This is a genomic window from Colwellia sp. SU-HH01172, assembly GCF_057553355.1.
This window is the reverse complement of sequence record NZ_BAAJMB010000001.1, coordinates 1,211,102-1,268,772: the sequence shown is the minus strand read 5'-3', so window position 1 is coordinate 1,268,772 and position 57,671 is coordinate 1,211,102. Positions and strand designations below refer to the sequence as shown.

Genomic DNA, 57,671 nt, shown 5'->3' with positions numbered 1-57,671 from the left:
AAATATGTTCTATCATGCTTTTTAACTTAATAGTCATGTCATGCATTGCTTGTTGTAGTAGGCCTAATTCATCGCTTTGATTGATTTCGATTGTTTGCGTTAAATCTCCTGAAGAAACATACTGTGCCGCGTTTACTGCTTGTACGATGGGATTACCGATATTTTTGGCAATAAATAAACCGACCAAGGTGATAATAATCGACGCAACAATCACAATTATTGTCGATATTTTCATTAGACTATCAGCGGTCGCAAATGCCTCCGCTTCGTCGATTTCGGCAATCAAAGCCCATCGAAAGTTGTCAAGGCTCAGTGTGGTATAGGAAGACAATACGGGGTTGCCGTTATAGTCGATAATAATTTTGCTGGCCTCAATACCATTAAAAGCATCGCTAACTGCAACAGTATCAACACCGTTTTTACTAATGGTACCGGCGAATGAAGCGAGAATAGAGTGGCCTTCGGGGTCAAGAAAAGAGTCAGAGCGCATGCGTTTGTCTTGCCCTACTAAATAGGTTTCTCCCGTCGCTCCCATGCCTTCACGTTGCTGCATTATTTCATTAACTTTATTGATTGGAAATTGCAATGCCACGTAACCCATAGCGACGCCATTGCTGTCAGCTATTTTACTGAACATAAAGGCGGCAGGTTCGTTATTTGATGGCGGATAAGGTTTAAAATCGCTGACGGTCAAGACACCAACTTCTCTGCCTTTCGCTTTAATAAAGGCATCACCAATACTGCTATTCGCTAAAGCCGAACTTGCTATATTCATTCCAAGATCAGATTCTTTAGCCGCGCTAAAAACAATGGTGCCATTTAAATCGATTAAGAATAGATCATACCAAGCATTCACTTTATTGATGTTGATAAAGTGTTCAGCATATTGCTGTTCAAGTTGCTGCCACTCTTGACTTGTGATGCCGTTATTTCTTGTTATCTCGGTAAACTCTTTTAAGGCACTTGCTGTATAAGGCGAGTGATTAAGTACCAACAAACTAGATTTTAATGATGCTATGTAATGTTGTAATTGTGATTTTTTGATGGTTCTCACGGATTCTAGCTGATTGAAGGCCTGTGCTTGAATAGAGTTTTTTGCCATATTGATACTGAAAAAAGCAAAGATGATTAAGGGCAGTAGTGAAAGAGATAAAAAAGAAAAAATAAGTTTGTGATTAATTTTCTTAAATTTGAACATAGAGTTAAATACCTTATTTTCGAACATCAATATATTGATTGATATTGTTATGTTCGTTAGCTACTTCCTCCTTGGTTCGAGTGAGTCCTTTGTAATGAGCGTAACACAAAATTACAAAATATCGACTTGCCAACGCGTTTTTGTTGACAGTGATCAAAGTCATTAATTCATTGAGAAATTTTTAGTTTTTCTCATAGCTTGCTACCATAATATAATTGAGGCTTTAAAGTGAAAGTTATGTCTTTAGAAAAAATTACTGCACAAATTGCCAATTCGTCATCGCATGGTGATAAGAAATTGCCGCCTGTTGAATTATGGGATCCGCCGTTTTGTGGCGATATTGATTTGCAAATAAAAGCTGATGGTAGTTGGTTCTACAATGGCACGATATTTAAGCGCTTGTCGTTGGTTAAGTTATTCGCCTCAGTATTAAAAAAAGAGCATGAGAATTACTTCTTAGTCACACCGGTTGAAAAAATTGGTATTGCGGTTGAAGATGCGCCATTTTTAATCACGCAGTGGCAATGGCTAGATGCTGAAAAATCGCGTATGCAGGTAACAACTAATTTAGATGATGTATTTATTTTGGATGAAAACCATCCGTTAATTGCTGATGAATCAGGTAATTTATATCTAACGGTTAGGCGCAATTTAACGGCGAAAGTACACCGGAATGTTTATTACCAATGGGTTGATTTAGCAACAGAAGAGCAAAATGAAAACGGCACTGAGTTATGTTTTTACAGTGCCGAACAAAGATTTGTATTGGGTTCTTTAGCAAGCTAATTTAAATAACTCGCGAAAAGCGTTGTTTACTGACATGTTGCTTCATGTAAGCATCAAAACTCATACAAATATTACGAATAAGCAAACGTGCTTTTTGTGCAACTTGAATTTCATCACTGGTGTTGGCAACTAAACCGTCATCAATGAAGGTTTGTAATAGTGGTAAATCATCAGCAAAGTAATCGTCAAAATTAATAGCAAATTTGGCATTAATTTTGTTTTTATCTAAATATAGGTTACACATTAATTCACGGATAACTTCACCACGAATAATATCGTCAGTCGATAAACTCACGCCTTTTACTTGTGCATGCTTTTGGCTATCAATGGCTTTGTAGTAATCTTGTAACTCTTTGGTATTTTGGCTAAAGCTATTACCAATGGCACTAATTGACGAAACACCTAAACCTAGCAAGTCACAGCCACCTTTGGTGGTGTAACCCTGGAAGTTTCGGTGTAAGCTGCCATCTTTTTGTGCAATAGAAAGCTCATCTTGAGGTTTAGCAAAGTGATCCATGCCGATAAAGTCGTAGCCGAAATCACATAGCTTTTCGATGGCTAGTTTCATTAGGGCAAATTTTTCATCAACACTGGGTAGCCACTCATCTCGTAATTTACGTTGCGCCGCGAAACGTGATGGTAAGTGAGCGTAGCTAAATAGTGATATACGGTCTACGTCCATCTCATGGGCTTTGTTTAATGTACGCGTAAAGGTATCAATATTTTGATGTGGTAAACCGTAAATTAAATCAATGTTAATTGATTTGAAGCCAACTGCTTTGGCATGTGCGATAAAGTTTTCAATAAACTCTGTTGATTGCACACGGTTAATGGTTTGCTGAACTTTTTCGTCAATGTCTTGCACACCAATACTAAGGCGATTAAAACCTAAGCTATATAAATGCTCGGCCAGATCCATTTCGATTTCGCGTGGGTCAATTTCAATGCTCATTTCTACTTGCTCTGCAAAAGTAAATTTTTCTTTTAGCAGTTCAACCAGTTTGGTAATTTGTTCGTGTCGCAAAAAGCTTGGTGTACCACCGCCCCAATGCAATTGCTTTATGGTGTAATCTTTAAATAGCGGTGCTCTTGAGGCAATTTCTTCGGCGAGAAATTCAAGGTAAGTATCGGCTTTGTCACGATGACGCGTGATAACTTTATTACAACCACAGTAATAGCAAAGGCTGTGACAGAACGGAATGTGGACGTATAAAGATAACTCACGATTTGGTGATGATTCTATCGCTTGCACTAAATGGTCATGGTTGAATTGATCATGAAATTCCAGTGCCGTTGGATATGAGGTATATCTTGGGCCACTAGTATTATATTTCTTTAAAAGTGCGCTATCGAAAAATTGAGTTGCTTGCATGAGTCTTCCCGTTTATCAATCTAAGGCTATTATAGATTAACTAGCTGAGCAAACATTGATCGAGCGCAATGCTGATGATGTTATTGTGACTTATATCATTTTTATTATAACTTCATTATTTATTACAACGAGTTAGATATAGTGAGCTGTCGTGGTTTTTTAGTGTGATTGCTTTTTTGTACCACGAAGCCACTTATGTGGCTTTGTTACTTAATACGGATGAGCGTTCATTGGCGTATTGATGCAGCAATTCAAGATCACGTTTAATATCATCGGCTAATGTTGCTTCTGCCTTCATACGCTCTAAATCGAGCTTCATACGGGCTTTTTTATCAAGCTGCTTGCGTGCTTCTAAAATTGGCATATGTTTAATCGCTTCATAGAGCTGAAATATTGCTGGAAACTGCAAGTTTAGTTCTTGGCTTAACTTTAATGAATCAAGCAATACACTTAAGCGCCAACAGCCTTCTGCAAGATCACATTGTTCTTCTTTCATGGCACGGACAATAATAATAACACTCGATATTATTTTTTTGTCATGTTGCTGATGTGCTTGTTTTTGGGCTTTTTCTGCGTGTACTTGTGCCCGTTTTTGCTGATCCAATTGTCGTAATAACTTAGTGGCAATGGCCGCAAGCACACCAATAATAACAATGCCTAATAACGCAAGATAAAGCCATGGATTGGAAAGCATGTTTTATCCTTATTCGAATCGTGATAAGTCACTGTTGTCAATTTTGTCCCAAAGCTCATCTTCAGAGCCGGCTTTGGTATTCGTGACCATGATTTCGTCTTCGTCGTCAGCGCCTAACTCTTGACTAATTTTTTCATGTTTTTCCATTAGTTCATTATAGTAGTCGACTTCTTCTGCTGTTAACGCTTGGTCATTATCTTGCTTTTCAAGTATTTCTTGCAACTTAGCATCTTGCTCAATACGAGTAAGTTGCTCTGCTAAGGTTTCGCTTGTTTCGACAGCGCGGATAGCGGCAATTGGTGAGCTTTCTTGAATTTTCTTAAGCGATTTTGTTGTAACCGTTTGTGGCTTACTTGGTGTAGCAAGGGGTTTACCCAAATCGATCGGCGTTTTACTGCCAATACGGGGATCTTTTTTTACTTTTGAGTTTTGTTTGTTACTCACGCTAGCCGTTGCTTCTTTTTGTCGATTACCTGCTTCCTTGCCAGTTTTTTTCTTTGGCTTACGAGGTACCGGTGTGGCTAATTTCTTTTTATCATCTTTAACAACACCAATTGAACCAGTACCTGGTTTGCGCGATTTTTTCGTACGAGACATAACAATAAACTTAAAATAATGAACACTTATGGGTATTTTACGACATTACGAACCAAACAGCGATAGAAAGAAAAAAGCGACGTTAAAAACGTCGCTTTTGGAGAAGAATGTAGTATTTCACTACATAGATAGTTCCGATTCTTAAATGGTTATCCTAACCTTTTGATACAGTCCCTGTGAATTTGACAGTTTCCAATCTTATTATAATATCTTCCGTGTTTAATTTTATTTTTCTCGGTCGTCCTGACGCTTTCTATGGCTATCCGTAATGCCCTTCTGGACTAAATATAACAATACTCTTCATGAGTTTTAGTCAACAATCCTTGTTTAAAAATAGTATTCTGCGTTTTAAACGCTTATTGCTTTCCATGCAATATCTATCCGTTTTGTGTAATGCTGCTTTAGCAGCTGCCCTATACTTTACTGAAGTTATTTAATGCAGCAAGCGCTTTTTATCGTTTATTTATTGTACGAAAAGACAATATTTTACAAGCATCTGTTTTTAAATGTAATTTTTATGTAAATAGATGTTATTTTTTTTTGTATTTTAGTTATTTAGTGGTCAATGTCTTACAAAAATAATGGTGAATGTAAGTAATTTACTCGTTATGCTATGAATACTAAATTCGTTACGAAACCCTTCGTTATTAAGGGCTGTAGCGAAACTTCAATATTTTATCTATGAAATAGTGAGTGGTAGGCGAGATATTTGCGGGTAACATACAAAAGCAACCCGCAGCATTAAATTACTCGGGTTAATCTTCTTGTTGATGCAACCATGCAGCGTGTGTGGGGGCTTTTTTCGTTTGTGACCACTCTTCTACCATCAAAGGGGCTACACGTTTAAGCTCTTCGTATTGCTCAGCTGTGCCGGTATTGGCGGCTAGTTCTAGCCGATGACCGTTAGGATCGAAGAAGTAAATCGACTTAAATACTCCGTGATTCACCGGCCCTAACACCTCGATTTCTTGCGCTTGTAACTCTGCTTTTGCTGCCACTAATGCGTCAACGTTTTCAACTTCAAGAGCGATATGCTGTACCCACTGTGGTGTGTTTTCGTCACGGCCCATATCTGGAGAATTAGGGATTTCAAAGAAAGCCAAAACGTTGCCCATACCGGCATCTAAAAATATATGCATGTAGGGATCTGGGGCTTTGGTTGACGGTACTTCATTTTCTGCTATGGCAACGGTAAGTTCCATATTCAAATGTTTTTGGTACCAATCGACAGTTTCTTTCGCGTCTTTACAGCGATAAGCGACATGATGGAAGCGTTTTAAATTAATCATAATAGTGTTATTTATGCGATTCTCGAATGAGCTAATTTTTACCATAACTCATTTCAGTGCCCTAATTTTCTGGTTAGTTTAGTACATTTATGTTGTCAGCATATGCGTACGCTTTAGTTTACATTCTTGTTCTACATGTGAAGTTTCCACAATAATTAACTCTGGCGTTGCCAAGCTTTGACTAAGTTGTCATCGACTACTTTGAACGCTATGCCCGATAGCGGAGAATCGGTAACTTGACACTTTGACTGTAATAATTGGTCATCACGAAAAAAGTGGCAGTTCAACTTCGTATCCTTTGGTGTGTGTTCAAGTAATGACTGCAGTGAACTTTCCGTTACTTTTAAGCCATCGACTGCAACGAGTATGTCATTAACCGCTAGTCCTGCCAGCGCAGCGGGAGAATTTTCTAACACTTGCGTGACTTTTAAACCGATTTCTTGCGCTGTAAAGCTAGCCCCTAGATAGGCTTGATATTGCTCAGTAGCAATCGTTTCTAAGCTATTTATTTTTTTGAATTTTTGTCGTTGCAATTGCACGCCAAATTTTGCTAAATCATCGGTTAAATCAATACGTTCACTACTATATAAATGGTGTTTAAATTGTGAGGAAATGTCTTCATTACAAAGTATATTGGCGATATTGATAAAGTCATCTTCACTAGTACCGATACTAGTGCGGCCAAAATGGATCCATAATTCTCGCATCAAAGTATCTAAGCTGTACTGATCGTTCGATTTGCTACGAATGGTTAAATCCAGCCACAACGCAATCAGAGAGCCTTTGGTGTAATAACTGACAATATTATTAACCGCATCTGGGCCTTGTTGATAAAACTTGGTCCAAGCATCAAAACTTGATGCGGTAACACTTTGTTTTAATTCGCCCGCGCCGCGATAAACGCGAGTGGCTGTTTTTGCTAATAAAGCGAGATAGTCATCAAATTTAATTAACCCCGTTCGATAGAGAGAAAAATCATCGTAATAAGAGGTAATGCCTTCAAAAGCCCATAATTGCTTGGTATAAACTTCTGTTTGTAAGTTATACGGGGTGAACTCTTTTGGTTTGATACGACAAACATTCCAGGCATGAAAATACTCGTGCGAGCATAAGCTTAAAAAGGTTTTGTAATTATCGCTAAATTCGGCAGCAGGCTGCTGTGGGTTAGGCAAGTCGAAGCGACTCGCCTGTAATACGGTTGAGTTTTTATGTTCTAGTCCACCGAAACCACTTGCCTGTAAATGGGTAATAAACCAGTATTCTCGAAAAGGAGCTTCAGCAAATAAGTTAATATGGTGTTGGCATAATTTACTAATATCATCTGCTAAACGTGTGGTATCGCCATAGTGTTTACTGGTAAATACTAAATGATGCACCACGCCCTCAACAGTAAATTCTGTACTGTCAAATTCGCCGATGGCAACAGGACAGTCGATCAAATGTTGATAATCATCAGCAATATAGCGACCAAACTGGTATTTTTCGGTTGCTTTGGCACGTGTTAATCCTGTTGCGACTCGCCATGTTGAGTGTTCAGGTGCGGTAGATTGTTCAATGATAAGTTCGCAGGGTAAATGGTTCAGTTCTTCGACCTGTAAGAAGGTTGAACTGCCGTTAAAAAAGCCTCGCTGGCTGTCCAGGTATGCGGTTCGTACAGAAAGATCAAAAGCAAATACTTGGTACTTGATCTGAACTTGTTCACTGGTCGCGGTAAATGACCAAGTTTGTTTGTCACTTTTTCGCAATGATATTGCTTGCTGTTGCTCGTTAGATGCCTGAATTTCAATAATATTTTTTGCAAAATCTCGGATCATATAACTGCCCGGCAACCAAGCAGGTAAAGATAAAGTATAGCTTTGTGCCAACGTAGTTTTAAATGATAAAGACACTTCAAATAAGTGACTATTTGGCTTGAGCGGGGAAATTCGATATTGGATCATAGAGGCACAAATGTTGAGTAGATATTTGTGCCTCAATGTAACAGAGTTAAGGCGATAAAACAGCTAATCCATTAGCTAAAACGCTAGCTTAATATCACGGTTTTATCATGGTTCAAACAAATGCGCTGTTCGGCATGCATTTTTACCGCATGGCAAAGGGCAGTTGCTTCGAGATCGTGGCCTAGATGTACCATTTGTTCAATGGTAAAGGTGTGATTAATAGGCTTAACTTCTTGGACAATAATTGGTCCTTCATCTAAATCAGCAGTAACATAATGCGCGGTTGCACCGATAACTTTAACGCCGCGTTGATGTGCTTGATGATAAGGTTTTGCTCCTTTGAAGCTGGGTAAAAATGAGTGATGAATATTAATTGCCTGACCACGTAAGCTGTTACACAGTTCATCAGACAATATTTGCATATAACGGGCAAGTACCAGTAAATCACCCTTATATTGTTGATAAAGTGCTAAAAGCTGTTGTTCTTGCTGGGCTTTGTTGCTTTTATCAATTGGCAGGTGATGAAAAGGCACATTATGCCATTGTGCTAATGGCTGACAATCTGTGTGATTTGAGGTAATGGCAACAATGTTGACAGGTAATACTCCTGCTTTCCATTTAGTCAGTAAAGAAACTAAACAATGGTCGTCTTTCGATACCGCAATTACCACATTGGGTACGTTATTACGTTCGCGTAAGTGGTATTGCATATTTAACGGTTTTGCTAACAAGTCTAATGCTTGAGTAAATTCATCTATCGTGACATTTAATTCCCGATCATCAAAAGCGATGCGAGAAAAAAAGGTCTCTGTATAAGGATCACTGTACTGGCAAGTTTCGGTAATAAATGCACCATGTTCGAAAAGGCTTTGGGTGATTTTAGCGAGTACGCCCGAGGTGTCTGGGCACTGCCAAGTCAAAATGTAATGATGCGTATTTTCCATGTTGTTATCAGTTTTTAATTGCAATGACTTTGCAGTGTGTCACTTCATTTAAGTGATGATAAATACTTTTCCGCTATATGCTAATGCCTTTTCAAAGCACGAATTATTTGCGCTTAATTTAGCTCGTTTTTGTGTTTTATATAGAGCGCTTCGACTTTAGTGCGAGCCCATTCGGTTTTGCGTAAGAACTTTAAACTTGAATTAATACTAGGGTTGTCAGTGAAGCAACGAATTTTTATGTGTTCACTAAGATAGGGAAAGCCAAAGTGTTCAACGAGTTGGGTAACAATGGTTTTTAGCGTTACACCGTGCAGAGGATTATAAGGTTGGTTGTCCATATTTGCATACCAGAGAAATATTGAGTCGCTATTCTAGCATCAAATATGAGGTGGTGAACATCGTCATTCCTTGCCATTCATGGCACCATGACATACCGCTCATCCTGAATATAAAAAACGACGCCAAAGCGTCGTTTAGTTTCTATTTACTTGCATTTTTTATAAATTTAACTCAAGTGCGCAGCTAAGTCTTCACTGCCACCAATGTGCTGACCATCAATAAACACTTGTGGTACAGTATCAGCGTTAGTGATTGCTTTAAACATGGTTAAATTTACGTCTTTACCAACTTCTAGCTCTTCAAATGTTAGACCTTTTTCTGTTAATAGCGCTTTCGCTTTTTTACAGTAAGGGCAAGTTGGTTTGCTAAACACAGTAATTGCTGATGTTTGACAAGCGGCAGGGTTAATATGATTTAGCATAGTATCTGCATCTGAAACTTCAAATGGGTCGCCTGGCACATCAGGTTCGATAAACATTTTTTCAATTATGCCATTCTTAACGAGCATGGCATAACGCCAGCTACGTTTGCCAAAACCTATTTCTGCCTTGTCAACTAACATCCCCATAGCGTCAGTAAAGTCGCCATTACCATCGGGAATAAAGCTAATGTTGTCGGCGTCTTGGTCTTGTGCCCAAGCATTCATAACAAAGGTATCATTAACCGACATACAAATAATTTCGTCAACGCCATTAGCGAATAATGTTGGCGCTAATTCGTTATAACGTGGTAAATGTGATGATGAGCAGGTTGGGGTAAATGCGCCCGGTAGTGAAAAAACCACCACAGTTTTATTGCTAAAAATTTCATCGCTACTACGTGTTGTCCATTCGTCGTTTGCGCGTAAAGTGAAAGTAACATTTGGGACTTTTTGTTGCTCTTTATTTTCTAACATAATGGCTCCGTTGGCTGATCTTTATATAATATTGCTGTTTGCTATGGAGGTATTCTCCGCTCTATCGTCATTTAAGTAAAATGATTAATATTGAACTTAACAATCTAAAAAATAGATTAACAAGCAAAAAACCTTTGATTGTATAGTGTAGCAATAGCTTAGTCATTTTTACTAAGCCAGTGATTTATTTCTTCAACAAGTAAGTTGATTTGGATAATCAGTTCAGTGGCGCTGAGATTCATTTGCTGTTGCTCATGGCTTTGCGCGCATCGTTCTGTTTGCTGCGCAATAGCATCAAGCTTTTGACCACATAAGTAACGAATACTACCTTTTATTTTATGGACAATGGCTTGAATATTAGGGTATTCCAAAGCAACGAGTGCTGACTGGAAGTCATTTTTATCTGTTGACCATGAGTTAATAAACAGGCTTGCAATATCTCGGCTTAGTTCAACATCATCGCGATTGGCTATCAGCAAAGCTTGCGGCTCAAATAAACGGTAATTTAGCTCAGAAGCTGTTTGCTCTTCAGTCTCATTTTGCATTTTCTGTAACTGTCGATAGGCATGGTTGAGCTTATTGGTGATTTGTTCTTGTGGACATGGTTTGGCCATATAATCATCGAAGCCAGCGGCTAAACAAGCCTCAGCGGCGCCACTTAGGGCATCGGCAGTGACGGCAATTAACCATAGCGGTTGAATACCTTTACTGGTACTGAGGCGTTTTGCTAGTTCAAAGCCATCTAAGTTTGGCATATGACAATCAGATATAATGATGTCATACGGTTGTTTGCTATGCATTTCTAGGGCTTGTTGGCCATCATAGGCAATATCTGCAAATATTTTTAAACGTTCAAGCTGCGCACTTAACACTTTAATATTAACGAGGTTGTCTTCGGCAATTAATACTCGAATATTGCCGAATCGCGGGTCGTCTTGGGTATTTACGATCCGAAGGTTTTCTCGCCTATTTTCAGTGCTTTTATGCGCCACCGCTCGCTTGAGTTTTAAGGTAAATGAAAATGTGCTGCCTTTATTTTCTGTCGATGCTAATTCAATTTTGCTACCCATAGCCGTCGCTATTTCTTGGCAAATACTTAAGCCTAAGCCGGTACCACCAAAATTTCGGGTAATTTCGTCATTTGCTTGAATAAAGGGTGTAAACAAAAAGGCTTGTTTATCTTCGGCGATACCTATGCCGCTGTCTTGCACGGCAATCTTAATCGAGTGGTAGGTGTTGTTATTGCTGAATGTTTCATCGAGAAATTCAATCGATAGCTTAATGTGACCACTTGGGGTAAATTTTTGTGCGTTACTCAGTAAGTTATTGAGGATTTGCGTTAAGCGAGTTGGGTCTGTGTAATAGCTATGAGTAATGTTGCTATCAATTTCCAACTCAATAGGGACATGATTTTCATTTGAGATATGACTAATGCTATCAATGACATCTTTGGCAATTAACGGTAAATTGACTGCCACAGATTCAAGCGTTAATTTGCCCGCTTCAATCTTAGAAAAATCTAACACGTCATTAATTAAGGCGAGTAAATTCCGAGCTGAGCCTTTTAGAGTCATTAGCAGCTCTTGTTGTGACTGGTTAAGATCGGTAAAAGATAGTGATTCAGCCATACCTAATACACCATTCATTGGGGTGCGAATTTCATGGCTCATGCGCGCTAGAAAAGTTAGTTTTTCTTGCGCGGATTGCTCGGCTTTTGCTCGGGCAATTTCGGATTGTGATAGCGCAAGGGCAATTTCACGTTGTTCTGCTTTCTTGACGCGACGGCGTTGATAGTTAAGCCATATCATCAGCAATGAAATTAATACGATAAGCATTAAAAACCAGAGAGCATTTCGATAGGTAACAGCAATCTCATCACTATTAGTTTGTTGATTAAAAAAAGCTGATTTATTCCATTTTTCATAGATGTCATCTAAGCGCAATGCTGAAATATCATTAATTGCCCGATTTATTACCGTCAGCAGTGGGCCGCTATCTTTGTGGCTAGCGAAAGTAAAATGAGCGTCTGGTAAAAAATTAGGCAGCGGCAGGCTTGTTAAGCTAGAAAGTTGCATTTTTTTGACTAAATAAGCCGATGATAAAGACTGACCAATAAATGCATCTGCCTTGTTGTTGGCTACCGCTAGAATAGCTTTATTAATATCTGCGTAATGCTGAAATTGCGCATCTGGGTATTTTTGTTGTAAATATTGGGTCGAGGTTAGCTGTTCAACAATAGCTATGCGTTTATTCGCCAGTTTTTCGGTATTTATTGCTAAGCGATCATTTACCCTAAAAATTACGCTGTGATTAGCTTCAAGATAGGGTATTGAGAAGTTAAAAAATTCTTCATAAGCAGGGTTACGTTCAATATGAACAAGTATATCGGCATCTTTGTCTTTGATTTTTGTGATAGATTGCTGATAGTTCTGAACATATTGTGGTCGAAAAACTAAGCCGGTTTTTTCGGTAATGGCAGCTATTAGGTCAATGGCATAGCCACGCTCGGTAATGTTATTGAGGTTTTTTGTGATGATATAAGGCGGCGAACCTTGCTCTAAAACGGGATATTGCAGTTCATTATGGTCAATTAAGTATTGTTTTTCATGTTCCGACAAATCTTGCAGATAGTTGCCCAAGGTAATATTGATGGTGCCGTTGCCACTAAAGGCATATTTCTTTCGCCATAATTGTGCTTGTATTGCTCCAACAGCACGCAAACTTTCATTAATCCTATAGAGCAAGTTTCGATTGTTTTTCCGAGTAACAGCGTGAAAATAAATTTTAGGGGACTCGTCAAAATTTACCGAGTAATTGTTAAACAAGTTTCTTTGTTTGAGCTGTTTGGTTAAATTCCAAGGTTCAACGGAATAAAGTACATCATATTGAGCAATGTTATTAAGCAAGCTGGTAATCGAAGGGTAATAATGGCGCTCGATGTACTTACTTAAATAGCTTAAGGTGCTTGGGTTATTGCTGTGAATGCCAACCTTTATATTGCCATTATTATTGGTATTGATTCGACGAAATACGCGTTGTTGGAAATTAGCAAATGGCACGCTGTATAGGACATTTTTTTGTTTCTCTTCAAATATGGAAATTGCGGCAACATCTATTTTGTTGCTTGCTAAGGCGGTATATATGTCTCTTGACGGAAGATAGATGAATTCTATTTTTTGCTGATTATCTATTGCCCATATTTGCCAATATTCCCGCAAAAACTGCGTTAATCGCTGTAATTCACTATTACCAGTGCGAGCAATAGCTTCATGGCTTGGCAAGCCAATGCGTAATGCTGGCTGCTGAACTATTAGGTCATCAAATGTCTCGTTGGCTTGAATAGGCAAGCAAAGAAATAGCACTAGCAGAGAAAATAGTTGCAAAAGATAATTTAACGGTGATTTTTTCAAGGCCATTTAGGTGATTACTCGACATTCAACTACGGATAAAATTTATCGATAGGCAGTGGCTATCAAGCTAATATTGTAACTGGAATATCAGCAATAACGAGCGGATTTACACTTCAGTAGCAATTTAATATGGCTGAGTTACGCTTGGTTAACAAAACTCAGCTAAGCAAGTAACAATTGTGAAATTATTCCTAGTAGGCTCGTTGACAAGTATATAATTACTGACCGTTTATATGTTTAAGATTGCAATAACTACCGCTGCGAACTTGAAACAATGCGAAAGAAAGCAATAGAAAGTATTTTATGTTCTGATTGCAGCATGTTAAATTACCAATATCAAAGTTGTATATACAATTTAAGAGGTTCAAATGTCAGAGAGTTATCATTTAATTAAAGGCACTGTGCCGTTATTAATCAGCATGCCGCACAATGGTGAGGAAATTCCCGCCGATATTGCCAAAGTCATGACAGATAAAGGTCTTGAGGTTGCAGATACCGATTGGTATATGGACCGCTTATATGCATTCGCACAACAACTTGGCGCCTTTATTCTTGTGCCCAAATATAGCCGATATGTTATTGATTTAAACCGTGACCCTGATGGTGTTGACTTATATCCGGGTGCTAATAGTACCGAACTTTGCCCGACCACAGCCTTTGATTTATCGTCGCTTTACCAAGATAACTTGGCGCCTAATGCCGCACAAATTCGCCAACGTGTTATAGATTACTGGCAGCCATATCATCAAATATTGTCGTCAACGTTAGAATCAATTAAACAGCAGTTTGGTCAAGCCGTATTACTTGAAGCGCACTCTATTCGCTCAGAAGTGCCACGCTTTTTTACCGGACAATTACCGGATTTTAACTTTGGTAGTTCTGATGGAAAAAGTTGTTCTTCGGCGTTGCTTGAAGCGGTAACTAATCTTGACTATGCACCATATTCTATGGTTTGCAATGGCCGCTTTAAAGGTGGTTATATTACTCGTGCTTATGGTCAACCAGCAAAGAACATTCATGCCATACAGCTTGAGTTATCACAGCGAACTTATATGGATGAACAGGCGATGACTTACCGTGAAGAGTTCGCGCAACAAGTGCAACCTAAGCTAGAAGCTTTGGTACAAACCTTGATTGATTTTGCCGAAAAGCCAGCAGAGAAATAGGGGAGATTCATGAAACTATTTGCAGATAAAATTTTACTTGCTAGCGGCTGGGTTTCAAAGCAAACATTAACAATAGAACAAGGCGTGATTACTGACATTTCTTCAGGGTTTGTTGAAGGGGCTGAATGTGCACAAGGGGTTGTGATCCCCGGCATGGTAAATTGTCATTCGCACGCATTTCAACGTGCTTTTGCTGGTTTTAGTGAGCAAGGCAGTGAGGGCAAAGACAGTTTTTGGACTTGGCGTAATATTATGTACAAGTTCCTTGAGCAATTAACTGCAGAAGATGCGCAAGTTATTGCCAGTCAATTATATATAGAAATGCAAAAAATGGGCTATACCCGTGTCGCAGAATTCCACTATCTGCATCATGATATTGATGGTGAAAACTATTCCAGTTTATCGACCATGGCTCAGGCCATATTCGCCGCAGCTGAGCAATCAGGCATCGGGCTAACATTGCTACCGGTACTTTATCGATTTAGTGGTTTTGGTGCACAACAGCCCAACAATGGTCAAAAACGATTTATCAATTCTGTTGAGCAATTTAATCACTTAGTTAGTGAGTGTTTTGACGTGGCGAGTTCTCAAGCGAATAGCAATGTAGGCATTGCGCCGCATTCGTTGCGCGCCGTTGATAAAAGCTCTTTGCTAGCTGCGGTGACTCATGTTCGCTCGCTTGACCCGCAAGCTCCCATTCATATTCATATTGCCGAGCAGCAAAAAGAAGTTGATGATTGTCTTGAACATTACGGCCAACGGCCAGTGCAGTGGTTATTAAACAATGCAGATTTAGATAAACATTGGTGTTTAATCCATGCCACGCACATTGATGAACAGGAGCGAAAAGGCATTATTGCTAGTCAGGCTATTGCCGGTATTTGTCCGACAACGGAAGCTAACTTAGGCGATGGTATTTTTCCGACCGATGAATTTCTTAACGATAACGGCACATTTGCTATTGGCTCAGACAGTCATATTTCGGTCAATCCGATCGAAGAGCTGCGTTGGTTAGAATATGCTCAACGTTTGAGTAAACAACAGCGTGCGCTATTGGCAACGGCTGAGCAGAAGTCTGTCGGTTTAAATTTATGGCAGCAGGCTGCACTTGGTGGCGCGCAAAGTACTAATAGTAATACCGGCGAACTAGCGATAGGTAAGCAAGCAGATTTAGTGGTGTTAGATGATAGTCAATTGCGTTTATTTGCTCATGATGATGAGCATCTGCTTGACAGTGTCATTTTTGCCAGTCAGCAAAACCCCGTTCAAGATGTCATGGTTAATGGCCAATGGACTATTCGTGATGGCAAGCACGCTCTAGAACAAAGCTGTGCCGATAAATTTGCTAGCTTGTTATCAAAGTTGTCAGCATAGGCAGTGAGAGTTAATCTAGGCGATTAGCGGTTAGGTTAATCGTCTAGATATTAAATAACCTGAGTTCAGGTTAATTACAGTAAACTGCTGTATTTACTAATGACTTGGCAGACCTTTGCTAAATTATCACGGTGTAACTTAGGCGTTTGTTTGTTGGTGTCACAATACTGCTGATAAAAATCTTTAACACTTTGACGACTTGTAGTGATTTCGGCAACATATTCTTTTTCTTGTTGATTAAATTGCGCAAAATCCCGTTGTAAATCTTGATAGACTTTGTCGGCTTTTAATCTGATTTTGGTATCGGTAGCGTCAGAAAAATAGCTCAGTACCATAGTTTTTTGCTCGAGCAACCAAGTGTTGAGCTTTTCATTTGGATAAAAATGAAAATATAAAGCGCCCGCCACGATTAAGATCAATAATTTTTTCATACTCTACCTTATAATCAAGATGTGCGTATAAATAACAAGCAGTTAACGCGTGATTAATTTATAGCTTACATGGAACATTATTATTTTATTGGACGAAATAATATGAGAATAGTTCTAGGGTAATCAATTTTGTACTAACAAAGCAATATTTTGCTATTTTTGATAGGTAATCAGGTCTAATCCGTTATAATTAGGTTGCATTATCGAACTAAGAGTCGAACTAAAGGATCCGCTTTGAAATCAAACGATAATAACATTAAAACTAGTCGTCAGATTCCGGTAAAGAATGTCGAAATTCATCAGCCAGATAAAAGTGGCGCGTATAAACCCCGCGACCAAATTTATGTTCGTAAGGTAGAAGGCATATTTCAAAAAATACGTCAGAAAATGAATTTTTTCTTTTTGGCATTATTTGCCTTATTACCTTGGCTTCAATACGAAGGTCATCAAGCAATTTTGTTTGATATTAGCGAGCAACGTTTCACTTTGTGGAGCGTGACCTTGTGGCCACAAGATTTAACCTTGTTAGCGTGGATATTTATTCTTAGTGCCTTCTTGCTATTCTTTATCACGACATTTCTAGGCAGAGTTTGGTGTGGTTATCTTTGCCCTCAAACTGTATGGACCTTTATTTTTATTTGGTTTGAAGAAAAAATTGAAGGCAGCGCCAACCAAAGGAAAAAACTGGATAGCCAGCCTCTCAATGCCAATAAATTTTGGCGTAAAGCACTGAAGCATTTTTGTTGGGGCTTCTTTTCAATATTAACGGCGTTAACCTTTGCCGGGTATTTTGCGCCAGTACATGAAGTATTTATCGATTTCTTCACCTTTAACGCCTCCTTTACCTTAGCGGCAACCGTTTGGTTTTTTGCCTTTTGTACTTATGGTAACGCTGGCTGGATGCGTGAGATCATGTGTTTGCATATGTGTCCTTATGCACGTTTTCAATCGGCCATGTTTGATAAAGATACCTTAACGGTATCTTACGACGCTAAACGTGGTGAAAATCGCGGTCCTCGTTCGAGAAAGCAAGATCCGAAAGAGCTAGGGCTAGGAGATTGTATTGATTGTAATTTGTGTGTACAGGTTTGCCCAACCGGTATTGATATTCGTAATGGCCTGCAATATGAGTGTATAAACTGTGGTGCCTGTGTTGATGCCTGTGACGGTGTTATGGACCGCATGAAGTATGATAAAGGGCTAATTCGTTACACCACTGAACATGAATTAGCCGGTAAAAAGGTCCACTTTATTCGGGGCAAACTTGTTGGCTATGCGATTGTATTGGTTGTCATGACCAGCTTATTGATCATGGAAATGGCCAGTCGTGTACCGGTTTCTATGGATATTATTCGTGATAGAACAGAATTGGCAAAAGAGAACTTTAATGGTGATATTGAAAATGTATATACCCTTAAAATTCTCAACAAATCACAAAAAGACAACCGTTATCGTGTTTCGGTAAAAGGCATCGAAAATACTAAGTGGCATGGTGAACAAGAAATTTTTGTTAAGGCGGCAACCGTGTATACTTTGCCAATTAGTATTTCAGTCGATCCATACGAATTAGAAGGTTATATGACAGATATTAGTTTTGTGATTGAGTTAGTGTCAGATACGGATGAGGTTAAGCTTGAACATGAAAGCCGCTTCTTTAATAAGCGCTAATGTCGGTATTTGATTTTACCTCACTGTCGCCAGATTTAATTCTTGATGGTTTGGAAAGCGCAGGCTTAACAGTTGATAGCGGCTTATTAGCCTTGAACAGTTATGAAAATCGGGTTTATCAATTTCATGATAATGATAAAACCAAGTATGTGACTAAATTTTATCGACCACAGCGCTGGAGCGAAGCGCAAATTCGTGAAGAGCATGAGTTTGCCTTTGAATTAGATGCTAATGAATTACCTTTAGTTGCACCATTAAAAATTGATGGTGAGTCGCTATTTAGCTATCAAGGTTATCACTTTGCTTTATTCCCTTGTCGCGGCGGTCGTATTTTTGAAGTTGACAACCTTGACCAACTTGAATGGATGGGACGATTTTTAGGCCGTATTCACGCGGTGGCAGCAAAAAAAGACTTTACCGAGCGGCCAACCTTCAATAGCGAAGAAATGCTCCAGCATGCTCAACAGATTATTGAAGACTCAACGTTTGTGCCTAAAAGCCTCAACTTGGCTTTTTTCACGATATTAGAGCAAGTGATTAACGTAGCAAGTAAGCAGTACCAACCAAGATCACAAATTCGTCTTCACGGTGATTGCCATGCCGGTAATATTTTGTGGACCGATGCCGGGCCACATTTTGTTGATTTAGATGATTGTCGAATGGGGCCGGCGGTGCAAGATCTTTGGATGATGCTTAGTGGCGATCGCCAACAGCAGTTATTACAGCTTGATACCTTATTAATGGGCTACGAGGAGTTTTGTAGCTTTGAGACCAATCAATTGCCTTTAATTGAATCATTGCGTACTATGCGGGTAGTTAATTATATGGCATGGCTATGTAAACGTTGGCAAGATCCTGCGTTCCCACATAACTTTCCTTGGTTTAATACCGAGAAATACTGGGAGCAACAAATTCTAATGCTTAAAGAGCAAATGTCGGCGTTACAGCAGCCTCCGCTTAGTTTACTGCCATAGGAAAGGCGCTAGACGCTGTAGATTTTATTTTATTAATGATTAGGAATGATAATTTTATGAAAAAGTTAGTGAGTTTATTCGCTTTGATGTTGTTACCAGTATTTGCTTTTGCGGCGAATTATACTGAAGGCGAGCATTACACTAAGGTTAATGAAGAAATTACTGCAAAGCCAGAAGTGCGTGAATTCTTCTCTTTTTATTGCCCGCATTGTTTTCAGTTTGAACCTTTTATGGCGAAACTAAAAACTTCACTTGCTGATGGTGCTAAGTTTGAAATGAACCATGTTGACTTCTTACGTGCTGCTTCTCCTAAAGTACAGCAAATGCTAAGTAAAGCAGTTGTTGTTGCACATCAAATGGGCGTAGAGAAAAAAGTTATTGGCGCATTATTTAACTATATTCACGTACAAAGAGCCGTATTCACTTCTGAAAAAGATATTCGTAATGTTTTTGTTTTAAACGGTGCTGACGGCGAAAAATTTGATAAATTAATGAAAAGCTTTGGCGTAGTAAGTAAAGCAAAAGCAATGAAAAAACAACAAGACCATTTTGCTAAAAAAGGCGCTTTAACGGGGGTTCCGGCTGTTATTGTTAACGGTAAGTACCGTGTTGAAGCAAGAGGCCTAGATAAGAATAACTTTGAACAAGATTACATTAATTTGGTAAATCACTTATTAACCTTAAAATAACGGCATAAGTTTTTTGAGAAGAAAGAGGCTACGGCCTCTTTTTTTATTGCTAAAAAGAAATTATTTAACCCGAGATCAGGTTATTTAGTCAGCTTAGCGTCAGGTTATTTTTAGTTTTTCGATAAAGGTAACTGCCTAACGCCAATGCGAGTCCTAGCAGGAAAATACTGACTATCAGCTGTTGTTGACCATTTACTTGCAAGCCAGACCCCATCAATGAAAATACCACCATTTGTGGCACAAAACCCAGCGCTGAACCTAATACATATGGCTTAACAGGCGAGCGTGCAGTACCGGCAAGTATGTTGGTCAGAAAGTTAGAGCCAGCGGGTAATAATCGAATGATTAGCGCTTTTAGGAAAGTATCGTGGCTAAAAAAATGACTAACTTTCGTTAACGGTTTTGGGTAGCGCTGTTGAACAATACCAGCAAGTAGCTTGCGGGCGAGTAATAGTGTCAGTATACAAGCAAAAACCGCTGATATCATTGCGACTAAAAGGCCGTAGCTTGCGCCGAATAAAAAGCCGGCACTCAAGGCGGCTATTTGTCGGGGTAGGCCAACGGCCATAGCTGGCGTTAGGATGAGGGTTAATATCAGAGCACCAAGTAGCGTTTTCGGTATCAAGGCATTTAAATAATTTTGCAAGTCTACGTTGTAATCACCCAGCAAGGCTGTCGCTAAAGTTAGCGCTAAAAATAATGACAAAACTGTCGCGAACATGGCAAGTTTAAGCGCTGGTTTCTTTGTTAACACGATATTATTTGTTGCTCTGATGTGGAGCGTGACACCAGCTTTGCTTTTTATTTTTACCTGAGTATATTTTGGCAAAGCCAGCAGCGAGTAAGCTCTCTGCTAAATTTTCTCCATCAATAAATACGTCTGCAGTAATGCGAAAATACTTCCCTCGGTTAAGGTGTTTTAATTCAATTTTAGCAGCGTGGCTTAACTTGTTTTTTGTGAATGCTTTGGCTTTCAAAGCCAATTGTTTTTCACTAGGGCATTTGGCCCTAAGTTCAGGCGTATCAATATTATTGATACGTATTGGCGCATTCTTGCCAATTAATGCTGGCCACTGGTCAATATCAACACGAAAGGTGTCGCCGTCATAAACATTTGTAACACGGCTAACGATAACATTACCGTAATCTGCAGCGGCGAGTTGGTTGGAAATGCATAGTAAGCAAAGTAAAACTTTCGACAACATTGGCATATTTAACACTGTGCTAATACGAAATAAAGCGGTATTTTGCGCTGCATTGCGAGTAAAAACAAGCCAGCGGGGCTTAATGGCAGTGTTTTTTTATCAGAGAATGACTAGGGGCTGTTGATCTTTCCGTTTATAATTCTGTTGCACGTGAAAAAGGTGGCTATCACGGCACTTAATGTGAAAATTGGTTATTCTAAATGTACGTTAAGTACAGATTATCAGTTCCAAACATAACCTAAGTGTTTAATTCGTTGGCTAAATTTTTAAGAATTTTAGCTTTTGCTGTATTAAATTCATCTTCAGATAAGTAGCCCTGCTTTTTCATCCCAATAAGCTTATCAAGTGCTGCAATTAGTTCGGTATCTTGATTTGTGCTCTCTGCATTATTTAGCTTAACCGAATCTGCTTTATTTGAGGTGCTCGCTATGGCTATATGACCATCTATTTGCTCAGTTTTTTCCTGCTTTAATGCTGGCGGCGGCTGGCTTTTTGAGTTTACGACATCGGATGTTTTTTCAGCTGCTAGCTTGACTCGAATTTTACGTTTATCGGTATTTTCGGCGTTTATATATTGAGCAAACAACCAATGCCAGTCGATTACCTTTTTGAGGACCTTATTATATTTGAGTTTAGTGTGGCGAACATTACCAACACGATAATAAAGGCAAAATAGGTATTGGCTGTTTTCATCGCCACTTAAGCGCAATTGAATTTTTCGCTGTTTGCCATCAATCATTTTGAATCTATGCTCTTTGGCGAAAATTATTTGTAGTTGTTCTTCGAGTGCATTTGAAAAGCCGTGCTCAGCATCGGCGCTAACTATCGAAATAATTTCGTCATTTAACAACAATTCACTGCGCTTTAGTGATGAAAATTTTACAATTTGTTCAACTGAGTGATTATGCCGCTTATATAGCGATAGCGTTTGAGTTGCAGCATTGACGTCAAAATTCGCCCACTGCTGATATAAAAAGTGTTGCTGTTTCTTTGAGTTAAACCTGATATACCATAAACAACTTACAACTAGTGCCACAATAACTAAGAAAGTTAATACCCCGTTATTACTATCATTACTATTCGCTATTGGTTCGCTAGCTGCCACCGTCTTCTTTATCGCAACTTGTGCAGCTTTAACGGCATATAATCGTTGTCGATTATGCTCAAGCAATAATAATTCATTGTCATAATTTTTGTGCAAACTAAATTTTCCAGTTGCCGTAGCTTGCGAAATATTATCTTGGTTTAGCGTTGATAATACCTGTGCCGGGTGTGATGTGTCAGATGTTAATACTTGAAGTTGCCAACCATTTTCCACTTGGTTTAATTGTAATATTTGTCCCCAAAGGTTTTTTAATTCTCTACCGTGATAAAGGATTGCCTGGCTGCTAATGATGCTGCTGGTATTTGTTAATTTATTAGGCTCTGGCAAGCCATCTATTCGCCAATCTTCGCCTAATTTTGTTTGAATAAAGCTGTGCCCTTGGGCATTTTTTACTTGGATAAGTAGCGAGTTTTCCGTTTTTTTCACCCAATCAAAATTGACAATATTTTCATTCACTATTAAGGCGATTTCATTGCGAATATTGGTTTTTTTTATAAAAGGGTTGTTGGCAGGTATGGTGTAACTCTGCAAACCAAATCGTTCTGGTTTGATACGTAAAATAGTACCTGAATATATTGCTTGCGCTGATTTTAAGGCATTTTTAGTTTTTGGTAACAGCGCGTAAAGTAAACCAAAGTCGTCGTGCCAAGACTCAGTGTAGGGGTTAAAACTTAATTGCCTGATTGCTTCTGCTTTATTGTGGATAGCGATTCGAATGACTTCATGCTGAGCGACAATTTTAGTGTCTTGATTCAATGGTTTTCTGAGTTGCCAGCGCATAATTACCGTGTCGTAAGGTAAGGTTGCGCTTTCATCTACTTGGGCTTGATCTTGGGTGTTTTCATTTTGCTTAGTAGTGCTTTCAATATGGGCTGTATAGAAAGTGTTGTAGCCTGTACGATCTCGAAAGTTAAAACTTGGGTCTTGTGCTATTGCGGTTAAGGATACGATATTTTTTTTCAGTCGACTGTTAAGATCTAATAACGGAATATTATTAATTTGCTGATCTTTTAGGGAATAAACTTTACCGTGTTTGGTGGTAAGAAAATACTCATCTTCGCTACCTGTAATAGGCATTACGGTTTGCCACTCATCTTGTTGCAATTGAACAGAAGAGAATTCAGCAATAGCTGATAATTCAAGTTCAGATGAGGTTTGTTCAGAGGCCAGTATCGCAGCACTGAAAACAATCAAGACAAAGTAAAGAAAATACTTTTTACCTATAATAAGCCAGCTATCTATATCCATAAAGCTGTAAAATCCTTAAAATTAATGATGTACCAGCGCTCTTTATTGTTTGGTAAGCAATACTGCCTGATGAGCGTCTATAAATTGATTTTTATTCTTATTATTCAGATAGCTTAATTTTCCGTCAACTATTATTTGATCATTTTTATTGCCATGTTCGACAATATAAAGCGCTTGCTTGCCCCAGATATGAATAGGCCTTTGTATAGTTACTATGTGGCTTTGTTGGGTGATTGCCGAGTAAATACTTTGTTTTGACTCGACGGTAATTTCAATCAACTCTTTGTTGTTCTCAGTCATGATGAGATTAATGTCGGAGCTAATTGTGCCACTGTAATGAATTTGGTTGACTGATTGCGCATAGCCTTTTGGGTAAGTTTGTGCATAGCTGGCGTGGATAATTTCGCGATTATTTTTTTTGCTATTAATTAAATAACCTTGCAGTAAAAGAATATCGCCCTTTTCGGCATGAATTAATGCTCGGTCAACAATATCGCCAATGACTTTCACCGTATGATAACTGGTCCACTCTTTGAATTTGTTATTGGCTTTATCAAACCAACGACTGTGAGTAGCTAAGGTTAATTCAGCCACCGCAATCACCGGATTTGCTTGATAACGAATATCAGGCTTGCTTACTAGATTGCCCAGCAAAGTAACTGTGCATAAATGGTTGTTTGGTGTTTCGGTTAACATAGGTTTCTTTTGGTTCAGTTAAAATGGTCTAACGAAATAGTTTTTCAAACTAAGATGTAAGGTTGAAACGCTAAGTATGTATCGCTTACAGAAGAAATTGACTATGAATTTCTGTGTCGAATAAGTTTTTAATAAGTATTGAAAATTCTTTAATAAATGCTAACTGATCATTGGTTACCGCATTGTTGACGACACCGGAGAGAATTTCTTGTAAGTCGTAAACTATGGCATCAATTTCTCGGATAATGGTATTGCGTTGGTTGAAAGTGAGCCCTTCATTCTGGTTGCATAGCGTAATGATTTGCTCACTCATCTCAGCTTCAATGACTTCCAGCACAGTGTTATTTGTCGAAACATTGGCACTATTTTCGAATAAATTTAAATGTGCTGTTAAGTACTCAATAATATGGATATAACCTTCTGTATCGGTAACCATTTCATACAACTATTTATTAATTCATCGTTCTACTTTACTCGTAAATTAAGGTTGTGATCAAGTCGAAGGGCAATAAGAGCTTAAAGTTCTCGTTAATTACTGTTTTTGATAATTTATTTTGTTACAAGCCGTTATTTTATCAATCAAGTTTAATAACAATTGCTTCACTTTTTACTCTAATCACTAACATCAATAGCACTTCAAAAACTTATCAATAAATGGCATTTATTTCAAAAATGTGTGTAATTTGTTGCAAAGTGTGTATTTGAGTTTTATTTTTTTGTGTTTGTAAGTGTAACTGATTGTTTTTAAATTGTAATACTTGCTTATATTTTTAGTGTAATTGTAAGGTATATTGTATCCTCATGTTTTTCAACTGTACTTAAAATTGTACAATTTTGTATGTTTTTATAAACTAATTTAAAGGGCTTATATTTATTAGTTTTTTATTTTCAATGGTTTATCTTGTTTTTTTGTTGTGGTGAGTTTTGGTTATATTATATTCAAAATTGCTAATAAAAGTGTTGAAATTATTTCCAATTCAAGCAAAGATAGTGTAGTTGTTACAAATTGAAATATTTTGTAACATAAGCAATAAAAACAAAAACAAAAAACAAGTCCAGAGAGAAACAAAATCATGAGAAATAATATTTCTAAAACATTTAAACGCTCAATGACAGCTGCGGCTGTTTCATTGTCGCTAGGAATGGCTATACCAGCTGTTGCAAATACGACAACGGGTTATATTACGGGCCACTCTGTCACACAAAACGGTAGTGAATTAGCATCAGTAACTATTAAAATTGTTAATACAGAAACAGGTTTATCTCGTTCTGTAACTTCTGATGCTGAAGGCTCATTCCGCTTCCCACTTCTACCACCGGGTGTTTATGACATTACAGCTGAAAAAAATGGCTTTCAGGTAACAGAGCAAAAAGGTGTTCCTGTTGGTATGGGCGGTAAGGTAAGTCTTGATCTTACAATGGCTGAAGATGATGTTGAGCGAATTGAAGTCACAGGCTCTGCTGTTGCTATGGTTGACATTACTAGCTCGAGTACTGGCATTGTTGTTGATTCCCTAACTTTAGATAAAGTCCCAGTCGCTCGTGACTTCACAGGTGTTGCATTACTTGCTCCGGGTACTACAAAAGGTGACTCTGCGTTTGGTAACACTCCGTCTATTGGTGGTGCCTCGGTTGCTGAAAATGCTTACTATGTAAATGGGCTAAATATTACAAACTTCCGTACAGGTGTCGGTTCAAGTCAACCACCATTTGAAATGTACGAGTCATTTGAAGTTAAAACAGGTGGTTATTCTGCTGAATTCGGTCGTGTTACTGGCGGTGTAATTAATGCGAAAACTAAAAGCGGTTCAAATGAATTTAAAGCTGGTATAAATGTTTTTTATGAACCAGATGCTTTTCGTGAAGACAAAAAGTCTCCAAAGAGAGCTGACGGTACTTATCGTATAGATAATACTGCTGATGAAAATGATTTCTATGAAGTGAACTTATGGGCAAGTGGTGCAATTATTAAAGATACATTGTTCTATTATGCATTGTATAGTCCACGTAAAGATGAGTTTCAGTATAATGGCTCTCAAACATCAACACCAGACGGCATCGCTCAAAGTAAGTATACTGAAGATAGTGATGACGCTTTCTGGGGCGCGAAAGTTGATTGGTATATCAATGAAAATAACATCTTAGAGGTTACAGCATTCTCAGATGAGCAGACAGTAACGACGTTCCGTACTGATTATACCGGCGCTAATGCAGAAGCACCAAAAGAATCATTTTCGGATGAAGGTGGCTTAAACTACACCGCTAAATTTACTTCAATTATTACTGATGATTTTTCAATATCATTACAATATGGTGTGAATGAAACCGATAGAACTGCAGGTAGTGTTTTAGATGCTAACCCAGCTGTTTATTATAATTACACCGCTGGTGGTGGTTTTGTTCCAGGTGGTAATTTTGCTAACTTCTCTATTGGTGAAGGTGAAGATAAGCGTGAAGTTTATCGTATAGATGCTGACTGGTACTTAGGTGATCATGAGTTACGTTTTGGTATTGACTCGGAAAAACTTACAGCTATACAGCAGACTGTTAACTCAGGTGGTGCATACTACTTATATGTTGTAGGCGCGGATAATGAAACTATTGATTACGTTCGTCACCGCACATACAGCAGTGGTGGCGAGTTTGATTCAGAAAACTTTGCGTTTTATATTCAAGATCAGTGGCAAGCAACTGATAACTTAGTTATCAATGCCGGTCTTCGTAATGATTCTTTTGAGAACTTTAATGGTGCAGGTGACTCATTTGTTAAGTTGGAAGATCAGTGGGCACTACGTTTAGGCGCTGTATATGACATCAATGGTGATGGCGAATCAAAAGTTTGGGCAAGTTATGGTCGTTATTTCCTTCCTGTTGCAGCAAATACTAATATTCGTTTAGCGGGTGCGGAAACATATATTCAAGATTACTACAACTATAATGGTATGAGTAGTGATGGATTGGATATTCCTGACTTAAATGGCGGTACATATACCGGCCGTCCTCAAGACGTGTTCTCTGATGGTGATGTTCCTGAAACCGCAGCTATTGTAGACTCTTCGATTGACCCTATGTACTCAGATGAATTTATTGCTGGTTATCAGTTCCAACTAAACGATGAATGGAGTATGGCAATTCAAGGTACATATCGTGAATTGTCTACTACAATCGAAGATGTTGCGATTGATTATGGCTTTAATCAGTATTTAGAACGTGAGTTTGGTTCATCTTGTACTGAATGTAGTGGTTTCCATTACTATGTTCTAACGAACCCAAATACTGACTTAACTGTTACAACAGACCCTGATGGTGATGGCCCGTTAGCTAATCAAGCGTACACTATTCCAAAAGAAGATTTGAACTACCCTGATGCAGTGCGTAAATATGCCGCGGTAGATGTTACAGTGAGTAAAGAGTGGGACGGTAAATGGATGTTTACTGGTACTTACACTTGGTCGCATAGTTGGGGTAATAACGAAGGTTATGTTCGCTCAGATAATGGTCAAGATGATGCTGGTTTAACAACTAACTTTGACCAACCGGGATTATTAGATGGTGGTTACGGTAATTTGCCGAACGACAGACGTCACTCAGTTAAATTATTTGGTTCATATCAAATAAATGATGACTTCAACGTGGGTGCCAACTTCTCTTGGCAGTCTGGTAAACCTCGTAGTGCTTTTGGTTTCCACCCAACAGATGTATTTGCTCAAGCTTATAGTTCTGAGTCATTCTACAAAGGTGGTGAACTTGCGTCTCGTGGTTCTGAAGGAACTACTGGTTCTGTTTGGTATGTTGACTTAACAGCAAGTTACGATATCAAAGTTGGTGATTTTGACGTGAACTTACGCGCAGATATTTTCAATGTATTTAACAACGATACAGCAACGGAATACAATGAAATTTATGATGATGAAGCCCTTACATCATTTGATGCTAATGGTGTAGGTACATATTTTGTTGACCCGGACTACGGTACAGAAGCTAACTGGCAAACACCACGTTACGTGCGTTTAAGCGCTTCAGTACGTTTCTAGAACAAGGATCTGTCAATCCCTGAATTAAAAACCTCGCTAAGCGAGGTTTTTTTATGTCTAAAATATGTGAAGAGTAACATTTTGTGCAGTCTTACCTGAGTGAAATAAAGGTAGAATATGTAACTATCACATAATATTAGCCCGTAATTTCTCCAAATTAATTGCTAAATAGAAAATCTTTCGTTACATATGTGAACACACCCATTACAACTATTCGACTTATTCAGTCCACTATATTAATACAAGGAACTTAAAGCATTGCTTGTATTAATATGACAATAGTGGAGAAACGTATGAATTTTAAAAGAATAGTATTATCATTTTTTATTGTAAGCACATTTACGTCAGTAACACAGGCTACCGAAGTTATTGCGGCTGATAGCTCAAAATTTACTAAATTATGCATAGTAGCATTAAATGGCAACCGAGCAGCAATGCATAGCAATATTAAGGCATCAGGCTACTCTCAGGACTTTATTATCAGTAATGTAAGGTGTAACGGAGAAAATTTTTTAACGTTTGTTGAGCAATACGGGAAAAATGCAGATTCAATGCTACGAATTTTAAATAGAGGTGAAAGATCGACGTCAATAACAGATTTTGCGAAAGCAAGCAACTAACAATAAGAGCTGATTTTTAAAGCTCCCTTAATTTAGGTAAGAGAGCTTTAAAGCTTTGTTAATTTGACTTCAATTGTTGCTTGTAACTAGAGAATGGCTTCAAATATTTTTTTACTTGTACGTTGGAGTTAATAGAGTCGGCGTGTAATGGTTCTCTAACTTGCCCTACACTTGCTGTTTGAACCAAAGACTTCTTCTTGTGAAATGATAAAATATCGCTTTCAAAATCTAATCCCAAACTTGTAAGGCATAATTTTATTGTCTCCTCTGGTGACTCGATTAAGTCTTCATAGGATATTTGAATAATACGTTTTCCAAGTAAGCTCTGCCAGTGCTCGGTCAACCGCTCTTCATGATGGAAAAAAGAAGCGATATTCCTGAGATTATAGCTCCAATTATTACCCCGATTAAAAAAGTTACGAAAACATGACCATGCATTGTCTTCACTATTCCTAACTATTCGTATAATTGTGGCATTGGGAAATACTTTAGAAATTACACCTAACTGGTGATTTAAATTTAGCGTTTTGTCTATTATTGGTAGATTATTACTAAATTGCTGTGAGCGTAAATGAGAATAATCCTCTTGTATTTTACTTAGTATCGCTAGCTTATCTTCATCGCTTTCTGAAGGTAAGTTATTAATGTTAGACTGGCCAATTTCAGCAATACTATAAGTAAGGTACTTTAGTTCTCCCCCTTCGCCAATATTGGTATGTGCACTAAGAATTTGTTGCAGTAATGTCGTTCCACTTCTTGGTAGGCCTATAATAAATATCGGTTGGCTTGTCTCTTCATTGTCAATACTCGGCAGGGAGTCAAGGAACGCTTTAGTTTGTTTTGCTATAATTTCATTGATAAAGTCACAATGCTGTTTCTCTGAATAAGTGTTTTCATTATTCATCAAACCACAACCATGTGCGAAATGTGAAAATGCTTTTTCTGAATTATTTACATCTAATTCTGCTTTACCTAATGCGAACCAAAATGGGGCACTTTGAGTTTTGTTGTTAAAGTCGTGCTTTATTGAAGTTATTTTACTGTATATTTCATCGTTAAGCTGAAATTTGTAAATTGCAGATAGGGTTAACCAAGAAATCGCAGACTTTGGAACAATATCCAGTAGTTTCAGCAGGTATTCCTTAGCAAGCTCTATATTCCCTATTTGACTATGTGTTGTTCCTAAAAAATGGAGTACATCGGGTGTGGGTTGCCCTTTTAATAACGGAGAGACAAGTTCAATTGCTTCCTTGACTTGCCTGCATTCAGCAAGAATAGCAGCACTTTGTATTATTCTTTTAGGTTCATTTGGATTTATTGCTAAATAATTTTTACTACATGATATTGCTGTTTTAAATTCACCTATTGATATTGCTAGTCTAGTTAGACCGCCCCAATTATCTTTAAGATCGGCATCCGTCTCTAATAGCTTTTTAATTTTTTTTATTGCGTCACTGCGTTTATGACTTTTAACATCAGCTAGCGCACTATTTGCTAATTCTAGATTATTCAATGTACTATCTTCTTAAAAAATGGTGGTTCAAGACTACTACATATTCATTTTAATTAGGAGGTATTATTGTGGTGTGAAAGCGAGAAAATATATATTTTGGTAAAATTAAAATAGCGCTAAATTTTTAGATAATTCTTAGCGCTATCTTATTTGGAAGTGTAACTAGGCAGCGTTGGTGCTTTCAAAAATTTTGTCGGCAGATGCAGCAACAAAACCTGTGTAAAGTTCACCATTTTCCATTGGATAGCGTTTGGCGAACTCATAAAAACAGCTAGGTATAGCAACGGTTTTATCAGAAAACTTAACCAATACGTGATCCGCCATGGTTGATGATTGCTCAAGTTTTACTTCTTCATCACCTTTGATTTCGCCACCAGCACTGTTCAATGTAAAACCACCGGCTTTAACCGCGTCGTTAACCGATTCAATTGAATCATAGTTTTCTAAGTGGTTAATGCTAACGGTAAAGTGGTTTGCACGATAACCCCAAGCTGCAACCCAAGCTGCGTATTCACTTTCTGCCAACAGATCTAAATACTCTTGATGGCTAACTTGCCAGTGAGTACCTGAATACAAGAAGCTTTCAACGTTAATATCGCCTTCGTTGATGTTGGCTACCATTTTTCCAATGATCTCTTGTACGCGTGGTGAGAACTCTTCAACTAACAACTCACTGATAAATACTTTTGGTAAGCTAGTGTCGGTATGTTCAAAATGTTTTGCGTATAATTTTTTCGCTGCAAAATGGTATTCGCCACATTCTTTGTAGCCTAAGTTAAGTAAATGAGCAGAAATTTTTTCAATATTAACTTTTGCGATGTTAAAAGTACGGTAAGCAACGTGATCATTAATTAAATCGCTACCTGTGCCTAGCAGCTGATGAACTTTATCAGCTGAAGGAGTTACTTCTAAGTAGTTTTGCCAAATGTTGTTAAATAAATTTTTAACTGGAGTCATGTTAAATTCCTAAATGCATAAAATAAAATTTTTGTCGAGGTTGAGCGTCGATTGAATGGTATGCAAAAGCTATTTAGCTGGATATTTAGTGAATGAGGTTATTCAATAAATATTTAAGACAAGCGTGTTTGATAACCACTCAGAACGGCAGTTATATTTGGTCGATATTTTTAAAAAAGCTGGGACGTATTCCAGCTTTTTTGATTGGGCAGTGAAACTTCATACGATTAGATGATAGGGATTATTTAATCGTTAAGCCTGGGCTTAAGGCTGCAGGTAAGGCAACTTTTTCAGCTTCAACTGATGCAACTGGGTAGGCACAGTAATCAGCCGCATAAAATGCGCTAGCTCTGTGGTTACCACTAGCGCCAATACCACCGAAAGGTGCCGCACTGCTTGCGCCAGTAATTGGCTTGTTCCAGTTGACGATACCGGCACGAATACGACGGAAGAAGTGGTTGTATAACTCTTCGCTGTCACTTAATAAGCCAGCAGATAAACCAAATGAAGTATTGTTAGCTTCGTCAATTGCCGCATCAAAATCAGTGTAACGGTACACTTTTAATAATGGCCCGAAATGCTCATCATCTGGCATATCAGTGATGCTAGTTACATCAACAATACCAGGAGAAATAAAGCCAGTACCTACTTCAAGGTGCTTCATCATCACGATAGATTCGCCACCAAGGTCAAACAATTGCTGTTGAGCGGCAACTAAACCTAACGCCGCTTTTTCAGAAATCATAGAACCAATAAATGGTTGTTCTTCATCGTCATAGTAACCAATCTTAATCGCTTGCGTGCTAGCAACTAGCTTAGCTAAAATTGCATCGCCGTTCTCGCCAGCTTCAATAAACAAACGACGAGAACAAGTACAACGTTGACCGGTAGTAATGAATGCAGATTGTAAAATGTCGTGTACTACGGCATCAATGTCAGTCACATCTTTTACTATTAATGGGTTATTGCCACCCATTTCAAGCGCTAAAATTTTACCTGGTTGGCCACCAAATTGTTCATGTAAGAAATGACCTGTGGTTGAACTACCAGTAAAGAATAAGCCGTCAATTTGTGGATGACTTGCTAATGCTTTGCCGGTTTCAACTTCACCTTGTACCATGTTAATTACGCCAGCGGGTAAGCCAGCTTGTAACCATAGTTTCAAGGTTTCTTCAGCAACCATAGGGGTTAATTCACTTGGTTTGAAAACCACGGTATTACCGGCGATAAGTGCTGGAACGATATGACCGTTAGGCAAATGACCTGGGAAGTTGTAAGGGCCGTATACCGCAACAACGCCATGAGGCTTGTGACGAATAAAGGCTTTTGCACCCGGCATAGGGTTTTCAACTGTGCCGGTACGCTCTTCGTTTGCACGCACAGAAATAGCAATTTTACCGACCATAGCGCCAACTTCAGTACGCGTTTCCCAAAGTGGTTTACCGGTTTCAAGTGCGATAGTGGTGGCAAATGCTTCTTTGTTTTCAGTTAATAATTCAGAAAACTTAACGGTAATGGCAATACGTTCTTCAATTGGCATATTAGACCAAGTTTCAAAAGCCGTACGCGCAGCCATAACGGCTTCATCAACTTGTGCTGGTGATGCTGTATTACCCTGCCAAATCACTTCATTTTTAGCGGGGTTTTTGGAAAATATTTCATGGCCTAAACCGGCTGTCCAGTGACCATTTATTAATTGTATATTGTGTGACATTCTTTATTCCTCTGCGCGTTTATCGCAAATGAGTATAGTATTTAATTGAGACTCTGATTAATTAGACACTAGGCGAACCCAGTCCCCTTCATTAACCATTAATGCATCTGCAACCGCTTGTGATAACACCACTTGATTAGCAGTTTCACGTAACAATACCGGCGCCTGTGTTGCTCTAAAGTCTGCTACTTTGCTATTACAAATAATATATTTGTTATCGCTTGCTACATCGCCAATTAATACTTGGCATTTTTGGCTTTGACGGACTGTTTTTACTAAAGAGGTTTGAGTTTCAACTGTAGGACCGCCGTCAAAAATATCAACATAGCCTCGACGAGAGAAACCTTCCGCTTCTAGTAATCTTAATGCCGGTACTGTTTTTGGATGTACCTTATTAATCACCTTTTGCGCTTCTGGGCTAAGCAAGTTGACATAAATTGGGTATTTTGGCATTAATTCAGCAATGAATACCTTTTTACCTATTCCGGTTAAGTAATCTGCGGTCGGGAAGTCTAGCGAGAAAAAATGTTCCTCTAACCACTTCCAAAATGGTGATGAGCCGTCTTCATCTGAAACACCACGCATTTCCGCGATAACCGTTTCTGAAAAACGTTCAGTATGCTCTGCCATAAACAAGAAACGAAAACGAGATAAGAAACGTCCGTTACTATTTTTACGATGGCTTTCACTTAAAAATAAGGTACAAATTTCTGATGCGCCGGTGTAATCGTTACATAGCGACAATGTTTCTACTGTGTTGTAGATATTAAGCTCACGAGAGCTATGCACAACTTTACCTAAATGGTAATGGTAAAATGCATCGTCTAGGCCAACTGCCGCTTCAATACCACTGGTACCAACAACTTCACCGGTTTCGGTATCTTCCATAACGAAAAGGTAACCTTCGTTACCAGGTTCCGTAACCTGACTGGTAAAAGATACTTCTGCGTGTGAAATACGCTTTCTTAGTAATGATTCGTTGACCGGTAGTGATGTAAAACCGTGTCCTGACTCAACAGCAATGCGATGCAAAGCATCGTAATCACTATTTTGTATAGGGCGTATAATAATCATAGGAAACTCTCAATGAGACAACTACATACCCTAAATGAGAATATGTAGTTGCTGTAATAATAGGTATTTTACTTAGCTAATTTAGCTACGGCTTTTTCAAAACGTGCTAAGCCTTCTGCGATATCTTCATTTGGAATCACTAAAGAAGGAGCAAAACGTACAATGTTAGCACCGGCAACTAAAGTCATAACACCTTCCGCCATTGCAGCATTTAAAAAGTCTTTTGCTTTGCCTTGGTAAGCTTCAGTAAGCACGGCACCAATTAATAAACCTTTACCGCGAATTTCACCAAAAACATTGTACTTAGCGTTGATTGCATTTAAACCATCAATGTAAAGTTGTGCTTTTGCTTTTACACCATTTAATACTTCAGGGGTATTTACTGTGTCAAATGCAGCTTCGGCTACCGCACATGCTAATGGGTTACCGCCGTAAGTACTGCCGTGTGTACCAATTTTAAGGTGCTTAGCAATTTCTTTCGTGGTGATCATCGCACCAATTGGGAAACCGCCGCCAAGGGCTTTAGCTGTTGTTAAAATGTCTGGAGTAACATTCAAGCCCATGTATGCGTATAGCTCGCCTAAACGGCCAACACCTGTTTGTACTTCATCAAAAATTAATAATGCGTTATGTTCATTACAAAGTTCACGAACACCTTGGGCAAATTCATCTGTTGGTGAAACAATACCGCCTTCACCTTGTAATGGTTCCATGACAACAGCACAGGTTTTGTCAGAAATTAACGCTTTAACGCTTTCTAAGTTGTTGTATTCAGCATGCACAATATCGCCAGGCTTAGGACCAAAACCATCAGAGTAAGCTGCTTGACCACCAACAGTAACGGTGAAAAAAGTACGACCGTGGAAACCTTGTTTAAAAGCGATGATTTGTGATTTGTCAGCACCATGGTTATCTAAAGCCCAACGACGTGCTAATTTTAATGCCGCTTCGTTAGATTCTGCGCCTGAGTTGGCAAAATATACTTGGTCGGCAAAGGTGTTGTCAGTTAGCTTTTTCGCTAAACGTAACGCTGGCTCGTTAGTCATCACATTTGATAAATGCCAGATTTTGTTTGCTTGCTCAGTTAATGCGCCAACTAATGCAGGATGACAATGTCCTAAACAGTTAACCGCAATGCCACCAGCAAAATCGATAAATTCACGATCTTGTTGATCCCAAACACGTGAACCTGCGCCACGAACAGGGATAACAGCCGACGGTGCATAGTTAGGTACCATAACATCGTCAAATAATTCACGATTTACCGGAAAGTGGTTGGACATTGTAAACTCCTCTCATAATTAGGATATTGTAATCAATATGGGTATTAATTTTGTCGCGCTTGTGCTCAACAAAACTAAAAGAATTAATGAGCGCTAAACAATTTTAAATCTAGCACTAATTAAAAAATAGACAGGGATTATGACAGAAAATTCCAGCATTGTCTTGTCTGATTGCGCTGTAAGCCTTATAAAATAAAGGCTTAGCCGTTTTTATTCAGTATTAGTGCATAACTATGTTTGGCACGTTTTTGCTTGTGTGAAGTGGGGTGCTAGCGCAATAAGTGCTGAAGAGATCTTTAATTGCCGTTAATGTTTCATAAATAATCAAAAATAATTTAATTAAAGTTGAGTTTTATATGGTCAATATCACTTTTCTTCAATAACGCGATGTCACTTGTGCTTAATTGCCCTGCGGTAAGTAATACTTTGGCTTCATCAGTGCTAATCAGATCTTCTTTCGCTAAGCTTCGAAAAGCAATATAGGCCTTAGCTTTGGTGACTAGCTTAGCAATAGGACACATATGATTAATATCAATTGCGTAGGCAAGGTCAAATAACACTTCGGTAATTTGTAAACGGTCAAAGCGCATTAACTCAACAATATCGGCGGCGACTTTGCTGCTACGTTGCACTAATTGTTCAAGTAATAACTCTGGCGAGACATTAAGTTCAACCAAAATATCATGTAGACGTTTATCTTTATTTTCATATGCCGCACGTAACTCTTCATTGTAGAGTTCATTGTAAGTATTTAGAAAGCCACGGGTAACGGCTAGCAGCCCTAAGTTACTAAACATACCAGCGCTGAAGGCGGTAAATTCGTCCTGGCCGTGTTCTTTTGCTAAAAGTTGAGCTGCCAATGCCACAGATAAACTATCATTCCATAATTTTCTTTTCATCAATGGATATGGCGAAGTGCTGGTTGGTAACCAATGTTTCAACATAAAGGTTGGCATCACCAATTTAAGGTTGTCTAGGCCGACGTAACTTAACGCAAGGTTTGGCTCATTCACTTGCACATCAGAGCGCTTACGGTATTGCGGCTTATTGACTAAATTGATCAGTTCAGTACAAAGCCAAGGCAATGCTTTTACTAACGGAGCTATACGATTTATTGATGCTGCCTTTACCGATAATATTTCCATGATAGAAGGTGCAGCATCTTCAATTTTCAAAATATTGCTATAAAGATTTTCTTTGTTATCAAATTCCTCATTCACTTGACTGGTGACTTTATTGAAGAACTGATTCATTACTTGAGATTTAAAGTGCTCTTGACCGTGCGCCTGAATGATCTTATTTTTATTGGCTTCTTCTTCAACCGCTAACAGTTCACGTCGACGGTTTAATTGTTCACTATCTTGATGAGCTGTAGTGCGAATTTTGCCATTTTTTTGGTGTGCAAAATCTTTACTAATCGCCAGACTTAAGGCGCGACTGTAAATCGGAGAAACGAGTTTATTATCTTCAAATATTTGCATCAGGGGCTTAATTATAGGTTTGCTATTACGTAGCGACTAGTCGAGTTATCGACCAGTTAGCTTAATTCATTAATATTATCATCTAATTGATTTGAATATTGGTCAATAAAATTTTGCAGTAATTGCTGACCTTGTTCAGTTAATACTGATTCCGGATGAAATTGCACACTGGCAATAGGTAAACTTTTATGTTGCAACGCCATTATTTCCGTTTGATTATTGCTTGTAAGCCATGCGGTTACTTCTAATTCCTCGGGCAGAGTGTCACCGTCAACAATTAAGGAATGATAGCGGGTAACGGTTAAAGGCTGCTGCAACGTTTTAAATAAACCATGTTCATTGTGACGAATCGCGCTGGTTTTACCGTGCATGACTTTGTTGGCTTTAATCACTTTAGCGCCGAAATGTTGGGCAATACATTGATGACCCAGACAAACCCCTAAAATAGGAATAATACCTTTAAACTTTTCAACAATAGCAAGTGAAATGCCAGCGGCATCAGGATCGCATGGTCCTGGAGATATTACGATAAATTGCGGTGCTAATTCTGTTATTGCCTCTATGCTGATTTCATCATTTCTAACCACCATGACTTCTTGACCTAATGCTTGAAAATAATGCACTAAGTTAAAGGTAAAAGAATCGTAGTTGTCGATCATTAATAACAAAAAAATACCCGTGAAAATCTCAATTAAAAGCGGGCGCTATTCTAGTCTTTTATTTCTGACCATTCTACCCCTAGACTTGGCCTTAACAAACTTGAGGTTGAAATTTAACCGGTACCGCTACTCTTTCACATCCATGTGATCGTGGCATACCGTACTTCGACGTGCACGGATGCACTAATGCCTCGAAAGTTAGGAAGTCTGAGAGAGGCCTGTACATACACGCTCTTTCACATCCATGTGATCGCGATATACCTTATTTCGACGTGCACGGATGCACTAATGCCTCGAAAGATAGGAAGTCTGAGAGAGGCCTGTACATACACGCTCTTTCACATCCATGTGACCGCGATATACCGTACATCCTGTACATAAAAAAGGGCTTAAACAAATGTTTAAGCCCTTTTAATAACTTTTCTAGCAATTAAGTTATGGCAAATTCTTTTTAGAATTTAGCAGCAACTTGTACCCAAAGTTTATCAGTGTCGCTGGCATGGTCATCTGCACTGTAGCTAGCTAACTTAACTAAAACACTGTAGTTTTTGTTAAATGCATAAGCAGCAGCAACATCAATTTCTGAACCTAAATCTCTATTGCCTTCATCTGAAGATAAGTCATGGTAAGTGGCAGAAAGCTTAATGCCGTTTACTTTAGTTTTTGCTGTGAAGTAAATATCTTCAACGCCGTCAGCTGGTGTACCTAGGAATTTATCAGCAAAACCTTGGAACTTGTGCAATGTTGCTAAAGGTGTTGAGAAACCTACGCCATTGTCACTACCTAAAGATTCAATACCAGCTAATAATGTAACTGAACTTACTTTTGTGCCTAATTCAAAGTTGTAGTAATCAGCACTAAAGTCAGCGGTATTATCACCCGCTTCACTTTGAGTTGCGTAAGCTGCATTAACCATTACTGGACCAAATTTACCTTTGTAGCTAACGCCGTATGTGTCAGTAGATAAACCCTCTGCAGTATCAAAATCAAGTAAGTATGCATAAGCGTTGATTTTATGCTCTTTATTGATTTTGTAACCAGTATTTAATAAATGGAACTGACCGTGTAAATCAGCCGCTGGGCTGTCAGGGCCAAAAATACGGTTTACATTGTATATATAGCTATAATCTGCAGAGAAACCATTCGCTGGGTTAACTTGGAAACGGTAACCGTCGTAAGTTTGCTCATTTTGTCTCCAACCTACACCGCCAACAAAACGTTGGTTGTTGTGTAAAATACGTTGACGACCAGCAGTTGCTGAAAAATTGTCAGCTGTGTACTTTAAGAAAAACTGGTTTACATCAGTACCTGTTGGGTCGGCAACTACAGGGTAGTTAGTTTCGCCATTAGTGGTGCTGTTGTAGTTATCGATAATGTCTGTCACGTTATCAACTTCAACGCCAGCAGAAAAACCTTCGAAGCTACCTGTGTTTACTGTGATGCGGCTTTTTAACGTTAACGCGCTTGCCGTGTCATCGATACCGTCTTGATCTACGCCTTCGTAACGAGCACGGAAGTTAAGTTTAACTGTACTATCTGAAAGTGCTTTTTTAACACCTGATGCAACAGAAGTTTCTTCTGCAAATGCTAGTGGCGCACTTAATAGAGAAGCTGAAAGTAAAGCTAGAGTAGTGCATTTCATGTTAGTTTTCATAATATCAAACCTTAATGTTTTAAACTTGAGAGAGTTTATTTTTTAATCAACTGTAGTAATAAGTTAGTCAAAAATTCCGGCTTGTTTAAGGCAGTTTTTAATAATTATAATTTGTCATAACAAACAAAATTTTTATTTAATTACAAATTGTTACATTCCGTTTTCAATTCTTTGCGTTATTAAATAAGGTATTTACTAGTACCTAGCACAAAAATTAACTTGTTCAAAAAACGAGTAACTTTTTAATGCGCTAAAATTAGCACTACTCTGGTCGAATGAGAATGATAAAAAGCGAAAAATAGCTGAATAATGTCGCTAAACTGATCTGGAACAATAAATCAGCCTGTTTTTAACACTCGTCCACAGGAAATTAATAGAACAATTGGTTAAATATGCAAGTTATTGCTAATGATTTGTCATCGTTTTAGCAGTTATTTTTCTCTTAATTTGCATTTTTCTACTGAAAAAATGACTAAAAGTTAGAACTTTTGATAAAAAGCTTGTAGTTGTTGCTGCGCTTGTTCAATGCTAATCACGGTAAATTTAACCGTTTGTCCTGGACGCATTTGGCTTAATCGAAATAAGTCTGTTTGCATTACTGTGCCTAATACGGGATAACCGCCCATCGTTTGGCGCTCTTTCATTAATATGATGGGTTGTTCATTAGTCGGAAATTGGATCATACCGTAGGTTACTGGTTTGGATAGAGCCGACGATGCTCGTAATTCGGTGGTTAGCATGTCAATCGAGCGTGATGATACCGGCTCATTTTTAATTATCAAACGGTAACCCATCCTATTGCTGTCAGCAGATATGCTGTAGCTAGCGGCTAAAAAGGCCTGTTGTTTTTCTTCAGACAATTGTAAAAATAATTTACTAGCCATAAAGCGCAAGGTTAGTTGCTTTTGGGCGTAACATATTGCTAGCTTGCTAAGGTTACTTAGTGCTACACCTTGAGTTATGTCTTGTTGTGATTGCACTGTGGTGGGAAAAGTCTGCTCGGAAAAATATAGCTTACTGCTAACACTAAGCTGTTTGCCAGTGGTATTGAGCGCCATCTCATGCTGTGTTTGCGCAAAACTTCCCAACCAAGGCGGCTGATTTGCATCGAGCCTAACGCCACCTAATACCGCTAAATAACTATGCAATCCCGTTTTCGGCATGGCAAACTCAATTATATCCTTGGCTTGTAGCTGATAGCTTTGCCAGTTCTTTACTAAGCTGTTGTTAATTCGAGCATGACAATCCGCACCTGCGATTGCAATGATACAGGCGGTGTTAGCGCGAAAACTTATTTGCCCTAAGGTAATTTCTAGCGCGGCACATTGTCGTTGCGCTTTATTTTTTTCAGAACAAACTTCATTTTGATGAGCAACTATGAGCTTATTCGCAGATAAAAAAGCGTGTTCGTCGGCAGCACCACTAGCACTAAAGCCTTGATGTTGAGCATTAATACGGCCAAGATCCTGAATGCTTGCTTGAGCATTCATTGAGACAATTTCTAAATAATGTTTAGTCATGGTCGCATGCTCTTTGCATTGCCATGAATTCTTGTTTTGAAATGGCATAAAACTGCACATTCTGCCCAACCGATATCTTTGGTATGAACTCACCATGCTTGCATTGATACATGGTTAGTGGCGTTTGGCCAATAATATGCCAACCGCCGGGGCTTTCATTTGGATAAATCGCGGTTTGCTGTTCAGCAATAGCAACGGCACCTTTGGGCACTTTAGTGCGTGGCGATGACTTGCGCGCCATAGTTAACGCTTTCGGTAAACTTGCTAAATAGCAAAAACCTGGGGTGAAGCCTAAGGCGTAACTTCGGTAGGTTGTTGAGCTATGCTGTTGTATCACTTCATCGATGGTTAACTTGCATTGTTTAGCTACGTCATGTAAATCCCATTGCTGTTCGATATCGTAATAGACAGGGATTCGAATAGATGCCTGACGGTTTTGTGTTTCAGCGATACTTTTGTCATCAGTTTGCTGAGCAGTTGCGATGGTAATAATTTTGTTGCTCAGCACATCAGCCGAAATCAACTGAAATGGGTAGTAAATCATTAAGCAATGATAACTTGCCACGGACTCCACGATTAACTCTGCTAATTGCGTATTAAGTAATGTTTGTAAGGCGATTATCTTGTTGTGCTGCGTTACTGATATCTGCTGCTGCCAGCTCAGCAATAAGGCATTTTCAGCTACGTGTTCAATAGTAAATTCTGCTACGTTTGCTGGTTGCTCAGGTACAAGGGCCATGGTCTTAATTGTCACTATGAAGCATTAATAGTTTCACGTAATGCCTTTAACATGGCAAGCGCATTAGGCGTATCACCATGCACGCACAAGGCATCAAGATGAAATTCGAGTGGTTTTTGGTTGATGCTAAATAATGGCTCATTATTGATGAGCTTTTGACAACGCTCTATGACTGCTTGATGATCATGTAGCACCGCACCTTCTTCGCTACGCGATACTAGTAAACCATTATCTTGATAGGCGCGATCGGCAAAGGCTTCAAAATAAAGCGCTATGCCATATTCAGTGGCAATTTTTTCGAATGCTGCGGTATTTTTCACCGCTTGGATCATTAATGCCAATGGTTGGCTGCTGTCTTGATTTAGCTGGGCAATCGCGCGGCAAATATCAGTAAATATTGCGGTGTTTTTCATCATGTCGTTATAAAGAGCACCGTGTGGCTTTACATACCGCACTTGCGTATTTTCAACGTAGCATAGTGCTTGCAAAGCGCCGACTTGATATTGAATGACGGCAATTAAGTCATCTGAAGATAAAGACATTGACTGGCGGCCGAAATTTTCGCTATCAGGGTAACTTGGGTGAGCACCAATTGTTACTTGATGTTGAGCAGCAAGTTGCACCGTTTTTTTGATGGTTAGCGCATCAGAGCCATGAAAACCACAAGCAATATTGGCCATATCAATATAGGGCATGATTTCGGCATCGTTATTGTCTTTAAATTCACCTAAATCGCAATTTAACTTCATGGACTTACCTATTTCTGTTGTTAATCATTATTTAATGTTCGGCGCTTTCTTTCTGGATGGCGGATCACAACATCGGTTACAGGTGTACAACTACAACTTAAGATATAGCCTTGTTGCTGCTCTTCATCAGACAGACCATCTTTACAGCTTTGTTCAACCTCACCGTCAAGTAATTGCACTTTACAACTGCCACACATGCCTGCTCGGCAGGAATAAGGCAAAATCAAACCGGCATCTTCACCTTGTTCAAGCAGGGTTTGCTGTTTATTGCCGTTAATGGTTTTATTAAAACTGCTAAAGGTTAATGTTGGCTGTACTTTTTTCACCATATTACTTGGCTTTTGTGCCGCGGCTTTCGCTATGGTTGTTTTCGAGCTTGTTGTTTTTACAAATGTTGGTGGCGCTTGGCGCTTTAGCACTTCAACTTGATCACCTTGTTTTATTTGCCCTTGATTTAGTGGCACTAAGTTTTGACCAAATAACACATCACCGTTTTCAAGTTGGCGATAATTTTTCAAGGTATTTAACGGCTCTTGTTGGTGGTGTTTTTCTCCGGTGTTTGGGTTAATGGTAGTGAAAATACAGCGAGTGCAAGGTTTAGTTATTTCAAACTCAACTTCACCAATACGAATATGTTGCCATGAGTCTTCGGCAAAAGCTTCGCAGTTATTGACGACAATATTGGGCCTAAATTGCGCCATGCTAATCGGCCGTTCTCCGGCTTGATAAAGAGAATTTAAATGTTCGAGAGAGGCTAGTGAAATTAATAATAACGGATAACCATCGGCGAAGCCGACTTGCGTGTTTCTATTTTTCACTAAGCGTTTTGATCCAGCACCGAAAAATAATAACTGGCAAGGCTTTTGTAAATATTGACTGAACCATTGATTGACATCGGTACTGGCTTGTTGGCTATTTATCGTATCTTTCCATACTTGAACCGCAGCATAGTTGTGCGTTAATTGCTGATAGTCAATCACTAGTGCTGGCATATCGGGAGCCGTCAATATTAAGCCAGAAGCAGTTAAGTTTGCTTGAATAAGGCATAAGCTTGGCTCGGTGCGTGCGGTGATAAACTCACCTTGTAAGTTGGCGACAACAAAGCGGCGGTCAAAGGCTAAACCGAGCTCTTCAACCCAACTAGATGATAATGCGATACCAGCACTGGACTTTATTGGATAAATATTAATATTTTGCAGAATAGCCTTAGTCATGAATTCCCTTAAATCGTATGCTTAATCGCATTGATAGTGGGCAAATTACCGCGATTTTGCAATATGTATTTTTATAAGATTAAGGTATATTGAGCGCATTCTAATTTAAACCTTAGCTCTAGCTGGCATCAACAGTATAGGAGCTATAAAAATAGGCTTTTATGCATCTTCATATTTTAGGTATTTGTGGCACCTTTATGGGCGGAATCGCGGCAATTGCTAAGCAAATGGGCTTTCGTGTTTCGGGTTGCGACGCCAATGTTTATCCGCCAATGAGTACGCAATTAGAGCAATTAGGCATTGAACTAAAACAGGGCTATCTCATTGAACATTTGGCTGATGAACCCGATTTAGTGATTGTTGGTAATGCGATGGCACGTGGTAACCCTATGGTTGAGCACGTACTTGATCGTAAAATTGCCTACACTTCAGGCCCACAATGGCTGCTAGAGAATGTATTAAAAGATCGCTGGGTACTTGCTGTTTCAGGTACTCACGGTAAAACGACCACCAGTTCAATGCTGACATGGATCTTGGAATATGCAGGTATGGAGCCAGGGTTTTTAATTGGTGGCGTACCACAAAATTTTACTTGTTCAGCACGTTTAGGGGCCGCGCCATTTTTTGTTATTGAAGCGGATGAATATGACACTGCATTCTTTGATAAGCGCTCAAAGTTTGTCCATTATCGACCGAACACCTTAGTGATCAATAATATGGAATTTGATCACGCTGATATCTTTAATGATATCAGCGATATTCAGCGGCAATTTCATCACCTTATTCGTATGGTGCCTAATAATGGTTTAATTTTGTCACCAAAAAATGAACCGGCTATCAATGAAACGTTAGCTATGGGCTGCTGGACCCCAACAGAAGTGAGTGTTGACGATGACAATAAAAAACTCGGTTGGCATGCGGAAAAATGTATTGCCGATGGCAGCGAATATATTGTTTCTTTTCAAGGCGATGTGCAGGGCACGGTAAAATGGAATTTGATTGGTGATTTTAATATTGAAAACGGCTTAATGGCGATTGCGGCTGCTCGTCATGCCGGTGTGCCTTCAGCGGTTGCCATCGAAGCTTTGACTGAGTTTATTAATACCAAACGCCGTTTAGAGCTTAGAGGTGAGGTAAATAATATTCGTGTCTTTGATGATTTCGCCCATCATCCTACGGCTATTACTAAAACGTTGGCCGGTGTGCGCGCCAATGTTGGTGAAAAACGTGTTATTGCTGTACTAGAGCCCAGATCAAATACCATGAAGTCAGGTGTTCATAAAGATACGTTAGCGAAGTCATTATCAGATGCTGATTTAGTTTTTGTTTATCAAGGTGAGCAAGTGCAATGGTCAGTTGATGCCTTAATAAATGATTGCCAACAACCTTGTTTTGTCGGCCAAAGTCTAGACAACTTAGTTAGTGATATTTGTTCGCAAAGCCAAGCAGGCGATACTATTTTGGTCATGAGCAACGGTGGCTTTGGCGGTATTCATGAAAAGATCCTTAATACTCTTTCTAAGGTATAATGGTGTCAGAGCAACGAAGTGAACGAGTATGTATTTGTTCATTTAAGTTAGTTAAATAGATTTCAAGGCGGCCCTGTGCAACAACCTAGCAGTATTAAAAACCAAGTAAGTTTTGACAGCAAAATTACATTAGCGATCACCGGCGCATCAGGTTCAGCTTATGCTTTGCGCTTGCTTGAATGTTTAGTTGCGGCAAATTGCCAAGTGTTTGTGCTGTGTTCTAGTGCTGCTCGCGTGGTATTTGATACCGAAGTTGGTTTGAAATTACCAAGCTCACCTGATGCGGCTAGCAAGTTGCTCACGGAAAAGTTTAATGCCAAACCTGAGCAAATATTGGTTTTTGGTAAAGAACAATGGTTTTCACCCGTCGCTTCTGGTTCGGCAGCACCTAAGAAAATGGTGGTGTGCCCATGCTCAACGGGCACATTGGCGGCGATTAGCCAAGGCATGAGTGATAATTTGATTGAACGTGCCGCCGATGTGGTGATTAAAGAGCGTGGGCAATTAATATTAGTACCAAGAGAAACGCCGTTTTCAACCATTCATCTACAAAACATGCTGACCCTATCGCAAATCGGTGTGACCATTATGCCAGCGGCACCGGGTTTTTATCATCAACCAGAATCAATTAATGATTTGATTGATTTTATGGTTGGCAGGTTACTCGATCATCTTAATATTGAACAAAGCATAATGCCGCGCTGGGGTTATCAAGCTCAGTAGTTTCAAATGCCGTTTTGAGTATTCGGCACTAGTTCGAAAATTATTTAGCTGACGTCAGTCGAAACTTTATTTTTAGCTTTGATGGCTTTGATATCAACGCCATCAAGTAGCAACATCACATCTGCAAGTAATCTTTTTAACTCGCTGACTTCGTTAGGCACTGTTTTTTTTGCTTTTTGTACGTAAGCGATAGCTTCGCGGTTTTGAATTACCTCTAACAAGGCTTTTAACGTTTCCGTGTCGTCAACATCGATAGCTGGTAAGGTTTTTTCGCTAGCCGCATTGTACAACGAATAAGTGGCGACTAAGCTCGCCTGTGCTTCCGATAATCTTTCCATAAAAATCTGTCCTTGTTTTTATTATATTTTATTAAGCCTGTATTCCTACCATACGGAAAAAATGAGCATTGTCTATGGTTTCGTACTTTATTTGTTGTTCTGGTGTGACATATTCAGATGACTAACAATAGGTGCTGAACGGTAATTTTATACAATTTGTCGCATAAGGCTTAAATTTTTAATGCTGATGTGCTTTAGTAGGGGGATAACAATAATTCATCTAGCTAATTAGGTTTCTAAATAATGTCTAAATTTACTTCCCGAATATCGTCGGTAGCACTTAGCGTTGCGCTAATTTTAGGTACAGGGCAAAGTGTATTTGCCGAAGATAAGGTCGCAAATAAATCAGCAAAAGCTGAGAAATGGTCAGTCAATAACCCACAAGGAGAATTTACCACGGCTAAAATTGATGTTCGCCAAGGCACTTGGATGAATGTGGATATTAGTCCTGATGGTCAAACCTTAGTTTTTGACTTACTTGGCGATATATACACGCTACCGATTGAAGGCGGTGAAGCTAAGGCGCTAATGACAGATATAGCTTGGCAAATGCAACCTCGCTTTAGTCCTGACGGTAAACATATTGCTTTTACCTCGGATGAAGATGGTGGTGACAACCTGTGGATAATGAAGGCTGATGGCAGCGCAGGCAAAGCGGTTAGTTCAGAAACTTTTCGTTTATTGAATAGCCCTGCTTGGTCGCCAGATGGTGACTATATTGTTGGTCGTAAGCATTTTACCGGTTCACGTTCATTAGGTGCCGGTGAAGTGTGGATGTATCATAAAACTGGTGGTAATGGTGTGATGCTAACTAAGCGTCCGAACCAGCAAAAAGACTTAGGTGAGCCGGCTTTTTCACCTGACGGCAAGTATGTATATTTCTCACAAGATGCGACACCAGGTAAAACTTTTCATTACAGTAAAGATTCAGAAAAAGGCATTTATAAAATTAAGCGCCTTGATTTAGCTACTGGAGAAATCAAGGTTGTTGTTTCTGGTAAAGGTGGCGCAATTCGTCCGGTGCCTTCTCCAGATGGTAAATACTTAGCCTATATCAGCCGTGATGATTTTCAATCAAACTTATATTTGTACGATTTAAAAAGTGGCAAAGAAAGCTTGATTTTTGAAGGCTTAGACCGCGACATGCAGGAAACTTGGGCCATTCATGGTGTGTACCCAAACATGGCATGGTTACCAAACAGTGAAGGCATGGTGTTTTGGTCAGGTGGACAAATCAACAAGTTGGATATCGCCAGTAAAAAATCAACTGTTATTCCTTTTCATGTAAAAACTGAAAAGAAAATTCAAACGGCGTTGCGTTTTCAACAAGATCTTGACCAAGATGATTTTGACGTAAAAATGTTACGAGATGTCGAAATATCACCAGACGGTCGTAAAGTGGTTTATGAATCCATGGGCCATATTTATGTCCGTACTATTGCCGATGGTAAAGTTAAAGGTAAAGCCAAGCGTTTAACTAAGCAAAAATCACATTTTGAGTTAAATCCCAGCTTCTCTCGTGATGGTAAGTATGTGGTTTATAGCACCTGGAATGACAAAAAATTAGGTGAATTGCGCATTGTTTCAGCGCGTGGTGGCAAAAGTCGCGTACTGACGAAAGAGCCGGGTAAGTATATTGAACCAAGCTTTTCTCCTGATGGCAAAACCGTAGTTTTTCGCAAAGTTGAAGGTGGATATATCACCGACCCAACTTGGGGATTAAATCCCGGCATTTATACTGTGAGCACTAAAAAAGGCGGCACGCCGACGTTAGTGACAGAGTCGGGTTTATTACCGCATTTTGGTGCCCATAATGACCGTATCTACGTGTTACGCGATGGTGAAACACCACAATTAGTGAAAATTAATTTAACCTCATCGCCAACGGCAGAAAAAGAGCAAGCGATATACCAAGGAAAATTCGCTACCGAATATAAGGTTTCACCAGATGGCAAGTATTTAGCATTTGCTGAGCGTTTTAAAGTTTTTGTAACACCGTTTGTTGAGCGTGGCCAAGTGATAGATATTGGCCCTAAAGCGAAAAATTTACCGGTTAAAAAGTTGTCGACTCGTGCCGGTGAAAGTATTAACTGGAATGGTAAGTCAAATGAACTGTATTGGAGTTTGGGCCCTGACTTGTATCAAGCAAGTGTTAGTGGCTTGTTTGATATCGCTGAGGTTAAGAAGGATGAAAAAGCATCTGACGAAGCGAAAAAAGATGATCAGCCAGAGCCAGTAAAAACTTATCTAGGTTACAAAGAAAAAGCCGATAAGCCATCAGGCCGAGTCGCCTTTGTTGGTGGTAAAGTGATCACTATGGAAGGCGAGCAAGTTATTGAAAATGGTGTGGTGGTAGTTGAAGGCAATAAAATTATTGCCGTCGGCGAGCAAGGCCAAGTAGCTGTACCGTCTGATGCGAAAGTGATTGACGTTACCGGTAAATCGATTATGCCCGGCCTAATTGATGCCCACGCACATGGTCCACAAGGCAGCAGTGAAATTATTCCGCAACAAAACTGGAAAAACTATGCAGGTTTAGCGCTAGGTGTAACGACAGTGCATGATCCTTCAAATGACACTACCGAGTTTTTCGCCGCTAGTGAAATGCAAAAAGCCGGTGATATAGTTGCGCCACGTTTGTTCTCAACCGGTAGTATTTTATATGGTGCAACAGTTGCGGGTTATACCTCACATGTTGATAGTTTAGATGATGCAAAATTCCATATTGAGCGTTTGAAAAAAGCCGGCGTATTTAGTGTTAAAAGTTATAACCAACCACGCCGTAACCAACGCCAACAAATGGTACAAGCGGCACGTGAAGCACAAATTATGGTAGTGCCAGAAGGTGGTTCTTTGCTACAGCACAATTTGTCTATGATAGTTGATGGTCATACAACCTTAGAGCATTCTATCTCGACAGCAAAAATTTACGATGACATTAGACAATTGTGGTCACAGTCAGAAATGGCTTACACTCCAACTATGGGCGTTGCTTATGGCGGTATTTCTGGTGAACACTTTTGGTACGACACCACCGATGTTTGGAAACATCCACGCTTAAGTCAATATGTGCCAAGTGAGTTTCTTGACCCTCGTTCAATGCGCCGCACGAAAGCACCTCATCATCACTACAACCACATAAACGTGGCAAAAGTGGCGAAAGAAATGCAAGATTTAGGTGTTGAAGTGAACTCTGGTGGTCACGGGCAACGTGAAGGTTTAGCGATGCATTGGGAAATGTGGATGATGGCTCAAGGTGGCATGTCACCACTTAGTGCAATTCGCACTGCCACTATGTCACCGGCTAAAACCTTAGGTTTAGATAGCCAGTTAGGTTCATTAACCGTAGGTAAATTAGCGGATATTCTGGTGATTGATGGAGATGTTAGTCAAGATATTCGTCTATCAGATCGCGTAGTTTACACTATGGTCAATGGTCGCCTGTATGACGCAGAAACTATGAACGAAGTGGGCAATTACGACAATAAGCGTGACAAATTCTACTTTGAAAAATAGTTCACCTTATTGACGTTTCGAATGATTAAGCCCAGATTTAGCTGGGCTTTTTTATGTTGGTAATTTACAAATCAAGTAGAATAAAGAGCAACAGCCCCTAGTGTTGGGATGTAATTGTAAAAACGTAGGAATCATTTTGAATATTGAAATTATAGATGAGCCAAGTGCTGAACTGACGACTTTTTTAGATGAAAAAATAGCAGAGTTTAACTGGGCACGTTGGGAAGTAAGCGAACGCAAAGCTATTGCCGTCAAGCTAGCTGATGATAACGATGAAGTACTTGCTGGCGCCGCAGGAAGAACTTTTGGTGACTGGCTAATGATCAATACCTTATGGGTTTCAGAATCCTTACGGGGTCAGCAAGTTGGCAGTAAGTTATTGCAGAAAATTGAATCAGCAGCGCAAGCTAGAGGTTGCAACAAAGCCTTACTTGATACCTTGAATTTTCAAGCAATGCCATTTTATAAAAAGCACGGCTACCAAGTGCAATGGACACAAGAAAATTATCCAAAAACGGGTTGTAAGTATTACATGGTTAAGCAACTGGCTAATGAGCTAGATAAGTAAATAACATAATATGGCGATTGCCAAAGGAAGCAAAATGTATTCAGGAAAATGTTTGTGCGGGCAAGTTGAAATATCGGTTAAGGGGGAGATTAGCGATATTATTCATTGTCATTGCTCGTTATGTCGAAAAAATTCAGGCACTGCTTATGCGACAAATGGTTTTGTTAACCGCGATGATTTTATTATAGAGCACGGTGAGGCACTATTAACGACCTTTTCATTTAAGCCAGGCAAAACCAGGCACTTTTGTAAAAATTGTGGTAGCCCAGTTTATAGTAGCAATGAACAAGATAAAAGCAGGGTAAGAGTTAGACTCGGTATTTTTGATTCCAATTTATCAGAGCGGCCAATGTCACACAATTTTGTTGACTCAAAAGCGAATTGGGAAGATTTAGATGCGAAATTACCACGTTATGCGACCTTTGAGCCTAGTCGTTTAAAGTGATAAATAACTAGCAGGATAAGTACTTATATGAATATAGTGTTGCTACTAAATAACGATATTGCCAGTAATTTAGCGCTCAATTTGTTAATGCCTGAATTGAGCTCGCATCAAGTCTCAGTGTTTTTATCAAGTACTGTCGGCGGGAAAAGTTCTCGTCCGGAAGCTTTGCAAGAGCTCGCTGATTTCGAGCAGAATGTGGTTTATTCATTACTAAATAAGTGGGCTTTCGCCAGTGAGAATCAGTCAGCTATTGCCACAACATTCAAAAGCTATGATGACATTGCACAGCACTATGGCATTGAAGTGACATTACTCAATGAAATAAATACGCCTTCTGGCATAAATAAGCTTTCTGAACTTGCTCCTGATCTTATAATTTCAGTGCGCTACGGTGTGATACTAAAACAACAGGTGATTGGTGTTGCTAAGTATGGGGTGTTAAATCTACACTCTGGCATATTGCCGGATTATCGTGGTGTGATGGCAACGTTTTGGGCCATGCTCAACGGCGAAAGAAAAATAGGCACAACATTGCATTTTATTGATGACAGTACTATAGATACTGGCCGTGTTATTGCGACATCAAGCACTGACATACAAGCTGATAAGTCATATTTATGGCATGTCTTGAATTTATATTTTGATGGTTGTCAGTTGATATCACAAGCGATAGATAACTTGGTATGTCATCAATGGCTAGACTCAGTAAAGAAAGTCGATGAAGGGCAATACTATAGCTTTCCAACAAGGGATGAGTTGGATTTATTTCAGAAAAAATTCGGCCGTCTATTTAACGAACAAGAAGTGCTGGCACTGCTGACAAAGGCGATAAAACCCTAAATTATTTGCATGCCCGTAAGCATTATTATGCTAAATAGTTAATGATAATATCGGCACATTGTTGTGGGGAGTTAGCGGCGGTGTTTATGGTTAAATCATACACGACGCCGTCGTGAGTACTTTTGATTTGTGATTGCGCCAAACCATGCGGCCTGTCGCCACGGGCTAGTTCACGTTCTTCTAGCTCATATAGCGGACAGTCAACTTTAATAAAGCTAACTGTGAAGTCAGCCAATGTGCTAGAAAATTCCTCATAAGTCTTTTGGCCACAAAATACGATATCAACAATCACATTATGGCCAGTTTCTGCCAATGCTTTAACCGACTTTGCCATGGCTAACTTCATTTTTGGAAAATTATTTGAGCCTGCGGGAATATTGTAGGGCGTCATATCCCAAAAAGCATCGAGCGAACACAATAAATATGCGTCGGAGTATTGGCTTTGTAGCTCTCTCGCTAAGGTTGTTTTTCCTGAGCTTGAGGTGCCATTTAAGACGATTATTTTTCCGTTCATTGTAAAGTTGTGCCTTCAAACGTTTGATTAGCTCGGGTTAATGCAATGACAAATTTACCGTCTTTGTGATTAAAAGGCATCATTTTTCTCAATCTCAACTTCACTTAGGTCATGTCAATTTCTCAGTGAAGTTGAGCTAAGTTTCAGCTGTAGCGATTAAAATTGGCGAGCTTTATTTGCAATTGCCTGAACAACTGAGCCTACACCTGTATGATAGATACCTTCGGTTATATTGCGTTCGAGTTCGAGTAAGTGTTTAAAATTAAAGCCAAGCAATTCACGCTGAATAGACTGCTTTGACTGCATAACATCTGCTATTTTTCCACCGCCAGTGTTGTTGTTAATTTGTTGTGGAGTATAGGCTTCGAGAAAAAATACCCCGTTTGGTTTTACTGCATGAGCGAGTTTTTTATAAAGTGTTTGCCGTTGCTGTGACGGTAGCGGGAAAAATATTGAAATAATACCGTCCCAACGCTGATTACCTAAGTCAAATTCATTGATATCGGCATGAATAAATTCAACATCGACATTGTTTTTCATAGCGAGTTTTTTGCCTTTATTTAGACCGACAATTGAGGTGTCAATGGCCGTGACTGAGTAACCCTGTTGGGCGAGAAATACCGCATTTCTTCCTTCCCCTTCAGCTAAGCTGAGAATTTTTCCTTTTTTTATGGTGTTGAAATGCTCTGCTAAGAATTTGTTTGGTTCGACCCCGTATGCATACTCGGTACTATTGTAGCGCTCATCCCACATAATATTTTTCCTCAATTTATCGGCTTGTTAGTGTTATAGTGAGGTTACTACTTCAAGTCGACTTTAAGTCAAGAGCTAAGTTTATGGATATAGGTGTGGTTGCCAAGTTATCTCGATTACCGACGTCGACATTGAGATATTATGAGGAAAAAGGCTTAATTCAATCTCTTGGTCGTAACGGCTTAAGAAGGTATTATGCGCCGGAGGTTATAGAAACATTAGCTTTAATTACTTTAGGGCGAAATGTTGGCTTAGCATTAGATGAAATTAAAGCAATGTTACTACCACAAGGTGTGGAAATTGATCGAAGTTTATTGTTATCAAAAGCCAATGAACTGGATAGTAAAATCGCTGAGATGACGACGATGAGAGACGGACTTAGACACGCTGCAGTTTGTCAGCAAAAAACTCATATGGAGTGTGCTAAATTCCGTCGAATACTTAATGTGGTTAGTAAAAAAGGGCTACGGCCTAAAAGCAAACTATAATCCTTAGCATCTCAAATATGAACGTTTCTTTATAACCTTGACTTACTATACTTAATACAGGCTTTATTTAGTGGTAGCGCTTTTATGTTAATTAATCGAATAGTTTTTTTGATATCTATTGTTTGTAGCGTTATGGCTCTGACAACAAAAGCAGCGACTATTTTTATTCATACCGACAATATTAACGACTTAAATAGCCTTGAAACCAATAACCGTATGGCGAGCTTAAGTGCGGCAACTAATTTATATACCTTAGCGCAGGAGCGTCAAAATATTCAGTTTGAATATATGAATACAAAACGTTCTTTAGCGCTTATGAATAAAGGGGAAAATATTTGCGTCGTCAATAAAATTAAAACTAAACAACGCCTTGATAAGTACCTTTTTAGTCAACCGATTAATTTGTTTTTAAGTCGGCGTTTGTACCAGAATGCCTCATACTCTCCTATTGCTAAAACTTACGACGGTATTAGGAATAAAGTGCTATTATCTGAAGTTTTTAAGGCTAAGCCAGATTCACAAGTGATTGTTTCTGGGCATATTTCTTATGGTGATGATTTAGATAAACAAATTGCAGCGCTAGCGGATAAAAACAAAATTGAGCGTTTTAGTAGTGAGCATGAAACTGGCTTAATCAGTATGTTTGCAAAAGGACGGGCTGAATTCGCCTTACTCTATCCGCAACAAATTTATGGTTCTGAGAGGAAAATAAACTTCCGCTCCTATGAAGTCGCCGCTACCTCACCGTATGTTTTAGGACATTTAATGTGTACTGATAACCTTGACAGCAAAAAGTTTATTCAGCGTATAAACCAGCAACTAGATCACTTAAAAAATAACGGCGACTTGCTGGAAGTACATTTATCGTTTGTGAATCCGGAAGAAAAAGATATTCTTCAGCACTACTTCCAGCAAGAGTTTTAAACGATTGAAATATTGCTAAGGTGATAACTAATACTTCAATCATGTTTTAATATATTGATAATATGGGCTAATTTCTACCCGCCATCACTCCACCATCATGATCCCAGATTGCACCTGTGACCCAATCGGCTTTATCGCTAAGTAAAAAGTTGATGCTATTGGCAATATCTTCAGCGGTACCTATTCTGCCAATGGGATGAAAATCATCAAACCCTGCCAGGGCTGAATCTATTTCTTCTTCAGCGATAAATGAGCTATAAATAGGTGTTTTTACTACAGCTGGCGCTATGGCATTAACGCGAATATTGTACTGAGCAAGCTCCATCGCCATATGTTGGGTTAATGCATGTAAGCCTGCTTTTGCCATGGAATAGGCTGAAGATGGCGTTGCTTTTATCGCTTGTTTTGCCCACATTGAACCAATATGAACAATTGCACCGCCATGATATTTGATCATGTTTTTTGCCACAGTTTGCGAGATAAAAAATGTCGCACGATTTAGCTCCATATATTGGTCGTAAATATCATTATTATGTTCAATAAAACTGGTAGGTTTGAAGTAACCTGCAGCATTGACTAGATAGTTAATGTGCTGTGGTAGTTGTTCAATATATTGATTTAATTCATCAACTTGTTTGGAATCGTATAAATCAACTGACAAGGTTTCAACATGAGTTAAAGGTGATAATTGCTTTTTTGTTTGCGCTAATTTTTCGGTATCGCGCCCGACAATAATTAAGCGTGTTCCGTTTTCTGCCAGTTGCATTGCAGTTGCTAAGCCCATACCGCTAGAGCCTCCGATAATGAGTGCTAGTTTGTTGGTTAAGTTATTCATAAATTTCTCCAAATAGTTGTCTACACTTGCTAAAGTAGAGCTAGTTTAGCGGCTTGGTTAGCGCGTTGAAAAGTAGGCACAATTTAGTGAGGTAGGTACTTTTTGGTACATCTTTATGATTAACAATGAAAAAATAATTTCAAGAAAAACACCACCTTTAGATAGTGCACGTATGGTGGAAACGATTTATGGTTGTAAATGGTCGTTAACGGTTTACCAAATGCTGGCTGATGGTATTAATCGCCCCGGTGAAATGGTGCGCAGTGTTGATGGTTTGACAACGAAAGTGCTTAATGCGTGTTTAAAGAAAAATATTGAGTTTGGTATTTTAAAGCGGATAAGTTATAACGAGCTACCGCCGAGAGTTGAATATTATGTTACTGATTTTGGCCGAAAGTTTTTAGCCATAACGACAGCATTAGAGCAGCTGCAACAGGAAATTGATCAAAGTTAAGTGGCAAATGCAATGTTTCCATTGCCAGTGTGAGAAGTAGCTATCAGCAAATAATTCCCTAAAATACCTTTAATACAGTATGTTGAGAGAAAATTATGACAATAGTAAGAGTTAATGAGTTTACTGCCGCAGACGGAAAAGCCTCCGAGCTTTACACATTTTTAGAGAGCCTTATTCCTTATATATCTGGCTCTGAAGGTTGCTTGTCTTGTGAATTATTGCAGCATCATGAACATGATAATCAATTTATGGTTATTGAACGTTGGCATAGTATTGAAAATCATCAACAAGCTATTACCAATTACCCACAAGAAGACATGCAAGCAGCGATGAGCTTGTTCGGCGCACCACCCAAAGGCGCTTATTTTAAGTAGAATGTACATTACAATTACCGAGTTATATACTTCACGGCTAGTATTAAAAGGGAGTAAATAAAACTATATGCATGATAAATATCACGAAAGCATGGAGTTGCCAGATGTTCCATATAATTCTCCAACGTTACCGTATGAAAAACCTGAGTTAGGTGTTAACTATTGGATTCAAGATGATTTCTTTCCAGTTAAGAAAGCCATTGATATTGCAAACAAGTGTTACAACAAAAAAAAATGGAAGTTAGGTAAGCCTTATACTGATGAACTATGGCCAGGTATGCGTTCAAAGAACGCCTTAGGTAAAAAAGATCTGCAGTTAGTTGAGGATTGGGCGAAATCTCAAGTTAATAAATCTAAATTTTGGGTGGCTGAGTCAGATAGTGTTGTCGTTGATACTAATACTGCAATTTTAGTTGGTGCTGATGAAGGTGCTGCGAGACCTCATGTGGACAATCGAAAGTTATGTCGCTATGGTGCTGTGTTGTATCTAAGCCAAGATCCTAAACCTCATTCTGGTACTAGTTTTTATCGCTTAAAATATAGTAATGGTGCTGCTGGGGGTAACAAAGTTGAAGCTCCGTATTATAATTTGGTTGATGCCTTAAGTACATCTAGCTTGCCACCAAGTGCTTGGTATGAAGATACGGCAATTGAAAATAAATTTAATCGACTCATTTTATTTAAAGGTAACCTAGCTCATAGTGCGAGTGGTTACTTTGGCAAAGACAAAAGAGATAAACGTTTAGCGGTAACATTTTTTTGGATGGCCGAAGATTAATGATTTTATGATATTCATTGCCTTGTTCGGTGTATTGATGATGTTGTTGAGTTTGAAAATGATCAAAAACCCAATTGGCTTTGCTCAGGCAATAATTATCTTTAGTCAAAAGCGTTATTTTCATGTTTTCGAAATTCTTAGCCGACTATTTTTTGCTATAGCTTTTATTCATTATGCGGCATCGACAAGTGCCGAAATAATGCATAGTGTACTTGGTTTACTAATGGCATTTACCTCAATATTTTTAGTGATTATTGGTGAAGAAAAACATCGAGTATTTGCAGTCTGGTCTGCAAGCAAGTTTAGTTCGATGTTTCGTTTTTCAGGTTTATGCTCATTGTTTTTTGGCGCTTTTATTATTTATTCTGCTATTAACGGCTGATGAAAAATCCTTGTGCTGTGGGTAAGCTAAATTTGCTAACGGCGAGTCAATATCGACTAAGCTACTATTACCGCTAGGAGCTAATACTGCTTTATTATTGACTACCCTTCTATTGAACTGGCTAGCTTCGACACTAGCAGTGGAGTGCGCTTGTTGTGCTTCCATAGGCGATATGCTTGTAAAAGTGGACTGTAAAGCAGTTGCTTCGACCTTTATTTGAATAATTTCATCGACATTATTTGAATCATTACATGCACTCAATATGCTAAGTAACAATAGTGACAGTGCAATCGTTAGTTTAACTTTTACGCTCTTTAGAATAAGTAGATAAAATGACATTGCTAGAGACTCCAAACGACAATGATTGTTGCTATAGAGAACTTAATACATAAATAAGCAATAAAAGTGCAAATACTAAGGAATAAATGTGCAAACAGTCTAGGAGCGCAGACATTTCTTCCAATTCGCGTTATAACTGCTTTATAAACGAATAATACTCATAGATAAAATGCGCATATTTCCCAAATTACTGCTCGTGCTTTTTCTAACTAGCTTTACCTTGCTGTTAATTCTGTATGGATTAATACAATGGGGAGTAGATCGCGGCATGCTTAATTATGTTAATCAGCGCCAGGCGCAAAGTTTACAACTGATAGCTGATAATTTGGCGGCTGTTTACCAAGAGCATGGCGATTGGCAAAAGATAGTTGCCTCAAGTGCTCCACCTCACGAAAACAAAGCTTTTCCTCCTCCTCGTCATTTGGCTGGTGGTAAACCTCGGCGGCCTTTTAATCGAGATAAGTCAGCAATGCGGCGTCAAAGTGGCGAGTCAGAGCCACAACGAAATGATGCCAACGGGAGATATTGGCATATTATTTTGCGGTTGTCAGAGCAAAATTTAAAGTATCCTGAAGACCTAGAACAACTCAAATTAGCGGCAGATCGCGAGGGCTTTTCACCAAGAAAAGATAGGCTTAAC

General features: G+C 39.0%; 54 protein-coding genes (2 of these 54 running past the window's edge). 21 read left to right on the top strand and 33 right to left on the bottom strand.

Annotated features, from left to right (window positions below):
- A protein-coding gene (locus AC27JP_RS05630; RefSeq protein WP_487112869.1) for a methyl-accepting chemotaxis protein crosses the window boundary here: on the bottom strand, nt 1-1,102 show its 5' portion. Its footprint begins 827 nt before the window's first position; the window shows 1,102 of its 1,929 coding nt (coding positions 1-1,102); its start codon is at nt 1,100-1,102; its stop codon lies off the left edge, out of view.
- Nucleotides 1,103-1,435: 333 nt separating this feature from the next.
- Here AC27JP_RS05630 and AC27JP_RS05625 point away from each other — a divergent pair, with 333 nt between their 5' ends.
- On the top strand, nt 1,436-1,984 hold the full coding sequence (locus AC27JP_RS05625) for a DUF1285 domain-containing protein (protein WP_487112867.1): 549 nt from the start codon (nt 1,436-1,438) through the stop codon (nt 1,982-1,984).
- A gap of 1 nt (nt 1,985) precedes the next feature.
- On the opposite strand, the gene hemN is transcribed toward AC27JP_RS05625, so the two are convergent.
- The 9 genes from hemN to AC27JP_RS05580 form a co-directional block, all read right to left on the bottom strand.
- Complete coding sequence (hemN, locus tag AC27JP_RS05620) at nt 1,986-3,356, bottom strand: oxygen-independent coproporphyrinogen III oxidase (protein ID WP_487112865.1); 1,371 nt, start codon at nt 3,354-3,356, stop codon at nt 1,986-1,988.
- Between the two features lie 193 nt (nt 3,357-3,549).
- A complete protein-coding gene (locus tag AC27JP_RS05615; protein WP_487112863.1) occupies nt 3,550-4,050 on the bottom strand; it encodes a DUF2489 domain-containing protein in 501 nt (166 codons plus the stop codon).
- Between the two features lie 9 nt (nt 4,051-4,059).
- Nucleotides 4,060-4,647: a Der GTPase-activating protein YihI gene (yihI, locus tag AC27JP_RS05610; RefSeq protein WP_487112861.1), complete on the bottom strand. Its 588-nt coding sequence runs from the start codon at nt 4,645-4,647 to the stop codon at nt 4,060-4,062.
- 755 nt (nt 4,648-5,402) lie between these two features.
- Entirely contained in the window at nt 5,403-5,936 is a 534-nt protein-coding gene (locus AC27JP_RS05605; RefSeq protein WP_487112859.1) for a VOC family protein, read from the bottom strand.
- Between the two features lie 155 nt (nt 5,937-6,091).
- Entirely contained in the window at nt 6,092-7,876 is a 1,785-nt protein-coding gene (locus tag AC27JP_RS05600) for a M61 family metallopeptidase (protein ID WP_487112857.1), read from the bottom strand.
- 83 nt (nt 7,877-7,959) lie between these two features.
- Entirely contained in the window at nt 7,960-8,820 is an 861-nt protein-coding gene (gene purU, locus AC27JP_RS05595; RefSeq protein ID WP_487112855.1) for a formyltetrahydrofolate deformylase, read from the bottom strand.
- A gap of 113 nt (nt 8,821-8,933) precedes the next feature.
- A complete protein-coding gene (locus tag AC27JP_RS05590) occupies nt 8,934-9,158 on the bottom strand; it encodes a VF530 family protein (protein WP_487112853.1) in 225 nt (74 codons plus the stop codon).
- Nucleotides 9,159-9,325: 167 nt separating this feature from the next.
- Nucleotides 9,326-10,054 carry a glutathione peroxidase gene (locus tag AC27JP_RS05585; protein WP_487112851.1) on the bottom strand — a complete coding sequence of 243 codons (729 nt, stop codon included), beginning with the start codon at nt 10,052-10,054 and terminating at the stop codon, nt 9,326-9,328.
- 158 nt (nt 10,055-10,212) lie between these two features.
- Nucleotides 10,213-13,470 (bottom strand): ATP-binding protein, encoded by a 3,258-nt coding sequence (locus tag AC27JP_RS05580; protein ID WP_487112849.1) that lies wholly within the window; start codon nt 13,468-13,470, stop codon nt 10,213-10,215.
- A gap of 362 nt (nt 13,471-13,832) precedes the next feature.
- Here AC27JP_RS05580 and hutG point away from each other — a divergent pair, with 362 nt between their 5' ends.
- Nucleotides 13,833-14,630 (top strand): N-formylglutamate deformylase, encoded by a 798-nt coding sequence (hutG, locus tag AC27JP_RS05575; protein WP_487112847.1) that lies wholly within the window; start codon nt 13,833-13,835, stop codon nt 14,628-14,630.
- 9 nt (nt 14,631-14,639) lie between these two features.
- Entirely contained in the window at nt 14,640-16,004 is a 1,365-nt protein-coding gene (locus AC27JP_RS05570) for a formimidoylglutamate deiminase (RefSeq protein WP_487112845.1), read from the top strand.
- A 74-nt stretch (nt 16,005-16,078) separates the two neighbouring features.
- Here AC27JP_RS05570 and AC27JP_RS05565 read toward each other — a convergent pair whose 3' ends face one another.
- Nucleotides 16,079-16,435 (bottom strand): hypothetical protein, encoded by a 357-nt coding sequence (locus AC27JP_RS05565; protein WP_487112843.1) that lies wholly within the window; start codon nt 16,433-16,435, stop codon nt 16,079-16,081.
- Between the two features lie 234 nt (nt 16,436-16,669).
- On the opposite strand from AC27JP_RS05565, the gene ccoG reads away from it, so the two are divergent.
- Genes ccoG through AC27JP_RS05550 form a run of 3 tightly spaced genes read left to right on the top strand, consistent with a single transcriptional unit; the run spans nt 16,670 to nt 19,766 of the window.
- Complete coding sequence (gene ccoG, locus AC27JP_RS05560; protein ID WP_487112841.1) at nt 16,670-18,103, top strand: cytochrome c oxidase accessory protein CcoG; 1,434 nt, start codon at nt 16,670-16,672, stop codon at nt 18,101-18,103.
- The gene (locus tag AC27JP_RS05555; RefSeq protein ID WP_487112839.1) at nt 18,103-19,077 is read left to right on the top strand and encodes a serine/threonine protein kinase; all 975 of its coding nucleotides are present in this window, start codon (nt 18,103-18,105) and stop codon (nt 19,075-19,077) included. Before ccoG ends, AC27JP_RS05555 begins: the two co-directional genes overlap by 1 nt.
- 56 nt (nt 19,078-19,133) lie before the next feature.
- Nucleotides 19,134-19,766: a thiol:disulfide interchange protein DsbA/DsbL gene (locus AC27JP_RS05550; RefSeq protein ID WP_487112837.1), complete on the top strand. Its 633-nt coding sequence runs from the start codon at nt 19,134-19,136 to the stop codon at nt 19,764-19,766.
- Between the two features lie 88 nt (nt 19,767-19,854).
- Here AC27JP_RS05550 and AC27JP_RS05545 read toward each other — a convergent pair whose 3' ends face one another.
- The 5 genes from AC27JP_RS05545 to AC27JP_RS05525 form a co-directional block, all read right to left on the bottom strand.
- On the bottom strand, nt 19,855-20,520 hold the full coding sequence (locus AC27JP_RS05545) for a TVP38/TMEM64 family protein (protein WP_487112835.1): 666 nt from the start codon (nt 20,518-20,520) through the stop codon (nt 19,855-19,857).
- Nucleotides 20,521-20,524: 4 nt separating this feature from the next.
- Entirely contained in the window at nt 20,525-20,977 is a 453-nt protein-coding gene (locus AC27JP_RS05540) for a thermonuclease family protein (RefSeq protein ID WP_487112833.1), read from the bottom strand.
- A 232-nt stretch (nt 20,978-21,209) separates the two neighbouring features.
- Nucleotides 21,210-23,324 (bottom strand): PQQ-dependent sugar dehydrogenase family protein, encoded by a 2,115-nt coding sequence (locus AC27JP_RS05535; protein WP_487112831.1) that lies wholly within the window; start codon nt 23,322-23,324, stop codon nt 21,210-21,212.
- Nucleotides 23,325-23,366: 42 nt separating this feature from the next.
- Entirely contained in the window at nt 23,367-24,020 is a 654-nt protein-coding gene (locus tag AC27JP_RS05530) for a single-stranded DNA-binding protein (RefSeq protein WP_487112830.1), read from the bottom strand.
- An 85-nt stretch (nt 24,021-24,105) separates the two neighbouring features.
- Entirely contained in the window at nt 24,106-24,456 is a 351-nt protein-coding gene (locus AC27JP_RS05525; RefSeq protein WP_487112828.1) for a DUF3802 family protein, read from the bottom strand.
- Nucleotides 24,457-25,093: 637 nt separating this feature from the next.
- Between AC27JP_RS05525 and AC27JP_RS05520 the strand changes: the two genes are divergently transcribed.
- Nucleotides 25,094-28,054 (top strand): TonB-dependent receptor, encoded by a 2,961-nt coding sequence (locus AC27JP_RS05520; protein WP_487112826.1) that lies wholly within the window; start codon nt 25,094-25,096, stop codon nt 28,052-28,054.
- A 293-nt stretch (nt 28,055-28,347) separates the two neighbouring features.
- A complete protein-coding gene (locus AC27JP_RS05515; RefSeq protein ID WP_487112825.1) occupies nt 28,348-28,674 on the top strand; it encodes a DUF3718 domain-containing protein in 327 nt (108 codons plus the stop codon).
- 58 nt (nt 28,675-28,732) lie between these two features.
- Here the strand turns inward: AC27JP_RS05515 and AC27JP_RS05510 are convergent, their stop codons facing one another.
- The 12 genes from AC27JP_RS05510 to AC27JP_RS05455 all read right to left on the bottom strand — a co-directional run bounded on the left by AC27JP_RS05510 (nt 28,733) and on the right by AC27JP_RS05455 (nt 43,231).
- Entirely contained in the window at nt 28,733-30,187 is a 1,455-nt protein-coding gene (locus tag AC27JP_RS05510; RefSeq protein ID WP_487112823.1) for a tetratricopeptide repeat-containing sulfotransferase family protein, read from the bottom strand.
- A 162-nt stretch (nt 30,188-30,349) separates the two neighbouring features.
- Nucleotides 30,350-31,144 carry a 2-oxoadipate dioxygenase/decarboxylase family protein gene (locus AC27JP_RS05505; protein WP_487112821.1) on the bottom strand — a complete coding sequence of 265 codons (795 nt, stop codon included), beginning with the start codon at nt 31,142-31,144 and terminating at the stop codon, nt 30,350-30,352.
- A 241-nt stretch (nt 31,145-31,385) separates the two neighbouring features.
- Nucleotides 31,386-32,858, bottom strand: coding sequence for a succinylglutamate-semialdehyde dehydrogenase (astD, locus tag AC27JP_RS05500; RefSeq protein ID WP_487112819.1), 1,473 nt, complete (start codon nt 32,856-32,858; stop codon nt 31,386-31,388).
- A gap of 57 nt (nt 32,859-32,915) precedes the next feature.
- Nucleotides 32,916-33,932, bottom strand: coding sequence for an arginine N-succinyltransferase (gene astA, locus AC27JP_RS05495; protein ID WP_487112817.1), 1,017 nt, complete (start codon nt 33,930-33,932; stop codon nt 32,916-32,918).
- Nucleotides 33,933-34,000: 68 nt separating this feature from the next.
- A complete protein-coding gene (locus AC27JP_RS05490) occupies nt 34,001-35,215 on the bottom strand; it encodes an aspartate aminotransferase family protein (RefSeq protein ID WP_487112815.1) in 1,215 nt (404 codons plus the stop codon).
- 335 nt (nt 35,216-35,550) lie between these two features.
- On the bottom strand, nt 35,551-36,696 hold the full coding sequence (locus tag AC27JP_RS05485) for an HDOD domain-containing protein (protein ID WP_487112813.1): 1,146 nt from the start codon (nt 36,694-36,696) through the stop codon (nt 35,551-35,553).
- A gap of 56 nt (nt 36,697-36,752) precedes the next feature.
- Entirely contained in the window at nt 36,753-37,364 is a 612-nt protein-coding gene (locus tag AC27JP_RS05480) for an anthranilate synthase component II (protein WP_487112811.1), read from the bottom strand.
- 442 nt (nt 37,365-37,806) lie between these two features.
- On the bottom strand, nt 37,807-39,009 hold the full coding sequence (locus tag AC27JP_RS05475) for an alginate export family protein (RefSeq protein WP_487112809.1): 1,203 nt from the start codon (nt 39,007-39,009) through the stop codon (nt 37,807-37,809).
- 479 nt (nt 39,010-39,488) lie between these two features.
- Complete coding sequence (locus AC27JP_RS05470; RefSeq protein ID WP_487112807.1) at nt 39,489-40,529, bottom strand: 5-oxoprolinase subunit C family protein; 1,041 nt, start codon at nt 40,527-40,529, stop codon at nt 39,489-39,491.
- Nucleotides 40,522-41,283 carry a 5-oxoprolinase subunit B family protein gene (locus AC27JP_RS05465; RefSeq protein ID WP_487112805.1) on the bottom strand — a complete coding sequence of 254 codons (762 nt, stop codon included), beginning with the start codon at nt 41,281-41,283 and terminating at the stop codon, nt 40,522-40,524. The genes AC27JP_RS05470 and AC27JP_RS05465 overlap by 8 nt, the downstream gene beginning before the upstream one ends.
- Nucleotides 41,283-42,017, bottom strand: coding sequence for a 5-oxoprolinase subunit PxpA (locus AC27JP_RS05460; RefSeq protein WP_487112803.1), 735 nt, complete (start codon nt 42,015-42,017; stop codon nt 41,283-41,285). Before AC27JP_RS05460 ends, AC27JP_RS05465 begins: the two co-directional genes overlap by 1 nt.
- Nucleotides 42,018-42,037: 20 nt before the next feature.
- The gene (locus AC27JP_RS05455) at nt 42,038-43,231 is read right to left on the bottom strand and encodes a YcbX family protein (RefSeq protein WP_487112801.1); all 1,194 of its coding nucleotides are present in this window, start codon (nt 43,229-43,231) and stop codon (nt 42,038-42,040) included.
- A gap of 161 nt (nt 43,232-43,392) precedes the next feature.
- Between AC27JP_RS05455 and mpl the strand changes: the two genes are divergently transcribed.
- Nucleotides 43,393-44,760, top strand: a complete 1,368-nt coding sequence (gene mpl, locus AC27JP_RS05450) for a UDP-N-acetylmuramate:L-alanyl-gamma-D-glutamyl-meso-diaminopimelate ligase (RefSeq protein ID WP_487112799.1) — start codon at nt 43,393-43,395, stop codon at nt 44,758-44,760.
- Nucleotides 44,761-44,835: 75 nt separating this feature from the next.
- On the top strand, nt 44,836-45,483 hold the full coding sequence (locus tag AC27JP_RS05445; RefSeq protein ID WP_487112797.1) for a flavin prenyltransferase UbiX: 648 nt from the start codon (nt 44,836-44,838) through the stop codon (nt 45,481-45,483).
- A 44-nt stretch (nt 45,484-45,527) separates the two neighbouring features.
- Here the strand turns inward: AC27JP_RS05445 and AC27JP_RS05440 are convergent, their stop codons facing one another.
- Nucleotides 45,528-45,821 (bottom strand): hypothetical protein, encoded by a 294-nt coding sequence (locus AC27JP_RS05440; protein WP_487112796.1) that lies wholly within the window; start codon nt 45,819-45,821, stop codon nt 45,528-45,530.
- A 243-nt stretch (nt 45,822-46,064) separates the two neighbouring features.
- Here AC27JP_RS05440 and AC27JP_RS05435 point away from each other — a divergent pair, with 243 nt between their 5' ends.
- From AC27JP_RS05435 to AC27JP_RS05420, 4 genes are all read left to right on the top strand, one after another.
- Nucleotides 46,065-49,337 (top strand): amidohydrolase family protein, encoded by a 3,273-nt coding sequence (locus AC27JP_RS05435; RefSeq protein ID WP_487112794.1) that lies wholly within the window; start codon nt 46,065-46,067, stop codon nt 49,335-49,337.
- Nucleotides 49,338-49,473: 136 nt separating this feature from the next.
- A complete protein-coding gene (locus tag AC27JP_RS05430) occupies nt 49,474-49,905 on the top strand; it encodes a GNAT family N-acetyltransferase (RefSeq protein ID WP_487112792.1) in 432 nt (143 codons plus the stop codon).
- 34 nt (nt 49,906-49,939) lie between these two features.
- The gene (locus AC27JP_RS05425) at nt 49,940-50,350 is read left to right on the top strand and encodes a GFA family protein (RefSeq protein ID WP_487112790.1); all 411 of its coding nucleotides are present in this window, start codon (nt 49,940-49,942) and stop codon (nt 50,348-50,350) included.
- A 27-nt stretch (nt 50,351-50,377) separates the two neighbouring features.
- Nucleotides 50,378-51,190 (top strand): formyl transferase, encoded by an 813-nt coding sequence (locus AC27JP_RS05420; protein WP_487112788.1) that lies wholly within the window; start codon nt 50,378-50,380, stop codon nt 51,188-51,190.
- A 25-nt stretch (nt 51,191-51,215) separates the two neighbouring features.
- On the opposite strand, the gene AC27JP_RS05415 is transcribed toward AC27JP_RS05420, so the two are convergent.
- Both AC27JP_RS05415 and AC27JP_RS05410 read right to left on the bottom strand, forming a co-directional pair.
- Nucleotides 51,216-51,704 (bottom strand): chloramphenicol phosphotransferase CPT family protein, encoded by a 489-nt coding sequence (locus AC27JP_RS05415; protein ID WP_487112786.1) that lies wholly within the window; start codon nt 51,702-51,704, stop codon nt 51,216-51,218.
- Between the two features lie 156 nt (nt 51,705-51,860).
- Nucleotides 51,861-52,457 carry a class I SAM-dependent methyltransferase gene (locus AC27JP_RS05410; RefSeq protein ID WP_487112784.1) on the bottom strand — a complete coding sequence of 199 codons (597 nt, stop codon included), beginning with the start codon at nt 52,455-52,457 and terminating at the stop codon, nt 51,861-51,863.
- Between the two features lie 83 nt (nt 52,458-52,540).
- Between AC27JP_RS05410 and AC27JP_RS05405 the strand changes: the two genes are divergently transcribed.
- Nucleotides 52,541-52,945 carry a helix-turn-helix domain-containing protein gene (locus tag AC27JP_RS05405; RefSeq protein WP_487113480.1) on the top strand — a complete coding sequence of 135 codons (405 nt, stop codon included), beginning with the start codon at nt 52,541-52,543 and terminating at the stop codon, nt 52,943-52,945.
- 132 nt (nt 52,946-53,077) lie between these two features.
- Nucleotides 53,078-53,869: a hypothetical protein gene (locus tag AC27JP_RS05400; RefSeq protein ID WP_487112782.1), complete on the top strand. Its 792-nt coding sequence runs from the start codon at nt 53,078-53,080 to the stop codon at nt 53,867-53,869.
- 67 nt (nt 53,870-53,936) lie between these two features.
- Here AC27JP_RS05400 and AC27JP_RS05395 read toward each other — a convergent pair whose 3' ends face one another.
- On the bottom strand, nt 53,937-54,704 hold the full coding sequence (locus AC27JP_RS05395) for an SDR family NAD(P)-dependent oxidoreductase (RefSeq protein WP_487112780.1): 768 nt from the start codon (nt 54,702-54,704) through the stop codon (nt 53,937-53,939).
- 115 nt (nt 54,705-54,819) lie between these two features.
- Between AC27JP_RS05395 and AC27JP_RS05390 the strand changes: the two genes are divergently transcribed.
- The 4 genes from AC27JP_RS05390 to AC27JP_RS05375 all read left to right on the top strand — a co-directional run bounded on the left by AC27JP_RS05390 (nt 54,820) and on the right by AC27JP_RS05375 (nt 56,692).
- Nucleotides 54,820-55,158, top strand: a complete 339-nt coding sequence (locus tag AC27JP_RS05390) for a winged helix-turn-helix transcriptional regulator (RefSeq protein ID WP_487112778.1) — start codon at nt 54,820-54,822, stop codon at nt 55,156-55,158.
- Between the two features lie 95 nt (nt 55,159-55,253).
- Entirely contained in the window at nt 55,254-55,532 is a 279-nt protein-coding gene (locus AC27JP_RS05385; protein ID WP_487112776.1) for a putative quinol monooxygenase, read from the top strand.
- Nucleotides 55,533-55,599: 67 nt separating this feature from the next.
- Nucleotides 55,600-56,310, top strand: a complete 711-nt coding sequence (locus AC27JP_RS05380; RefSeq protein WP_487112775.1) for a DUF6445 family protein — start codon at nt 55,600-55,602, stop codon at nt 56,308-56,310.
- A gap of 7 nt (nt 56,311-56,317) precedes the next feature.
- Complete coding sequence (locus tag AC27JP_RS05375; protein WP_487112773.1) at nt 56,318-56,692, top strand: hypothetical protein; 375 nt, start codon at nt 56,318-56,320, stop codon at nt 56,690-56,692.
- Here AC27JP_RS05375 and AC27JP_RS05370 read toward each other — a convergent pair.
- A complete protein-coding gene (locus tag AC27JP_RS05370) occupies nt 56,645-57,031 on the bottom strand; it encodes a hypothetical protein (protein ID WP_487112771.1) in 387 nt (128 codons plus the stop codon). The two genes, AC27JP_RS05375 and AC27JP_RS05370, sit on opposite strands and share 48 nt — an antisense overlap.
- A 268-nt stretch (nt 57,032-57,299) precedes the next feature.
- Here AC27JP_RS05370 and AC27JP_RS05365 point away from each other — a divergent pair, with 268 nt between their 5' ends.
- A protein-coding gene (locus AC27JP_RS05365) for an ATP-binding protein (RefSeq protein ID WP_487112769.1) crosses the window boundary here: on the top strand, nt 57,300-57,671 show its 5' end (the start). Its footprint extends 1,164 nt past the window's final position; only the first 372 of its 1,536 coding nucleotides appear in the window; the start codon lies at nt 57,300-57,302; the stop codon falls past the right edge of the window.

Excerpts from the sequence above, each read along its gene's own strand:
- AC27JP_RS05605 (WP_487112859.1), bottom strand. The coding sequence starts at position 5,936 with ATGATTAATTTAAAACGCTTCCATCATGTCGCTTATCGCTGTAAAGAC.
- AC27JP_RS05375 (WP_487112773.1), top strand. The coding sequence starts at position 56,318 with ATGATATTCATTGCCTTGTTCGGTGTATTGATGATGTTGTTGAGTTTG.
- AC27JP_RS05370 (WP_487112771.1), bottom strand. The coding sequence starts at position 57,031 with ATGTCATTTTATCTACTTATTCTAAAGAGCGTAAAAGTTAAACTAACG.
- AC27JP_RS05625 (WP_487112867.1), top strand. The coding sequence starts at position 1,436 with ATGTCTTTAGAAAAAATTACTGCACAAATTGCCAATTCGTCATCGCAT.
- AC27JP_RS05530 (WP_487112830.1), bottom strand. The coding sequence starts at position 24,020 with ATGTTAACCGAAACACCAAACAACCATTTATGCACAGTTACTTTGCTG.
- AC27JP_RS05385 (WP_487112776.1), top strand. The coding sequence starts at position 55,254 with ATGACAATAGTAAGAGTTAATGAGTTTACTGCCGCAGACGGAAAAGCC.
- yihI (WP_487112861.1), bottom strand. The coding sequence starts at position 4,647 with ATGTCTCGTACGAAAAAATCGCGCAAACCAGGTACTGGTTCAATTGGT.
- AC27JP_RS05535 (WP_487112831.1), bottom strand. The coding sequence starts at position 23,324 with ATGGATATAGATAGCTGGCTTATTATAGGTAAAAAGTATTTTCTTTAC.
- AC27JP_RS05555 (WP_487112839.1), top strand. The coding sequence starts at position 18,103 with ATGTCGGTATTTGATTTTACCTCACTGTCGCCAGATTTAATTCTTGAT.
- AC27JP_RS05505 (WP_487112821.1), bottom strand. The coding sequence starts at position 31,144 with ATGACTCCAGTTAAAAATTTATTTAACAACATTTGGCAAAACTACTTA.
- AC27JP_RS05565 (WP_487112843.1), bottom strand. The coding sequence starts at position 16,435 with ATGAAAAAATTATTGATCTTAATCGTGGCGGGCGCTTTATATTTTCAT.
- AC27JP_RS05420 (WP_487112788.1), top strand. The coding sequence starts at position 50,378 with ATGAATATAGTGTTGCTACTAAATAACGATATTGCCAGTAATTTAGCG.
- AC27JP_RS05455 (WP_487112801.1), bottom strand. The coding sequence starts at position 43,231 with ATGACTAAGGCTATTCTGCAAAATATTAATATTTATCCAATAAAGTCC.
- AC27JP_RS05435 (WP_487112794.1), top strand. The coding sequence starts at position 46,065 with ATGTCTAAATTTACTTCCCGAATATCGTCGGTAGCACTTAGCGTTGCG.
- AC27JP_RS05400 (WP_487112782.1), top strand. The coding sequence starts at position 53,078 with ATGGCTCTGACAACAAAAGCAGCGACTATTTTTATTCATACCGACAAT.
- AC27JP_RS05405 (WP_487113480.1), top strand. The coding sequence starts at position 52,541 with ATGGATATAGGTGTGGTTGCCAAGTTATCTCGATTACCGACGTCGACA.
- purU (WP_487112855.1), bottom strand. The coding sequence starts at position 8,820 with ATGGAAAATACGCATCATTACATTTTGACTTGGCAGTGCCCAGACACC.
- AC27JP_RS05585 (WP_487112851.1), bottom strand. The coding sequence starts at position 10,054 with ATGTTAGAAAATAAAGAGCAACAAAAAGTCCCAAATGTTACTTTCACT.
- AC27JP_RS05580 (WP_487112849.1), bottom strand. The coding sequence starts at position 13,470 with ATGGCCTTGAAAAAATCACCGTTAAATTATCTTTTGCAACTATTTTCT.
- AC27JP_RS05615 (WP_487112863.1), bottom strand. The coding sequence starts at position 4,050 with ATGCTTTCCAATCCATGGCTTTATCTTGCGTTATTAGGCATTGTTATT.
- AC27JP_RS05590 (WP_487112853.1), bottom strand. The coding sequence starts at position 9,158 with ATGGACAACCAACCTTATAATCCTCTGCACGGTGTAACGCTAAAAACC.
- hemN (WP_487112865.1), bottom strand. The coding sequence starts at position 3,356 with ATGCAAGCAACTCAATTTTTCGATAGCGCACTTTTAAAGAAATATAAT.
- mpl (WP_487112799.1), top strand. The coding sequence starts at position 43,393 with ATGCATCTTCATATTTTAGGTATTTGTGGCACCTTTATGGGCGGAATC.
- AC27JP_RS05395 (WP_487112780.1), bottom strand. The coding sequence starts at position 54,704 with ATGAATAACTTAACCAACAAACTAGCACTCATTATCGGAGGCTCTAGC.
- AC27JP_RS05600 (WP_487112857.1), bottom strand. The coding sequence starts at position 7,876 with ATGATCCAATATCGAATTTCCCCGCTCAAGCCAAATAGTCACTTATTT.
- AC27JP_RS05475 (WP_487112809.1), bottom strand. The coding sequence starts at position 39,009 with ATGAAAACTAACATGAAATGCACTACTCTAGCTTTACTTTCAGCTTCT.
- AC27JP_RS05525 (WP_487112828.1), bottom strand. The coding sequence starts at position 24,456 with ATGGTTACCGATACAGAAGGTTATATCCATATTATTGAGTACTTAACA.
- AC27JP_RS05485 (WP_487112813.1), bottom strand. The coding sequence starts at position 36,696 with ATGCAAATATTTGAAGATAATAAACTCGTTTCTCCGATTTACAGTCGC.
- AC27JP_RS05515 (WP_487112825.1), top strand. The coding sequence starts at position 28,348 with ATGAATTTTAAAAGAATAGTATTATCATTTTTTATTGTAAGCACATTT.
- AC27JP_RS05550 (WP_487112837.1), top strand. The coding sequence starts at position 19,134 with ATGAAAAAGTTAGTGAGTTTATTCGCTTTGATGTTGTTACCAGTATTT.
- AC27JP_RS05520 (WP_487112826.1), top strand. The coding sequence starts at position 25,094 with ATGAGAAATAATATTTCTAAAACATTTAAACGCTCAATGACAGCTGCG.
- astA (WP_487112817.1), bottom strand. The coding sequence starts at position 33,932 with ATGATTATTATACGCCCTATACAAAATAGTGATTACGATGCTTTGCAT.
- AC27JP_RS05380 (WP_487112775.1), top strand. The coding sequence starts at position 55,600 with ATGCATGATAAATATCACGAAAGCATGGAGTTGCCAGATGTTCCATAT.
- AC27JP_RS05425 (WP_487112790.1), top strand. The coding sequence starts at position 49,940 with ATGTATTCAGGAAAATGTTTGTGCGGGCAAGTTGAAATATCGGTTAAG.
- AC27JP_RS05490 (WP_487112815.1), bottom strand. The coding sequence starts at position 35,215 with ATGTCCAACCACTTTCCGGTAAATCGTGAATTATTTGACGATGTTATG.
- hutG (WP_487112847.1), top strand. The coding sequence starts at position 13,833 with ATGTCAGAGAGTTATCATTTAATTAAAGGCACTGTGCCGTTATTAATC.
- AC27JP_RS05390 (WP_487112778.1), top strand. The coding sequence starts at position 54,820 with ATGATTAACAATGAAAAAATAATTTCAAGAAAAACACCACCTTTAGAT.
- AC27JP_RS05470 (WP_487112807.1), bottom strand. The coding sequence starts at position 40,529 with ATGACTAAACATTATTTAGAAATTGTCTCAATGAATGCTCAAGCAAGC.
- AC27JP_RS05440 (WP_487112796.1), bottom strand. The coding sequence starts at position 45,821 with ATGGAAAGATTATCGGAAGCACAGGCGAGCTTAGTCGCCACTTATTCG.
- AC27JP_RS05415 (WP_487112786.1), bottom strand. The coding sequence starts at position 51,704 with ATGAACGGAAAAATAATCGTCTTAAATGGCACCTCAAGCTCAGGAAAA.
- AC27JP_RS05460 (WP_487112803.1), bottom strand. The coding sequence starts at position 42,017 with ATGAAGTTAAATTGCGATTTAGGTGAATTTAAAGACAATAACGATGCC.
- AC27JP_RS05540 (WP_487112833.1), bottom strand. The coding sequence starts at position 20,977 with ATGCCAATGTTGTCGAAAGTTTTACTTTGCTTACTATGCATTTCCAAC.
- AC27JP_RS05570 (WP_487112845.1), top strand. The coding sequence starts at position 14,640 with ATGAAACTATTTGCAGATAAAATTTTACTTGCTAGCGGCTGGGTTTCA.
- AC27JP_RS05410 (WP_487112784.1), bottom strand. The coding sequence starts at position 52,457 with ATGTGGGATGAGCGCTACAATAGTACCGAGTATGCATACGGGGTCGAA.
- astD (WP_487112819.1), bottom strand. The coding sequence starts at position 32,858 with ATGTCACACAATATACAATTAATAAATGGTCACTGGACAGCCGGTTTA.